The following is a 57,671-nucleotide window of genomic DNA, read 5'->3' on the forward strand; positions in this document are numbered from 1 at the left end:
TGTCCCGGTTTAGCAAGGTATCATCCATTTTTGGACGGGACGCTTTCGCTACGATGCGCTACGTCACGTTACTTAATGTCTCTGAAATACGAGACATAAGTAACGACGAGCGCAAAGTCCCTTTCAAAAATGATGAATACCTTGCTTCCGGGACCTCGAGTTTCCGACAGGCATGTAAATCAATCATCAGAGACAACAAAATCTAGAAATCACTTTGAAAAAGAGCAAAACCAGCGTTTTGCTCTACAAGAATTGCTGAAGCAATTCTTGGCGATGTCACGCTACATAACAGCAATTTCCTATCAACTGAAAACTAATTGCGGCAAAGCAATTGCTATAGTTTCTTGATGGCAGGACTCACTATATAGCGGCTGCAAAATATAATTAGACCATCGACATAATAAGCAATATGTGGTTTGGGCAAGAACTTCCGGTATGGGAAGCTTTAGTTAGGCATTTTTCTGACATTCAAAAGGGCATTACAGGATCCTACGTGGAAACTGTAATGCCTTTTCATTATGTTTCGATTTTTTGTTGTCTGGACAGTCGATTATTCTTTGCCGTCCCAGCAGTATGTGCAGAGATTTTCTACCGGAATACCAACAGATTCCAGCATATCATCCAGACGATTATACTGCAGTGAAGTAAATTTCAATTCTTTACGAATTTCCTCGATCATCTGATCATACTTCTCAGAGTTTGGATCGGTATATTGCTGCAATACCTCATTTGGCACCTCATCCGTTCCCTCCAATTTTGCGATCACACGTCGTGTAATCAGATCCATTTCGGAAGAGGAACGCGAAAAGTTCAAATACTTGCAGCCATATACTAACGGTGGACACGCCGGACGGATGTGTACTTCTTTCGCACCACTTTCATATAAAAATTCCGTTGTCTCACGAAGCTGTGTTCCACGCACAATAGAATCATCGATCAGCAACAGCTTTTTATCCTTGATCAATTCATGAACAGCGATCAGTTTCATCTTGGCGATCAAATTACGCTGGCTCTGGATCGTTGGCATAAATGAACGTGGCCATGTAGGAGTGTATTTAATAAATGGTCTGGAAAATGGAATGCCGGACTCATTGGAGTAACCGACCGCATGTGCGATTCCAGAATCCGGTACACCTGCTACAATATCCGGTTTGACATTATCACGTTTTGCCAGGCATGCACCACAACGATAGCGCATTTCCTCAACGCTGACTCCCTCATAGGAACTGGACGGATAACCATAGTATACCCATAAGAAGGTGCAGATCTTCATATCTTTGCCCGGAGCAACTAACGTTTTGACGCCCTCTGTGGTAATGACGTCAATCTCTCCAGGACCAAGTTCTTTATAATCATGATAGCCCAAATTACGATACGCAAAATCCTCAAACGTCACACAATACGCATTTTCCTTTTGTCCAATTACGATTGGTGTACGTCCATACTTATCTCTGGCCGCATAAATTCCTTTCGGCGTCAGCAGCATCAAAGTCAGAGAGCCATCGATCGTCTCAAGCGCATAACGAATACCATCGATCAGATTCTCCTTTTGATTGATCAGGGCAGCTACTAATTCTGTTGCATTAATGTCACCGCCACTCATCTCCAGGAAATGTGCATGGCCCTTATCAAAAATATCCTGAACGATCTCATCAATATTATTGATCTTACTTACCGTTGTAATTGCATACGTTCCGTGATGAGAACGCACGATCAACGGCTGTGGCTCATAATCGGAAATACAGCCAATTCCCATATTTCCTTTCATTTCCTGCACATCTTTGTCAAACTTTGTACGAAATGGGGAGTTCTCGATATTATGGATTGAACGATCGAATCCATTCTCTCCGTATACTGCTAAGCCTCCTCGTCTCGTACCTAAATGTGAATGATAATCTGTTCCAAAAAACAGGTCAAACAAACAATCTTCTTTGGACACCACACCAAAAAATCCGCCCATAAAATGCCTTCCTTTCTAAACACGTCTTGTGTACTTTACTACCGATTCCTCATTTTCATTGCTGGCATCTTTTGATACCACACACAGCACTCATTATTTTATCAATTCATATAGTCAGTTGCAAGACCTATTTTTAAGAAGCACTACCTAACCAATCCTATCAAATATGCAGATTTTCTATTCCATAAAAATAACGGCATTGTATATTGCTTTCGCAATATACAATGCCGTTATTTTTACTTCCAGCGATATACTAAACAAAATATATTCCTATATACGATAATATCGAACGGAGAGTTCGACTTGTTTAGCTTTAGTGGAGCTGCGGGGAGTCGAACCCCGGTCCGAACCCAGATTCAATGTACTTCTACTGTCATAGTCAGTGTTTTAACATTCCCTCCAAGCAGCGCCCACTAACAGGCTATGCTCTTTAGTAGCTTCATAGATTTTCCGTCATCGCAAAGCTTTGACAACGGAGTGTCCCGCAGGTATGACACCGGCTACCTTAGCGGCGGGGCGCTAAGACCGATGAGCTGCGCTTAGGCAGCTAATGCTAAATTATCTTCAGCGTTTAATTTTAAATCGAACTTTTTACGTGGTGTCCGACCACGGACAGCTTCTCCATCTGCAGTGAGCCCGTCGAAACCAGTACAACCCCTTGTTGTAACCGGTAGATGCGCTATATAAAACGCTCACCAAAATGTTTCTGCTAACATTACGTTATGCAAATATAACACTTTTTATACCATCTGTCAAGAATACATCGTCCCCTTTTGCTCCTTTTCCAATAATTATGTGCTTATCTCACAACACTCTACTTTCCCTATAGATATCTTTAAGTACAATTTTCAGCAAGTACAAACTCATACTTTTCTCACCACACAATGCATCCGCATCCCTTTCCGGATCTCACACGATTCTACTTTTAATCCTGCTTTTTGACAGCACTCCTCTATCACACTCCGTCTGGCAATTTTCACATCACCATGTCCACACAGGTTTGCTAACGGAACTTCGATGTTATCCATAAACCAAAGCAGCAGTCTATTATTGCTTGACGCATCACGCAAAATCAATCTGCCACCCGGACGAAGACATCTTTGCACACTGTCAAAAAACGCCTGTGGATTTGGATAATGGTGAAAACTGTTCGAGCAAATAATGCTATCAAAGGAATTATCTTCAAATGGAAAGTTCTCGCAATCACCCACGACAAATGTAGCATTGGGAATATTCTTCTTTTGCGCTTGCTCGATCATTGCCGGTGTTAGATCCAGACCCGTATAATGCTGCTCCGGATATTTTTCTGACAACAGTGAGATCATTGGCGCCGGACCACATCCGGCATCCAGTAAATCCACAAATGGTTCCCTCTCCAGCTCTGCCATAATATCTGGATAATCTTTTTTGCACATCTCATAAATGCCGGCTTTGTCGCCTTCATATATGCCGGCCGCTTTGGTAAACTCCTTGATTGACAGTTTCTTATATTCTTCGTTCGTCATATTCCTTCTCCTTACTCTGTGGTTAGTTTTTACTAACTCGTTATTTTAAGAAAAGCCGTGCATCCACACACGGCTGATTTTCCACATTTTAGCACAAAAAGAAACGACTGACAAGAGACCAATTATGATAACTCTCTTTTCATCGCAATAATCTGACGAATGCGGCGATCCGAATAGCCATACATCCTAGATTTGTATGAATTCGATATGAAATAAAAACGACAGAAACAAGTTCTTTACCACTTATCTCTGTCGTTTACTATGTACAACATTTCGTACACGATTCAATTTCTATAAATGAATGACCAAATTAAAACTCAACATATTTTCCTTCTGCTTTATCATTGATAACATAGTATGCTTTACGCTCTACCGGATCAATATAAACACGCAGGGATTTGATAGCTCCAACACGATGACCCTCAGCCTTATATACCTCATGGATCTTCTCAATAATGGAGCTGTCTTAAACTGCTCACCATTAAACTCAACAAATACTTCCTGTATTTTCTCTACCGGTTTCTTAACAGTTTTCTTTCTAGCTTTCTTGTCTTCTTCTCTGCCACTTTCTCTTCTGCCTTCTTTACTGTCTCTTTCACAGCCGGCTTAACTTCTGCCTTAGCAGCAGGCTTTTCCTCTGTCTTCTTAACAGGTGCCGGTGCTGCAGCTTTCACCTCAGGTTTCTTAGCTGCTACTGCCTTCATTGCAGTCTCTACAGATGTGTTTTTAGCTGGTGCTTTGGTCTGTGTTGCTTTCTTAATTGTCTTAGCCATTTTTCTTCTCCCTTTCATAAATAAATCAATCAAAGAATTTATACATTTACTAACGCTTACAATGGCAAGTTTATACCCAACAGAGCGCAGTTGCAAGGGATTTTTAAAATTTTGTTAGTTCTGTATACTTTTTTACTTATTTTTGTCATTTTTTATTCAATTTGCAATACAAAAATAACGAATTAAGAAACATTTTTCCAAAGCACCCGTTAAAGCCTTAACATTTCACTAATCTTTCATCTTCGGTTTGAATATGAGAGAACCCAAATATCCAAAAATTAACGCTGCAGATACTCCTACTGCACATGCACTAAATCCTCCCTTAAATAAACCAATAAATCCTTCTGCATCTACCGCTTTTTTTACTCCTTGATATAGGACATTTCCAAAGCCAAGCAATGGAACCGTCGCCCCTGCTCCTGCCCATTTGGCAAATGGCTCGTACACACCGACGGCCCCAAGTACAGCGCCGCTGCATACCAACAGTACCATAATCCTTCCCGGTAATAGCTTTGTATTATCCATTAATATTTGCACAATAACACATATCAGACCGCCAACAATAAACGCCAATATATAATCCAATGTGATACACCTCTTTCCACTAATTTTGCATTCAAGATCATCAAAAATAATGATTTTTTTGTCTATTTTTCATTTCCCATTTTCCCACTTTACAACCGGGATCTTTTCCTCTAATTTTTTGTTATTTTTGACCCTTTTTATCAAATAATTACCATTAATTTATTGTAATGTTACTCAAACTTCTCATGCCTTAAATTTTCCACAACCACCTATTTCTTATTATGTCAATGACCACTAAACATTTTGCAGTTACTAAAGATTGACTTCTGCCGTAAGAGATCTATAGCAATTGCCTTGCCGCATTTTCGTTTTTTAGTGATTTCTTATTTTGTTAAGTCTCTGATGAAATACATGCCTGAAGGAGAGTCAGAGATGTCCCGGCTTAGCCGTTATGGGAAGTTTGCGTCATGTTAATTAGAAATAAGGGTTTCCAATCTTACGGCGTGTGCAATTCCCGGAATGCTATTACCTTCGTTAAAACTGACGACTGACAGCAATGCTCCCGTTGGAACAAACAACACTCGTTTCCATTCTCCGATCTCCAACTGTTTCAACACATACCCGGCAAGCATGACCGCACTGCATCCACAGCCGCTGCCGCCCGCCTGTGCTTGTGCATCCCTGCCATATATCTCGATACCACAATCAATATAACGATCTGCAATATCATACCCTTCTGACCGCAAAATGTCGATTAAAATATCTTTGCCAACCATCCCCAGATCTCCTGTAATGATCTGGTCATACTCTGACGGATCTGTTCCGAAATCTTTGAAATGTGCTGCGACCACCGATGCGGCTGCAGGAGCCATACAGGCACCCATGTTCATCGTATCTTTCACACCATAATCAACGATTTTTCCGGTCGTAATCCCGGTAATTTTGGCCATTCCCTGTTTCTGATCCCCTTTACATATCACAACGGCTCCACTTCCTGTCACCGTCCAAGTCGAGGCTTTAGGACGCTGATTTGCATAGCCTAGCGGAAAACGAAATTGTTTTTCAGCACTGGCAAAATGGCTGGAAGTCATTGCAAGTACATAATCTGCGAATCCACCTTCTACAAGCATAGAACCGATCCCGATGGATTCTCCCATCGTTGAACAGGCTCCATACACACCAAACAACGGTTTATCAAATCCTGCTAAACCAAAAGAAGACGCCATAAGCTGTCCCAGGAGATCGCCCGCCACAATGTAACGGATTGCCTCTTTACCACAGCCTGCTTTTTGAATAGCAAGTTCTGCGGCACGCTCCTGAAGTCTGCCTTCTGCGTCTTCCCATGTATCTCCACCAACCTTAGGGTCTGACTCGATCTGGTCAAATACATCACCAAATGGGCCATCCCCTTCCTTTTGCCCTACTACAGATGCAGCAGCGCAAATGATCGGTGGCTCTTCAAATTTCACACTTTGTATTCCCTGCTGTTTCTTCAAACCTACATCACACCTTTCTCTGTTTTCGCTCAATGCAGTATTGCCTTACAATTGCAGATACCCAGCTCTTTACAAGAAAGTATTTCCGATATAGTTTTTTTTATTCGAGTTTTGCTGACAACACGCGTTTTTTTGTTCCTTTATTTATCCTCATCCATCAAATTGCTCTCGTCTCCAAGGTCAATCTTTTTCATCTTTCTGCGATAGAAGATATCGTAAAATACCGGAACAATAAACAATGTCATAAGCGTTGCATACAGCAATCCTCCGATCGTTACGATCGCCATACCACGAGACATCTGTGCACTGGTGTCTGTGCTAAATACCATCGTTGACATAGCAAGAACTGTCGTAAGCGCCGTCATTAAGATCGGGCGCATACGGGTAACCCCTGTTTCCACCAATGCGTCTTTTTTGGCTACGCCATCCAGACGAAGCTGGTTGACATAATCTACAAACACAATACCATTGTTTACAACGACACCGGCCAATACCAAGAATCCCATCATTGACATAACAGACAATTCCTCGCCTGCGATCAAAAGACCAAGCAATCCACCGGTGAATGCAAGCGGTATTGTAAGCAACACGATAAACGGCGACAAAAGTCCTTGGAACTGCGCTACCATGATCAGATAAATGAATAAGATAGCAAGCGAGATCATAAGGAGCATGTTTTTCATCATCTCATTATTTGTCTCGCTCTCACCGGAGATCTTCACATCGTAGCCATCCGGCGTTTCGTATTTGTCAATCTGCTTCTGCAGATCACGGCTAAGCAATGTTGCATTTTCGCCATCCTTAACCGATGCCGTTACCGAGATCATGTTTGAAAGGTTTTCACGTTTTAACGTTGTCAGGCTCTTCGCCTCTTTCACATCCGCAAATTCTTTCAGCTTATGAGTCTCTTTCTTCTGCTTGCCCTGATCGTCCGTTACTGTCGTTTCAAACTTATAGGACAGTAGGTTGTTCGTCTTTAATTCATCACGATCATCGACAAGTTTGACCTTGTAATCCTGATCATCCACCGTGATCGTTGTCGCTTCTTTATCCGTGGATAATTTACCGGACAGCTCTTGGAAGACCTGCGCTACCGTAAGTCCATAGCGCATCGCCTTATCTTTATTCACACTGACAACAAGTTCTTTTTTGCCCTCTTCCTGCCCATTGGTAATATCCTCGTACTTGTCAGTTTTCTCGAGCATTTTCATCACATCTTCGCTGATCTTTTCTAACTTCGTTGTGTCCTTGCCGTAAATATCGACCTGCACACCAGATGCCATCATACTCGACATATCCATATTTGATTCGGATACAGAATAATCATCCAACTTCTTCTTGCTCAGAATCTTTTCGATCTTAGCTGCTATCTCTTTATTTTGATTAGCATACTCTTCATCCAAAATGATCATTGCATTAAAAGACTTGCTGGTTCCGCCGCCCGTCGAAATCCCCATCATGGACGAATTATCTCCCATCAATGCTCCAACCGTCTTAACACCTTTGATCTTACGCACTTCCCCGGCAATCTCATCTGACAATGCGTAATCCTGCTCGGTCGATGTTTTTTCCGGCATCGTATAGGAATAGGACATCTGCTCACTGCCCATTTCCGGCATAAATACAATTCCCATCTGTGTCACTTTCCAAACAGAAAAACCAAGTAAAAATACGGCGATCAAGATTGGAACCGCTTTCCATTTCAAGCAGAACCGCAAAATCTTTTCATAAGCCACCTGAACAGCATGGAAGAATCGATGCTTTCGATTTGGCTCCTTACGCAAAAGTGTCGCACCCATTGTTGGTACAACAGTCAACGCAACGATCAAACTTGCACTCAAACTGTAAGCGATCGTCAAACACATATCCTGCATGGTCTGACGAGTAATACCATCCGTAAAGATGATCGGCAGGAATACGCAGATTGTCGTAAGCGTTGATGCAAAAATAGCCCCTGCCACTTGATTGGCTCCCATCACTGCTGCACGTGCCGCTGAAACTCCTTTTCCTCGTAATCGATAGATATTTTCAATGACGACGATCGAGTTATCAACCAGCATACCAATACCCAATGCCAAACCGGACAAAGAGATCATATTCAGCGTTATGTTCGTAAAGTACATAAGCACAATGGCAAACAGTACGCTAAGCGGAATGCTGAAAGCAACGACTACCGTAGGACGGATATCCTGTAAAAACAGGAATAATACTACGATTGCTAATAATGCTCCCCACAACAAGTTAGAAATAACGGAGTCAACGATCATTTTGATATAATCACCTTGATCCATTAACTTTGTGAAGTGCAGACCATCATATTTTTGTTCCAGTTCTTTCATGCTCTTGGCACAGTTTTTGGACACCGTAGACGTTCCTGCTGTACTCGCTTTGGAAACACCGATAATGATCGCATCGTTACCATTTAATTTTGCATAAGAATCTGCACTATTATTTACTACTGTTATATCCGCTACATCCTGCAGGCGAACATTTCCGATATCTTTCATATGGCAGAGCAGCGTCTTTTTGAGGGCGTCAATGCTCTTATACTGATCTCCTACCTTGAGCAAATACTGTGTCTTATCTTCATTAATGTATCCTGCCGGCATCGAAAAGTTTTCCGCCGTCAAAATACCTGCCAGTGTCTCCTTCGTCAACATCTGATCAAGATTCGCTTTTTTGAGCGCCTCTTTCTTGGAGTTATGGAAGGATTTCTTCGCATTATCTAACTCCTTTTCACTATTTTCCAAAGTCGATTTTGCGGATGCCATCTGTGCATTGGCAGAACCAAACGCCGCGGCCGCTGTGATCTTACCGGTTTCAACTTTCTCGTATTGACTCTCCGCCTTACTGATAGACTTTGTCACTTGCTTTACGACCGCTTGTGCGGCTGCGATCTCAGTCTTTAAGTTCGCAAGCTCTGTATCGATCTGCGGGATACGAGTTTCTACAATATCGTACAGGGATTTCAGACTCTTCTTTGTCATCGACTTGGCAATCTTACTCTGTCCCTGTGTTTTGAGCATGTTTTTGTAAGCCGTCAATTTGGACGGATTGTCGATCGCATCCTTGACACTGGTTGGCAATGCTGCTTTCTGCTTCGCTGCCTGTGTTGCCGTCGCACTTTCTGCCTGTGTTTTGGCTGCTTCTTTTAGAGTATCTGCAGCATTACCAAGCTGTTTCAAATACGTGTCTACATTGCTGTCCGTCACTGTCACATTAAGACCGGTCTGTTTCAGCGTTTCCTGTACCATTGTATTTAAGATCTGCTTGTAAATCGTCGTATACATCGCCTGATAAGCAGTTCCACCCTTGGCAAAACTATTCTGAATTGTCGCAAATCCTTTGTTCATCTGCTCATACGAGGATACTACTTTATTTGTCGTATAGGCTTTCTTCTCACCATTTAACGCTGACTGACTCGCCTTTAAGCTTGCAAGCTGGGATTCGTACGCAACTTTTGTCGCAATTGCCTGATTCATCATCTTGCTGAACTTTGCAAGCTGTGCAGATTGTTTTCCCTGTTGCTGCGACAGTTTCTTCTGCTGAGACTCTAACTGTTTTTTCCCCTCTTGAAGCTTTTTGCTGCCATCATCAATTTTCTTTTTGGCATCTGCGAGTGCTTGTCTGTCTTTTCCAACACACGGGCATTGACGTCATCAATCTTATCCTGGTTTAATACAACCTCAATTGATTCCTCAACCATACCATTTGTCGAAACACTTGCCACACCATCACCGCGCTCCAGCGCCGGCAAAATATTATCATCCACAAACTTGGCAAGTTCCACACGGTCTTTGCCCTCATAATCGACACTTGCCATAACCGTTGACATCATGTCCATCGAGATTTCCATGATCATCGGCTGTCCCGCTGTATCCGGTAGTTCCAACTGATTGACCGCCGAAGACACTTTTACCATGGCAGCATCCATATTCGTATCATCCTGAAACTGCAGCATGACCATACTGGAATTTTCTGCAGAATTACTGGTTACTTTTTTTACACCATTCACAGTACCAACTGCACTTTCCATCGGTTCTGTAATGTCCTTTTCTACCTTTCCGGGGCAGCCCCCACATAGGTCGTAATCACCATCATATATGGCATATTCATGTTTGGCAGAAGGTCCGTTGTCATTTTAGAATAGCTGACACCTCCAAGTACCAATACAATAATAACACCGACCAAGATCAAAAATGGTCTTTTCACACTAAATTTAGGCATATCTCCGCCTTTCTGTTACTGTAAGATTAAAATTTATACTGAATATCCAACGCACCATCTGCAACCATCACGCTCGCTTTGCCACCACTAATGATCGGCAGCATCGGCGGTAAATGTCCGATATCGACATCCATAACGATCGGCACTTCATATTGACGAAGCATAGAAACTACAGCTTCATACTGATCCATACCAAAAGCCTCTTCCCCAAAGGATAACGGTCTCCCGATCAAAAATCCTTTTACGTGCCGGAACCAGCCGGCATGCGATAATTGCCACAATGTTCGACGTATGCTCATAACATTCAGATCACACGCTTCCATAAACCAGATCAATCCGTCCTCTTGATATCTGTCCGCAAATTCTTTTACCTTATCGTACTTGGTACCGACTAAATTTCCTAAGCAGTCTAAACATCCACCGATCAAACGCCCTTCCATACGGATCGGCTGCTCTGCAGGTTCACAGTGCAATACGACCGGTTCCGTAACATGATACGGCTCCAACGGATTATCCTCCGTCTTTAAGGATTCCTTTTCCCACAATGGATAACTATGTATTTCCTGCTTGTTGCCACGTAACAGATCATACGCATCCTGTATTGCCGGATGCCATGTTCTCATACCAAACGCCGGTGCACAAGGTCCGTAAATCGCGGCAGTATCACAAAGCGTTGGAAGCAAAAATGTAAGATTCGTATTGTCCGAATATCCCATGTACCACTTAGGCGGCAATGCAGCGATCCATTTAAAGTCAATATAATCCAACACTTCACACATTAATTCTCCACCACCACAGGAAAGCAGCACATCTACTTCCTGCTTTGCAAAAAATGTATTGATCTCCTCTCCACATTTTTGCGGTGTATTGCTAATCCCAATTCCACTGCCTTCGTAGCAGTTCGGGCCTAATATCATGGTATGTCCCAATGCCGCAAACGTTTTCTGCGCAGCATCAAAACCACTCCGGTAAGGTTCCATATTACAGCCAAAGGCCGGTGCAACAAAACCAATCGTCCCGGACGCTTCCAAAAATTTCGGTATTCTCATTTGTTCTCTCCCTTTTTCATATCGCAACTATCTATCCTATTTTTAGGACTGCGATATTTTGTCCTTTTCTTTTTTTGGAACTTCATGAAACGCTTCTTTGCTTAATTTATCATAACAACGATACATCGTCTGTACAGAATTTTCCAAAATATAATAATGTCTGATATAAGGGATCAGCAGCACAAGCAGAAGACACTCCAGTCCAAAAAATGGCACAGAAGGAGCCACTGCGCATATGCCAAAGGTCACTACCGCCAATAGCGCAAAAGTGACCGTGACGATCAAATGGATCAGACGTTCATGCTGAAAAAATCCAATCTGCACAAGCACCTGCTCACATATTTTTTTCCGTTCTTCATCATCGTATTCTTTGAGGTAAATACCTTTCAGATAAGAGACATATTGTATAATTCGCTGTTCCATCGCAAAGCCTCCCTGCTTTAATCCTGATATTCTTTCACCAGTACTGTTGCATTATGCCCACCAAAACCTAATGAATTGCTGATCGCAATATGCACCGGCGTATGAATGCCTTCACCCTTTGTATAATCCAGATCGCACTCCGGGTCATCCTCGAGCAGACCGACCGTCGGATGAATATATCCTTCATTGATCGATTTGACACAGGTGATCAATTCTACGGCACCACCGCCTGCAAACATATGGCCGATCATGGATTTCGTGGAATTGATGTGTACTTTATATGCACTATCTCCAAAAGCGAGCTTAATTGCTCTCGTCTCGAATAAGTCATTGTATTTTGTGCTTGTTCCATGTGCATTAATATAATCCACTTCTTCCGGAGCCACACCGGCATCCTGCATCGCCATCGTCATTGCACGTGCGGCTGCAGAGCCATCCTCCAGCGGAGTCGTAACATGATGCGCATCGCAAGTTGCCCCGTATCCACCAATCTCTGCATAAATATGTGCGCCTCTTGCTTTGGCATGCTCTAATTCTTCTAATACAAAAATACCGGCACCTTCTCCGGTAACAAATCCATTACGACGCTTGTCAAACGGAATGGATGCAGCTGTCGGATCTTCGGAATCGGTCAATGCAGTGAGTGCCTGAAATGCTGCAACACCAAAACGACTTACCGAACTATCAACGCCTCCCGCTAGGATCACGTCTGCCTCTCCATGCTGTATAGAGCGAAACGCCTCTCCGATCGAGTTGGTTCCGGTTGCACAGGCAGTCACTACATCAATGCATTTTCCCTGAAAGCCATGATACATAGCGACACTGGCTGCTGCCATATTTCCCAAGACCAATGGGGCTGTAAGCGGATGTATCCTTCCCAGTCCCTTGGCTAACATCTTATCGTATTCACGTTCAATTCCCATGAGACTTCCCACGCCGGATCCAACACAAACGCCCAGTCTGTAGGAGTCTTCTTCCTCTATGTTAAGACCACTATCCTGCATCGCCTCAATGGAAGCTGTCACTGCCATCTGACTAAAACGATCCATTCGTTTGGCAGCTTTTGGTTCAATATACGCTTTTGGATCAAAATCTATTACTTCTGCCGATAACTTTGCTTTATACTGTGTCGTATCAAAGTTTTGGATCGGTCCTATACCAACCTTTCCTTCCAAAACAGACTCCCAAAATTTCTCTACCGTAATTCCAATTGGCGTCACAGCACCCATACCTGTTACAACTACTCGCTTCATTTCATAACCAACCCTTCCTATATTTATTTCACAAAAAGGCAAAGCAGGCGCTTTGCTTTACAAGAATTGCTAAAGCAATTCTTGGTGATATCACACTACATAACAGCAGTTTCTTATTCATGTATATAAATCCACTATAACGAGGACCTTACTCATTATAGTGGATTTATTCTTTGAAATGCAACGCATTTCACGTTATTTTTATAGAATCTTAATAACTCAAACTTATCGTCATCTCTCATGTTTCTACACGAACTATGATATAATGAGCACACTGGGCTCATCTTAGGAGTTTCTTCGAAACTCTATTATGCGCAGAAAACATGCGCAATTATTATGATATAATGAGCACACTGGGCTCATTAACGAGCAAATAAGCTTGTGTAACAAGCGAATAAGCTCTGAAGAAGCGGATTTGCGAGTTTAATAACCTTCAATCCACAATATACAGGCAGATCCACGATGCTACAAATTGGAAGTCATAACAAAAGGAAGAAGCCCTACCCTTTCGGGTAGTTTACGAATGGATAGAATCTCCATATGATAGATGTGAAAAGAGTATTGTTTATTGCGGAGATGAACGAAATCGTAAAAAGTTTCAAACATATGGATTGAATATAAATGCAAAATAAGTACGTGGTTTGACTCGGCCAATCAGTAATAAGGAAGTAATTCGGACTCTTTGCGTCAGTTTGGGTGTAGAGTTTCCGTCAGAACAGGAACAGCTGAAGAAAGCAGATGTTCGAAAACACATTTTATTTATTGATGATAATCCACAGTTTGCTGCGATACCCGTGGTGTTCTTGTCTAGTATAGCCAAGAAAGAACATATCAAGGAAATACTGCAGCTACAGCCGGCGGGATATATTTTGAAACCGGCTGACAAAGAGCGGATTTTGAATATGATCACACAAACATTAGGAAAATGAGAAACAGAGAGTCTTAAAAAGTGGGGTCTTCTTATGATGGGTATTTCTCTGTCCGGCTGAAATCGCTATGATATTTGATCAAACACGGGCAGACTTTCCATCACCTCAATAATTGGCGAATACACGGTATTCTTTGAATCGTCCTCTTCAAAATGATAAGCACGACTCTTCGTTTTTTTAGCCTGTTCTCTCGTATCCGGAAGTCTGCTATAGTGGCTGTCCTGACGATATTCTTTGGCCGTCTCCTGTAATCCTGCCAGCATATATTCTCTGTCCGGATCTTTATCACTGACTGCACTCATTTCCATTGCGATCACATCATTTGCTTCCTCTTTGGAACGACAATGTTCCAAACGTGTCTGCAAACGTTCCTTAGCATTCTGAACCCGCAATGCCTTTTGATACATCGTTGGATTATGAATCTGCAAATAATTCATCTCTGCCGAAGACAAGCGTTTTCCCTGTTTTAGCTTTTGAAAAATCTTCTGCTCGTATTGTGCCCTCTCTTCATCGCTCATCTGAGATGTTGGATCCATCAATTCCGACACTGCCTTTTTACATATATCCTGAATGCGTTCCCGCAATGCCGTCTTCTCATCCTGCGACAAAATTTCTTTACTATTCGTAATCATCGGAAAAATCCTCCCCATCAAAAAATAACCGATACCAATACCGCGTAATCTTCCACGCAATATTAATATCGGCTATTTCCGTCTATTCCTTAAGAACAGGTATCATCACATTAAAAATTACTGCTTTATAAACTCCTCTAAAAACCACTGATGAATGCGGTGATCTCCACCCAGTTCCGGATGAAAAGCTACTGCAAGCTGCTTGCCATAGCGAACACCGACAATGCGGCCATCCACCTCAGCGAGCACCTCTACTCCATCACTAACACTCTCCACATATGGTGCACGAATAAATTCCATCGGAAAGGTTCCGATCCCGACAAACTCGCCTTCCGCATAATGAAAGCTTCCAAGCTGTCTTCCATATGCATTTCTCTTTACCGTCACCGACAATGTTCCAAAATGAACGGTATCGTCTCCAGCGATATGTTCTGCCAAAAGGATCAGACCGGCACAGGTTGCCAATACCGGAAGTCCTGCTGCGATCTTTGCGCGCAGCGGCTCATACATATCTAACTCCCGTAAAAGTTTACCCTGAACGGTACTCTCACCGCCCGGAAGCACCAATGCATCAAACGAATCCTCTAAATCTTTTGCCTGACGTAATTGGATCGTCTGCGCCCCAAGCTCCTGCAACACTTTTTCATGTTCCTCAAACGCACCCTGTACTGCCAACACTGCAACTTTCATACTAATCTTACATTCCTTTCTCTGCACTAACAGTAAGTATATAACCCAAACCTCCCATACTGAAAAATATGATCAAACTACACATTACATATAATGAGAAGTTTAAGTACTCAAACTTCCCATACCGGAAGTTATTACCCGAACCATATATTGCTTATTATGTCAATGACTATATTGCATTTTGCAGCCACAAAAGGGTGGTTTCTGCCATCCGAGAACTATAGTAATTGCCTTGCCGCATTTTGTTTTTACAGTGATTTCTAAATTTTGTTGTCTCTGATGAATGATTTACATGCCTTACGGAAACTTAAAAGTCCCGGAAGCAAGGTATTCATCATTTTTGAAATGGACTTTGCGCTCGTCGTTACTTATGTCTCGTACTTCAGAGACATTAAGTAACGTGACGTAGCGCATCGTAGCGAAAGCGTCCCGTCCAAAAATGGATGATACCTTGCTAAACCAGGACAACTCAGACACTCCTTCAGGCATGTATGCATCAGAGACTTAACAAAATAAGAAATCACGTAAAAACGTTGCGTTCTGCGGCAATTATCTTAGTTCGCGGATGACAGAACAATTTAGTTTGTCATCTGCAAAATGTTCTATTTATTGCTGACATAATGAGCACACTGTGCTCATCTTAGGAGTTTCTTCGAAACTCCATTATGCGCAGAAATCATGCGCAAGTATTCTGACATAATAAGCAATATATGGCTGTGAGGCTTTGAGGTGTGGGAAGTTTGAGTCAAGTATATTATTTGCCTCGCTCAGCCATTAATAATTCAATCTCGTCTTCATTAATACCAACCATAGCTTCTCCAAGATCCTCAGAAAGTTCTGCGATCATCTTCGCATCGGTATAATTGGTAACTGCTTTTACGATCGCATTTGCACGCTTCTCCGGATTACCGGACTTGAAGATACCGGATCCTACAAAGACGCCTTCTGCACCAAGCTGCATCATCAATGCGGCATCTGCAGGAGTTGCAACACCACCTGCTGCAAAGTTTACAACCGGCAGTCTCTTGTGCTCATGTACATACTGAACCAGCTCATATGGTACACGAAGTTGTTTGGCTTCATCAAACAGTTCATCCTCACGCATAGCGGAAATCTTAGCAATTGCACTGTTCATCATACGCATATGACGCACTGCCTGAACAACATCACCGGTTCCCGGCTCACCCTTGGTACGGATCATGGAAGCTCCCTCGTTGATACGGCGAAGTGCCTCTCCTAAATCCTTAGCGCCACATACAAACGGAACGCGGAACTTTGTCTTGTCAATATGGTAAACATCATCTGCCGGAGAAAGTACCTCACTCTCATCAATGTAATCAATTTCAATTGCCTCTAATAACTGCGCCTCTACAAAATGACCGATACGGCATTTTGCCATAACCGGAATAGATACTGCTTCCTGAATACCACGGATCATTTTCGGATCACTCATACGTGATACACCTCCGGCTGCACGAATATCTGCCGGGATTCTCTCCAATGCCATAACAGCACACGCACCTGCTGCCTCAGCGATCTTTGCCTGCTCCGGAGTCGTAACATCCATGATCACGCCACCTTTTAACATCTGTGCCAATTCTTTGTTTAATTCATACTGTCTGCTCATACTATCCTCATTTCTGCACACATTTTCAAGCGTTTCAATATTGTATCAAGTGTGCACAGACACAATATTCTCATAACACCATTTTCTTTACTCAAGCTTCAGACAGCAGCTCCGGCTGTGCGAAGTTTGATTTCTTTACATAAGGCATCCCGACAAAACTTATCGGAATTATTTGCAAATGTAACTGAAGTAAAGTATACTATAATCTGACCATGTGAAAATATCCAATTTAACCATAGTCAGTATAGTCAGTTTGGAGGATATAATACCAATGCTTACATATTCATTTACTAATATAGGGTCAGATAGCCTGTACCACCATCTGTACCAATGTATCCGCGAGGATATTTTATGCGGTAATCTGACCGCCGAGACAAAGCTGCCATCAAAGCGTAGTTTTGCCAAAAATCTAGGGGTTAGCAATATTACTGTAGAAAATGCCTACGCCCAGCTTCAAGCCGAAGGATACATTTACTCCATTCCCAAGAAAGGGTTTTATGTCAGAAATTTATCTGACCTTACTCTCTCCATATCGCAAACAACATCTTCCACTTCGAACAGTCTACGTATGCCCGACAAATATAAGGTGGATCTTGCCAGCAACCAAATGAATCCGGAGCAATTTCCATTTTCTGTCTGGTCTAAACTGATCCGCGAGACTCTTCTCAACCGTCACGTGGAACTGATGCAGACACCTCCTTGGGGTGGCGTATGGGATCTTCGTCACGCCATCTGCTCACAGCTCAAAGATTTTCGAGGTATGGACGTGACACCGGAGCAGATCATTATCGGTGCCGGAACCGAGTATCTATACGGTCTTCTGATTCAATTATTCGGTCAGGACAAAGTCTATGCAGTTGAGAATCCCGGCTACCATAAGATTGCGAAAATATATGAAAATAGCCGTGTCAAATATCGCTATATACCGATCAGTGCTAAGGGTATCGATGCACTGGAATTAGAATCTTCCGGAGCACAAATTGTACATCTGTCACCGTCCCACCATTTTCCGACCGGCATCGTCACTCCGATCGGGACCCGCTATGAACTGTTGGCTTGGGCAACCAGGCAGCCGGGCCGGTATATCATTGAAGATGATTATGATTCAGAATTTCGATTATCCGGCAAACCTATCCCAACGCTGCAAAGTATCGACCAATCAGAACGTGTCATTTATATGAACACATTTACCAAAAGCCTTTCTTCAACCATACGAATCAGCTATATGGTATTGCCTAAACATTTGCTGGAACAGTTTGCAAAACGCCTGTCCTTTTACTCTTGTACCGTATCCAACTTTGAGCAGTATACGTTGGCACGTTTTATTGAAGACCGTTATTTCGAAAAACATATTAACCGTATGCGTACTTATTATCGCAAAATACGTGACGAACTGCTGGATGCCATTGCTAATAGCGCACTTGCCACACATTGCAATATCGCAGAAGAAGATTCAGGACTTCACTTTCTGCTGCATATTGATACCTCACTCCCAGATGATGCTTTGTCTGCAAAAGCAAAAGAATATGGTCTTCACCTATCTTTTTTGTCCGAATATTATGAAAAAGAAAGCCCTAATATTCCGGCACATACACTGATCATTAATTATTCCGGCCTGACCAGCGAAAAAATCCCTCAAGTGATCACACTGCTATCCAAGTGTATTCTCACTTAAGGGATCTGAAAAGATGGTTTGCTATTTTGCCGCCATTTTACTCCGACAGCAATTGCGGATTGACGTGCACCACACCTTGCTTACTCCGACAGCAAATGCGGATTGACGTGCACCATAACATGCTTTACCTTTGGGAAATTGCGTTCTATCGCGTCATGTACATGTTCTGCGATCTCATGTGCCTCAAATAACGTTTTTCTGCCATCTGCACTGATCTCAATATCAACATAGATCTTATTTCCAAACACACGAGTACGCATAATATCAACATGAAGCACACCTTCTTCTCTACAGGCGCACTCCCGAAGCTCATTCTCCAATGCATCATCACAGGCATGATCAACCATTTTGTCCGTTGCGTCCATAAAAATATCATACGCTGCCTTTACAATAAACAAACAGATTACTACACTGGCAATAGAATCAAGAACCGGAAATCCTAAACGTGCTCCAACAATACCAATCAAAGCACCAACAGAAGAAAATGCATCCGATCGATGATGCCAGGCATCCGCCATCAATGCTCCGGAATCCACACGTTTCGCATGATATTTAGTATACTGAAACATTGCTTCTTTCGAAATAATAGACAATATTGCCGCAGCTGCTGCAAGCAGTCCCGGTGTCTGCAAATGTGCATAATCTCCCGCTATAATATTTTTGACAGCTCCATAGCCAATTCCAATACCGGTAAGGCACAAAATATTTGCAAGCAGAAGTGCCGCAATACACTCCAACCGTTCATGTCCATATGGATGCTCCTTATCAGAAGCCTGTGCAGACAACTTCACTCCAACGATCACAATAATACTGCTAAACACATCCGATGCAGAATGAACCGCATCACTGACCATCGCTCCGGAATGAGCGATCACACCGGCTAGCAATTTGATCAATGACAATATTGTATTGCCAAAAATACTTACAATGCACACCCGCATTGCTACTGTTTCCATATTGTCTTTGTTGTTTTGATTGCTCATAATAACCTCTCCAATAAAAAATAAAAAAACATCCGCGAAGAACCAGTAATACTACTGTCCCGCGGATAAAACAATTCATTCCACTGTCACGTTGTGACCCGGCCCCAGATAAGATATCCGGCCTGTTCAGTTTGTACTGTAGCTAAATGCAGTGCAAAGAGTTTTCGTAGCCACTCCATAATTGAAGTTCTATATATTATATGTACGTTATCATTAAAAGTCAACACTAATCTTTCTTATACAAAACAAATCTTTCTTATATAAAACAAACCCCTCTCGTCTCGCCAAAATGTTCTTTGACGAAACGAGAGAAGTTAGTATGATTGCGATTATTTAGACAGCCTGCTTTCTCCGGTTGCGTAGTCGATCGTAACGCCCGGCTGCACATTATAAACGAATACATGGAAACATATTCCCTTACCTTTATCTTCCACAGAATAAGCTTCCATCTCGACTCCTTCTGCCACTAGATTATCACCCTTAAAAACAGGGGTAACACGATACAAAACATGGTGATCTGTATCTTTGACATAATCTGCCACTTCATCCTCAAAAGGAAGCATTCCATCTACATTTAAATATCTAGTCCCCGTGATCAGATTTTTTTTGTTTGCATTTTCACCTGCCAATTGAAATCCGATCAAATGACAGCGGTTATACAAATATTTGCCATCCACGACATCGTATTTAACAGTGTTCCATCCACTAGGCTTTACCATACCGATCGCACCACGTTTCTCCGTCGGCATAAGCTCTTTGCATATATTGGCATAAGCTGTGCCACAACGTCCCAATGCATCCAGACGATGATAATTCTCAAATGCTTTGGTGTTGTTTTTTTCACGGGTTGTGAAATTCGGAACATTATCATTCAGTTCCACATATGGTTCCCCGTTGTACGCCGCATGATCTTTTAAATTATCTAAAGACTGCGTTGCACTGTCGGAATCTTTCCCATCCGCATCTTTTGCCGAGGAACTTTCTCCTTCTGAGCGATCCTGCTGTGGCGCGGTTGTCTTTAACGCCTCTTTCGCCGCATATTTAGCAACCTTAACAACCTCTGTAGAGGAGCAACCGCAAAGCGCTGTCATCAGTCCCAAAATACACCCAAGACGAATCACCCACTGCATTCTTTTGTTTGTTCTATTTTCCATATTCGTAACCTCGTCCGTAAGACTTTACAACCACTTATAAATCTCTTAAATACCTAATAACTCTTCTGCGTGTTTCACTTCTTCCTGGGTCGGTGGATTAACGCCTTTCAGCGGATAATCAATTCCAAGCTGTTCCCATTTAAATACACCCAGTGTATGATACGGCAAAATTTCTACGCGCTCTACCGTCTTTAATGTTTGGATAAATTCCCGCATTTCGATCAGATATTTATCCTGACTGTTATCCCCCGGGATGAGCACATGACGGATCCACATTGGCTGCCCCATATCCGACATCTCTCTTGCCATCTCTTTGATATTTTCCCCGGTTTGTCCGGTAAGTGTCTGATGTACCTTCTCATCAATGTGCTTAATATCCAGCATAACAAGATCTGTTACTTCCATCAATTTTTTCCACTTGGAATAAAACGGCTCTTCTCTGGTAAACGGGTTTCCACTTGTATCAAGCGTCGTATGAATCCCCTTTTCTTTCGCCAAAGTAAATATCTCTGTCAGAAAGTCGATCTGCAAAAGCGGTTCTCCGCCACTAATGGTGATCCCACCGTCTTTGCCCCAATAATTGCGATAGCGCCAAGCCTTATCAATTAATTCTTTGGCAGTATATAGAGTTCCCTTTTGCATATCCCACGTATCCGGATTATGGCAAAACTGACAACGCATTGCGCAGCCACTCAAAAAAATAATATATCGCACACCGGGACCATCTGCAGATCCAAAACTCTCTAATGAATGTACATAACCTTTTGTTTGTTCCATCGTTTTCTTTCCTTTCTTAGTCCGCCTCTGTAGCAGAAAAGGAGCAGCCCTTTATAGAAAAGACTGCCCCATATTTCTTTAGTTTATACAGATCATGTATGTCAAAAACATTCACAAAGATGAATATTTCATCGCATATGCCGTCGCATTCTCAAGTCATTTTGAAAATGTGCTTCGCTGCAACTTACAGAGACTCATGACATGTTCTGGCAATTACATCGAGCTGCTGCTCTCTTGTCAAGTCGATAAACTTAACTGCATAACCGGACACGCGGATCGTGAAGTTTGCATACTCTTCTTTCTCCGGATGCTCCATAGCGTCGATCAGCTTCTCTTTGCCAAACACATTGACATTCAGATGATGTGCACCCTGGTCGAAGTATCCATCCATAACCTGAACAAGATTCTTTATACGCTCATCCGGATTGTGTCCCAATGCATCCGGGTTGATCGTCTGCGTATTAGAAATACCATCCAATGCTTCCTCATATGGCAATTTTGCTACAGAGTTCAAGGATGCCAGCAAACCATTCTGCTCAGCACCGTATGCAGGGTTAGCACCTGGTGAAAGTGGCTCTCCTGCTTTTCTTCCATCCGGAAGGGAACCGGTTGCCTTACCATATACAACGTTAGAAGTAATTGTAAGGATTGATGTGGTAGGCTCAGAGTCACGGTAAGTGTGGCAGTTACGAAGCTTTCTCATGAACTCACGAAGCAGCCATACTGCGATCTCGTCTGCACGCTCATCATCGTTACCATATCTAGGGAAATCCCCATCGATCTCATAATCTACGGCTAATCCATCCTCATCACGGATCACTTTTACCTTAGCATACTTGATAGCTGACAGAGAATCTACAACGTGTGAGAAACCTGCAATACCGGTAGCAAATGTTCTTCTTACATCGGTATCGATAAGTGCCATCTGAGATGCCTCGTAGTAATATTTATCATGCATATAATGGATCATGTTCAATGTCTCTACATAAGTCTGTGCGAGCCATGTCATCATCTCATCATATTTTTCCATAACTTCATCGTAATCAAGATACTCGGACGTGATCGGACGATACTTCGGTCCAACCTGCTCCTTGGTCTTCTCATCAACACCACCGTTGATCGCATAAAGCAAGCACTTAGCAAGGTTTGCTCTAGCACCGAAGAACTGGATTTCTTTACCTGTCTCTGTTGCAGATACACAGCAACATACAGAATAATCATCGCCCCATACCGGACGCATAACATCATCATTCTCGTACTGTACGGAACTTGTTGCAATAGAAATATGAGCTGCATATTTCTTGAATGCTTCCGGCAAGTTAGAGGAATACAATACTGTTAAGTTAGGCTCTGGAGAAGGTCCCATGTTCTCTAACGTATGCAGGAAACGGAAACATGTCTTCGTAACCTGAGAACGTCCATCCATACCAATACCAGCTACATCTACAGTAGCCCATACAGGATCTCCGGAGAACAACTGGTTATAAGACTCAATACGAGCGAACTTAACCATACGGAATTTCATCGTAATATGATCTACTAATTCCTGTGCCTCTTTCTCTGTCAATACACCGTTTGCCATATCTCTCTCAATATAAATATCCAAGAAAGTAGATACACGACCTACGGACATTGCTGCACCGTTCTGTGTCTTGATCGCTGCAAGATATGCAAAATATAACCACTGAAATGCTTCTTTTGCATTCTTAGCCGGTCTTGAAATATCAAAACCATAAATCTCACCAAGAGCTTTCATATCTTTTAAGCATTTGATCTGCTCAGCCAGCTCTTCGCGGATACGATAATCTTTACTACGCATTGCACGACGCTCTGTACCGGCAAAATCTTTCTGCTTCTCTTCAATCAGGTAATCCATACCGTAAAGAGCAACACGACGATAATCGCCAACGATACGTCCACGACCATACGTATCCGGAAGACCCGTTAAGATCTTGTTATGACGCATACGCTTCATCTCTGGTGTATATACCTCAAAGACAGCGTCACTGTGCGTTTTATGATATTTTGTAAAGATCTCATGCAGTTTCGGGCTTGGCTCATAACCATACATCTGACAGGACTGCTCTGCCATACGAATACCACCATAAGGCATGAACGCACGTTTCAGCGGCTTATCTGTCTGCAAACCAACAACTTGCTCTAAATCCTTAAACTCATCGCTGATATATCCGGGACCATATGCTGTAATACTTGAAACAACCTCTGTCTCCATATCAAGAACGCCGCCCTTTGCACGCTCCTCTTTCTGGAGTTTCTGGAGCTCGCCCCATAATTTATCTGTTGCATCTGTTGGTCCCTCTAAGAAAGACTCATCACCATCATATGGTTTGTAATTGTTTTGGATGAAGTCGCGTACATCAATGCCCTCTTTCCAAAGTCTTCCTTCAAAACCTTCCCATTCCTTAAAGTCTGCCATATTGACCTCCTTCTTATTGTGCCATTTGTCTCACTTGCATTCTTTCAAACATACTTTATTCATGTATATGAAGATGCGAAGTATTTATTTATCCGCAAGTTATACTAACATGAATCATCGTTTATTACAAGCTGGAAATTGATACCTTTTATCAACAATACAACTTTTCTTTTTACAAAGAATTTATGCTCTGTCGATCTTTTTGAAGCAGTTCAAAAAAGTCTTCCACCGGCATAGGCTTTGCATAATAATATCCCTGCACATTATCGCAGCCAATTTTTCTTAATAATTCAACTTGCTCTTCCGTTTCACCCCCTCTGCTAACAGCTCCAGTCCCAACTTGTCTGCCATCGCCACAACATATTCTAAGATCAACCGACCCTTTTCGGAAACCATCATATTTTCCATAAATTTCTTGTCTAATTTGATGACATCAAATGGTGTCTCTAATAAAATATTTAAGGAAGAATAACCACTTCCAAAGTCATCCATTAACAACTTATATCCCTGATGTTTGAGCAGCTCTGCCATATTGCTGATCTGCTCATCCCCAATGGTTTCTGTAATCTCTAACTCCAACTGTTCTTTCGGAATACCTGCCTCATGAATAGTCTGCGCCAGATAATCCATAAAAACAGTGTCTGTCAAATGCAGTCTGGACACATTCACAGAAACCGGGCAATTTTTAATACCAGCTTGTTCGCACCGCTTCAAAAAATTGCATGCCTCTTTCCAAATATAGTAATCCACTTTCTTGATATAGCCATTTTCCTCAATGACCGGAATGAACTCATTCGGATAGATCATACCGCGATCCGGATGCTGCCAACGGACCAACGCCTCTGCCCCGACAATATGATTCTGTACTATACTATATTTCGGCTGCAAATACATCTGAAACTGTTTTTCATCAATTGCAGAAGGAAGACTTTCCTCAATAAAATTGCGGATATACAACATTTCCTTAAATTCTTCCTGATAATAAAGAACATTGTTCATCATATTACCTTTTGCCTTTTTGCGCGCCATTGCAGCTCGATCCTCAATCTGGCGCAGATCCATCTTACGATCATTTACAATATATACACCAATGGAATATGTCAATTTAATATTTTTGAACATTTTGCAACGTGTCTGAATCTGACGGATCAACTCATCTAACTCGCTCTCATGTTGAAACTCGCTCAGCACAACAAATACATCGCTTCGTAAATTGAGATAATACTGTGTTTCATTGCATATTTCTGCAAGATTGTCTTTGATAAACTGCAATATCTGATCGCCCATCCGCTCTCCATAAATATCATTAATGATCTTAAAGCGACTGATATCAAATTGAATACATGCAATACTTTTGGAGGAATGGAGGATCAGATCGCGTACATGCGATTCAAAATGCTGGATCTTTTGAGCACGTTTCACCAAATATGTTATTTTCTCTATCTCCTGTTCGTCACAGGACGGTTCTGCCGGTTTCCCTGCTAACATATCCGGATACGCCTGCAGCATATCTTCCAAAATCTCAATACTGGTCTGTATAGCCTGCGCACATTTCTTCTTGATCATTCCCTCACGTCGGATCGACGCCATCCCCTCTGCAGTACTAATATTATTTTCCAATATATCTGCACAATTAAATTTGCCTTCCATCCGCTCCTGAAAACGATCAACAAACTCCTCAGCAATCTTTGTCCCAAAAATTTCCCGTTCTCTATCTTTTGTATCTGAAAACCCATAGGCCAGCCCCAATACAGCAAGTGCCGCCGTAACACAACCACACACACTTCCCGTATACATTCCCGCTGCAAAACATGCCATCGTGCGATATGCCGTTTCCTGATCCATACCATAATCCGAAGCATACGTGGCAAAAATCGCCTGTGCGCAATGATAATGCTGTTTGAGCTTTGTATAAACCTTTTCCTCGTGGCTCATAGTTCCTCCCTCCTTGCCGTTTTCCGTCCAACTTCTTACCTATAATCTATCATAACAGGTCTAATGCAAAACTGCAAACAAAAAGCAAAGCCAGCGCTTTGCTTTGCAAGAATTGCTAAAGCAATTCTTGGCGATGATGTCACGCTACACAACAGCAATTTCCTATCCCACAAAAAAGTCGCCATGGTGTGTCCGGTTTTATGGACACACACCATGGCGACTTTTTTTATTTCATGCTATTCTGTCATACATAATAGCATAGAGCACTCATCCTATTTTATTTTAATACTCTTTTTCTTCGTTTTGTATCCTTTTTTATGGACAGTAACTGTAATCTTCGTTCCTTTCGTTAATTTCTTTGATAACTTAAATGAAACTACTCCTTTTGCCGAAGTTTTCTTAGTTATCTTCTTAACTTTCTTCTTGCCTTTCACAATAATCTTCTTAGAAACAACGATCGTTACTTGTGCCTTGCCAACTGTACTTACCCGAATCACTTTTGTCTTTTTCTTGGCTTTAACACCAAGCTTTTTGATTTTCTTTATCTTGGCAGGTTTTTTCGTCTGTCCAGGATTTGGTACAGGTTTTTTCGTCGGGTTCACCGTAGGTGCCGGTGTCGGTTTCGACGAAGGTGATGCACTCGGTTTTACACTTGGTTCGGTTGAAGGTGTCACAGACGGAGACGGCGATGGTATAACGATCACCTCTTCGTCCTTACCGGTCTTATAAAAGTTATCAATCCATGTGTTCATCTGTGCAATGCCATTTGGACGCTGCTCCACAAAAGATTTCAAGCTGTTGTAACCTGCATACCCATTTATTGTATCGTTATTCCAATTGTAACGGGTATAATACTGTGCGAACAATGGCTCGTAAGTATTTTTAAACTGTGTCAATACTGTGGTTGCTTTGGAAGATTCAAAGTTTTTCTTAGAAAGATCCAATAATTCCTGCTTATATGCATTCCGGAATTTTTCATTCGACATTAACATAATGAAACATTGAATGCTCGGATTCATTGCCTCTTTCAAGTTCTGTCCCAACAGTCCACGATCATTGTAATAATTTCCTTTGGCGTCTACGTTCGTATTGTAATTGTCATCGCGGATTGTATTTGCGTATGCCTCTCCTGATCCACCACATCCGCCAAAATCCAGGTCATATAAACAAAAACGGAATCTTCCATCAGCGTATGCATTATTAGGATCCACGGTTGTTGTGCGCCACATTGACCAATTCTTGCCCGGCCAGTCCCATTTATTGTTGATCCATACCTGCGCAGCAAAATAATCCATCACTGACTGCGGATCTACCAGCTTACAAAACGCCTCATAATCCGCATCATTCTTTAGGTTCTTATGCTCTGCAAAAAAGTTCATAAGGTCACGATAGAAATAGTTTACATCCGTCTCTCCATCCGGAAGTGTCCCTTCATCCAATTTGTAACCATATTCCTCATCTGCATCTGCATCAGAAGCTTTATAAACAACGACGGAATCTTTGTCTACACCATGTGTCTCTTCAAAATAGCTGTCATCAAAATCCTGCTGTAAAATATACAATCCCCAATATTCACCATCGATGTAAACAACACATGCTCTGGAACCTTGCGTCTCGCAATCCAGATCTGACAACATACTCTGCCAATAGGCATCATTGTATTTTGTACCTGCAAACGCATAATTTCCACCATTGCGAAGCACTAACTTTTTGTGCTTTGTGATCGTCTTTCCGCTATCATCTTTGGCATTCTCAAAGAATGGATATTTAAAGTTTTTCTTGCCATAATCCGCACGTGCATACAAGCGCAATCCTTTCATCAGATCCGAACGGGAATAATTTCCCTGAATACGGATACCGCAATCCTGCTGCAACTGACAGTCAAGCGTTGTTCCATCCGTTTCGAAATAATCAATATGAGCATTACGCTCCCAAGCCTTACCCTTTTGATTATAATTCGCCGGCAAACGTCTCGCCTGATCGTTCATCATGTCTGTGGTGGCTTTTGGATTCTCCTCCAAATACTTTGCCACTGCCTCATCAAAGATCTTGCCTTTTACATAGATTCCTTTTTCATAATCGAAAAGATCTTCGTAATTCATTGAAATTGACATCACAGATAGCGGGATTCCAGCTGCCTGCGCACTCTTCTGAGCGTTTTTAATATGCATTGCCACGGTACCGACGAAATATGTATTCGTCTCGACAGTTCCAAAATTGCCATTCGCATCTACCGCCACTGCTTTGACAACCGTTCCCTTATCAACGTCAGCGTCAGCCGGTGCTTTCCGTGTTGTCGTATACGACTTTGTCCTCTTCTTCCATCTTACATTGGCATTGTCAAATAACAATGGATCTACAGCGGATACGTAATTCGCTTCCTTACTCCGATCCTTGATCGTAATACCATCTGTGTACTCTGCTCTTGTACTGCTGGTCTTTGGATCACTGCCATCCAATGTGTAATAGATTGTCTTAGCTCCTTCACTGGTCAATGTCAACGTAAATGCCTCTGCGTAAATGCCACTTCCGGCGGACATACTGACTGTGATCGGCTGCTGCTCCTCCTCAGCTGCCAACGCAGTCTGGCTCCAGCCATACGCTGCAGGTGCCGCAAAAGCAATCGTCAACCCAAGTGCCGCTGCCAATATCGGCGTCATCATGTTTCGTGTCCTCATTCTCATTACTCCTTTCTACCGATCAGCTCTCCTCTTATCGGTAATCCTATGTCTAACATGCGCAAGTGAACAAGCTCCCTTACGCTGTGAATTTGTGATATATTCAGTATAAAATGAAAAAGAGAGTACGCCTACACTCTCTTTTTCATATAAATTACCACATATTTTTTTCATTTATTTCAGAAATACTTCGGCATTGTCACCTGACAGATCAATAACCGAGTACATCATTCACAAGAATTACATGGATCCTATCTGCATGATGCGAATATCTGGTAATCAAAAACTGACAGCAGATCGTATCCGGAGACTTGCAATCGGCACATTTACCAGTCAAGCGACAAGGAGTCTTGATGTCAAATCGCTGCGCATTGGATGGAGCTGCAACATTTCTGGCACGTTTCATCGCCTCATCAAGATCAGAACATACCTTATTCATTCCCACAATAAATATTACCTTGTGAGGTCCCTGTGCAATGCAGGAAACTCGATTCGAGTTACCGTCTATATTTACAATAATTCCATCATTTGTCATCGCATTTGCGCTGGACAAAAATACATCTGCATCGTATGCCGCCAGAAGACTTTCGCGCGGTTCCATCTTAGCACGATCTATGTAGTGATAATTTCCTTCATTTAATGCTTGGATAAGACCGATCTCATTGGCGCTCTGACAACCACCCATAGCTACGGTACTGCCCTCACCAATAATATCTAATGCCTGTTTTAATGCCTCTTCCTTGTTTTCTGCATAATACCCTGTCATGTTTCTTGACTCGAGACCTTTGATCACAGTCTGCGCCAATACGGCATTTCTTTTTCTCACATTCTCGTTCATAATAAACCTCTTTTCTGCACACGTTTATTGATATAACAAACCTTGTGTCCGGTGTACCGGGACACAAGGAAGCGGTTTGTTATTCATTATAACACATTTTGCTAATTATAGTTACATCATCTTCCACAACCAATAGATCACGCCAAGTACCCAGCTTGAAAATATTCCATACAAAATAACCGGTCCCGCAATCTTAAATATCTGGCAGCCTTTGCCAAACACTTCACCTTCCACGCCAAACTCCAAAGCCGGCGATGCTACAGAATTTGCAAATCCGGTGATCGGAACAATGCTTCCTGCACCGCCAAACTGTCCAAGCCTTTGATATACATTAAAGCCGGTAAGCAGTATGCTGATCAGTATCAAAGAAAGTGTTCCATATAAACCTGCCAGTTCTCTGTCATTCCCCATAGACTGATACCACTGTATCAATATTTCTCCCAGCAGACAAATCGAACCACCGACAAGAAAAGCCTTAATGCAATTCCAAAAACAACTGTGTTTTGGAGTCATATTACTAACATATTCGTTATAAATTTCTTTCTGTTTATTCGCATCTTTCTCAGCCAATACCTCCTCAATCGAAGGATTTGCAGCTTTTTTCTGTTCCATCTTTTCCTCTCCTTCCAATCAAAATTTCCCATCAAATTTTCCACACCACCACCAACAACATATCCACATATTTCTTTATTATACCGGAAAATATACATACCTAAAACTTCCCATACTCGAAGTTATTGCAAAACCACATATTGCTTATTATGTCAATAACTATATAACATTTTGCAAATGCCCTTTATAAACACATTTGGTATAGTGTTCCTAAGCATTTGCCTATCGCCATTGCGGTAATGATGATGGCAATGCCGTGCTGCAATTTCGTACGGGTACATAGTATTGGAATAACCTTTAGCACCTCTGCCAATGCCATGGAAAGGCAGCCGATATATACCCCGGAAAATAATCCTATGACCGCCAAAAATACAACGCCAAACGGAATATGCGGCTCATATATTAACAACAGATTTCCCGCTGTCCCGCCAAGCATGATCACCGTTTCCATCGGATATGTCCGTGAGGCTAACCCAAAGCGGTCTGTCATCCGTGGTATTACTCCCAGAATGGTGATCAATGCAAAAACTCCACTGGCGACAGCTAATCCTGCTGCCAGTCCAATAAATGCTAATACTATCGTCACCGGATCTCACTTCCTTCCCGTGAAGCATCCGCAACGATCGCCTTATTCATCTCCTCTTCATAATTGCGCATTTCAATATGAATTGGCGTCGGATCCTCTTTCACTTTTGAAGCGCTAAAATGATTATAAAATCCTAAGATTCCAAGCGGAATTCCAATACTATAAAACAGCTCTAACGCAGATGTCCCCTTTTTTTCATGTCCCATGACCAGCAGATAGATCTGATCAAACAGATCTCCAACACTGACATCCGTATCAAATGTCATGATCGTAAAGGCCGATCCAAAAAAGACAATGCATGTCAACACCAACAACTTTAAATATTCCAACGCTTTATTTTCCTGTTTGGGAATATGATACTCAACCACAACATCCGTCTCACCTACCGGAACAATTTGTGCTTCTCGAATTTCCCTGCGGATCAGTTCGATCAGCTTAAGTGACGAAATGACTTTCTTTTGGTTTTTGTCGCCTTTTACCTGCAATGCTACGATCTTATTGATATGCTTGGTCACTGCATAATCACTGCATTGAATCTGTGCAATATCACCGATCGTTACCTTTTTGTTCACAACCTGCACACTCTGATCTAATTTCATATAAATCGTATTATCTTTCAAATCAACCTCATTTCTGCACACTTTCCAAACATTTCATTATCCACAGGATTACTACAGTTCTCTGCCGGCAGAAATCGCTATGTTGCGGCTGTAAAATACTTAGTATCCCTTGATATAATAAGCAATATGTGACCCGCCGGCAGTTTCAAATGTGCGAAGTTTGAGCCCATGAAACATCTTACACTGATAATAATATTATGCAGTCATGCAGTGAGCTTAAATGTGCAAAGTGTGCGTTGTAATACTATTATCTTGCCCGCTTCCTCACGTTTTATGCACGTGTTTGCAAAACAACACCGATATGTCTTTGCTTTATGCAAGTCCGGATTCTCCACGCAGTTTTAATAATATTTTTTTCTCTAAGCGGCTTACCTGTACCTGACTAATGTGTAGCTTTTCTGCAACCTGACTTTGCGTCATATCATCAAAATAGCGATATTCGATCAATCGGCGTTCCCGCTCTTCCAAGCTTTCTAATAACTGTTTTACTAACATATGATCAAGCACTCGTTCTTTCTCGCTGTCATTAAGAACTCCTGTCATATCCTGCCCACTCACGAGACTGCCAATACGATTTCCGGGCATCTGTACGACCTGATCGATCAACTGCATTTCTTTGCCACTTTCCTGATAAAGCATCCGATCTATCGTTCCAACTTCGCGATTGGCTTCCAATGCCATAACGATTTCTTCACGCTCAAGTTCTGTTGCCGCAGCGATCTCATCTACCGTTGCACTACGTCCTAACTCATGATGCAGCCGTTCTCCTGCCTGATGGATCTTCCAGCCATTTTCCTTAAGAGTGCGGCTTACTTTGATCATGCCATCATCCCGCAAAAAACGCTTGATCTGCCCGGTGATCATTGGCACTGCGTACGTTGAAAATTTCACATCATAACTAAGATCAAAGTGATCAATTGCTTTGATCAGTCCAATGCAGCCGATCTGAAAAATATCATCCGCTTCATATCCTCTGCCATGAAATCTTTTCACAATATTCCAAACCAGACCGACATTTTGTTCTACTAATTGGTTCCTCGCAACACGATCTCCACTACGTGCCTTTTTCAGCAGTTCTAACGTGTCCATATTGCGATTCATTCCTCTGCCTGCGCCTTTCCAATTTCTTTGCTCATAATAATGGTTGTCCCCTCCCCCAATTTTGAGATCACTTGCAGCTCATCCATGAATGCTTCCATAAAAGCAAAGCCCATTCCGGACCGTTCCCATTCCGGTTTCGTCGTATACAAAGGTTCCATCGCCTTTGGAATATCTTCGATACCAATGCCTTCATCGCGCACAGTAACTTCTATCTGTTTGCCGCAGATCCTACAGACGATCGTAATCTCTCCCTCTCTTCCACCATAACCATGAATAATGCTGTTGGTTACCGCCTCCGATACTGCTGTTTTAATATCCGCCAGTTCTTCTAACGTTGGATCCAGCCTCGTCACATACGCTGCCACTACTGTCCGCGCAAATGCTTCATTTGCCGAATCGCTATCGATTGTTAATGTCATTTCCCGTTTCATGCCTTATCTTCCTCCTGTCCTGCACTCTATACCTTCTAATTACTGACTACCCCTGTCAATTTGTTACCTCTCTTTTTCATTCACCTTACTATAATTAATCCTCCTGTCTGACGCTTCCGTTCCTGCTACGTAACAACTTTTGCCCTCTCACAGATTTTCCACCGCCTCCTGCGGTGTGACATACTTCTCTACGATCTGATACAAACCGGACATTCGAAATATCCGGTCAATATTCTTACCAACACCTGTCACAGCTGTCTTACCTCCCAGAAACATAACCTTTTTATGCCTTCCCATGATCAATCCAATCCCTGAGCTATCCATAAAATCAACATCTGAAAAATCAAAAATAATATGTTTCACATTTCCTGCCTGGATCAGCTTGTCCGAGGTCGCCCGCAGATCGATCACCGCATGATGATCTAATTCCTTGGTAACATATACGATCAAACTTTGTCCTTGCAGCTCATAATGTACTTGTTCCATTATTAATCGCCTTCCTTCCCTTATTTTTAAACGGAACAAAGTGGGCTTGCCCACTTTGCGCGTCACCGCTAGGTTGCGTATGCAATCTTCCTCTGTGCGGTGATCGCATCCTCGCGGAGCGTTTTTTTCTTTATAGGAAACGACAAGTTCCTATAAAGGAAAAAATCCCTGCCAGAGTATTCTTTCCTTCGTATACTCTGACAGGGAAACCTATCATTTTATCCAGTTGGTAATTTATTCGCCAAGTTCCCGCAAACGTCTCTTCGCTTCGCTGACACGCTTGGAATCCGGATAGTTATCTACAATCTTGTTGTAATAACTCTTTGCCTTCTCGACATCTGATTTCTGCTGATAACAGCGGCCCAAGAAATAAATGGCATCTGCGTTATTTTCGTCAAAAGATAATGACTTCTCTAACAACTTAATGGACTTGTCATAATCTCTCTTCGAATACGAACCGGTGCCATTATAGGCATCACGTCCCTCTTCAAAATACTTCTTTGTCGCAGTCGCATAGGTTGCCTTTTTGATCTTATCATAGCAAGATTTTGCAATGTCCGAAGTCAGTCTGTCTGCATTGATCTTCACCAATTTATCCGCAGCATCAGCCTTTTTGTTTTTCTGATAGTCATCGTATGCGCCAATTAACGCATCATACACTTCCTGAACACCAGACACCTGTGTAGGATCCCCGCCCTGAAGATCCTTGATCTTGTTCTGCAGTTCCTCAACCTGAGACTTTAAAGACTTGTTTTGATCTTTTAGTGTGGACAGATCGCTGTCACTTGCCGCCTGATTTTCACTGTACTGCTTGAAGTTTTTGTTTGCATTGCTCGCCAGCGTGGCACGCATATGCGGGATCACCAAAAAATACATCACAGCCAGACCGATGATCACACCAATGATAATATTAACAAATGGCATAACGGATGGCCGCTCTTCTTTGTATGGTGTGATCGTCTTGTACGCATCCATCTCCACACTTGGCAGTTTTGAAGCTTTCTTCGCATTTTCCTGTTCTTTTTCTACCGCTTTCACTACAGGATCCGAAGACTTATTCTTCATATCTGAGAGTTCTTTCAGATAGCGGATTGTTGTCGTATTCGTCACATCAATCTTATGTGCAGCACGCATCAAACGATACGCTCTCGCACGGTTATCCCGACGCTCGGTCTTCATATAAAGCAATGCCAAAAGCTGGCTTGCACGTATAAAATTCGGGTTGAGATTGACAACCTTTTTGAGCTGGATGATCGCCATATCGTCATCCCCATGCTTTGCCGCCTGCAATGCTGTGTTGTACTTCTTAATCGTCTGATTGTACGTATCCAACTTGTTCGGATTAGACTGAACTTCACGAATGTACTCTTCCGCATCATTATCTTTGTCCTGATAATGTTTGCTAAGAACCCATTCACTCAGCGCAGCTACGATCTCGCCTTCCTCATAGTAGATCAAACCCAGCAGATTTCTAGCACTGGTATTTAATTTATTGAACTGAAGACTCTGTTTCAAGGAAACGATCGCACCGGATAAGTCCCGAACTTTCGCCTGGCTTAATGCCAAATTATAAAAACTGTTAGACAGGCTTACGGTTTTGCGATAACTTCGAAGCTCCTGTCCGCAATTATCACATCGATTTTTCGTAAAGGCTACCGCCACATTACATCTTGGACAATTCATCGTTCTTCCACCCACTCCTCTGGAGCTTTGTTACCTTCCATCTTACCTTTTAGGATCGTCTGCAGCAAATCCGTAACATCCGTTGTATTATTTCCATAAATTGCATCTTCTGCCTGCTCCACATCGAGACTCGGCTGAAACTTTGCTAATTCTGCCTCAAAATCAATCATACTCTACCTCCTGCTCTACTGCAATGCTATTTCTACGCAAACTTCGACATCGCATGAAAACTGCTCTCATGCCTATGTCTTACGATGTTTTCTTAATTCTTTCGTCATCCCGGCATTGACGCCCCGCTATGCTTCATCGATATGATATACGATGATCCCATTGCCTCTGCGGGCATATTCTACATGCTGCTCCAGCTCTTGTACCTGTGTTTTCATTCCATTGACGGAAATGCAGGTTCCCGGATGCACATAACGGTCAACTGTCACCTTCGCCACATTTGCCTTTTCCATTGCCAGGACAGTCGCCTGTATCTTTTTCTCTAGTTCACTAATTTGTGTATCTTTTTCTATTTTACCACGCATTAAGACACGCTTCTTCTCCATCAAAGCAGCATTTTTCGTCTGCTCCATCAGAGTATCTATGCGTTCAATCCCCTGCGCGATCCGCTCCCATTCATCCAATGCTTTTTTCTTGGACTCCGTCAGCAGATTCATCTTCGTCACAAGATTTTCCGCAACACCTGCTTCAACCTGATTTTCCACTTCAGCTACATTTCCGATATTGGTTGCCTTGATCTGCCTTTGGGCGCTGATATGACCACCTATGATGCTGCCAAATCTACCGGACACGACCACATCTTCTCCTGCCTCGATCTGACAGTTCATGATCGCATTCGCATTGACACATCCGTCCGCACAGATCGTACACTGCTCAAAAAACTTCGCGTTGACATTTCCTTTTGCCCGGATAAATCCCTTTCCATTCCCCTGCATACCATTCTTCAAGGTAATATCACGGTTTGCCTGCAGATCTGCTCCTTCCACAAATCCATCAACCAAGATGGATCCTTTCTCCGAAACGACCGATACTCCGGATCCTACATTTCCACGGATGCGAATATCTCCTCGGAAACAAATACTGCCTGTGGAATTGGTTAGATCACCCTCGACCACAAACTCCTGATCGATAAAGATCTTATCCATGGCCTCCACAATCTTACCGCTGCGATTAGCGATATAGGTACATCCATCTTCAGCACACGCAAAACCTTTTCCGAATAATCTGGCAAGATTCTTTCCCTTGCGGGCGACCAGAATATTACCATGTACATCCATACCATCCTTCGCCTCCGTCGCCGGATGATAAATGGCAATCACATCTCCTTCTTCTACGGAAGGGATATTGCCATACTGGCTGTAATCCACCGAACCGTCTTCCAATATTTTGGGTTTGTGATCCGTTTCCCGATGAAAGGCATACTCATACCAGCCATCTTCTCCATTCACGCAAGGCGTTCCCTTCGCAACAACAACCCATTGATCATACAGCAATCCGTTTGCCAGCTGCTGAATTGTCTCCTCCTGCAGTCCACTGGTGACGCCTGCCTCACTGAGCCGATTTTTCAACAATGCTGCCGTGTAGTGACTCTCGCCTTGTTGAATCCACACACTCGCGGAAAGCTGATCCTCTGCAACCATGATCTGAATTGATTCCTGATTGTTCTCTGCCTGAAAATCTGTCACAGTCAAACGCCCCCTTCCCCCTACAAGATATTCCTTACTCTACTACGACCTGTCGTGTTACAGGCTGCTATATAAGCATTTTATCATTTTGTAAAGAGGACGCAGTACGCACTTATGTGTATACTGCCTCCTCTTTTGATTTTAGCATAAGGATTCTTATATTACAAGAAAGGGAACGATGAATTTTCTCTTACTTTTCTAAGGCTTTTAATTCCTCTTCCACTTTCGCCATCATAGCTGTGTATTTTTCAAGTTTTGCGCGTTCTTCCGCAACCTTTGCCTCCGGTGCCTTGCTCATAAATTTCTCATTTCCAAGCATTCCATTGACACGCTTCAACTCGCCCTCCAACTTCTTCTTTTCTTTGGTAAGGCGCTCTTTTTCCTTGGCAAAGTCAACCAGATCAGCAAGAGGCATATACGCAGTTGCCTTATCGATCACAACAGATACTGCATTATCCTCAATACCAGTCTTGTCTGCCTGTACATGAACCTCTGATGCAGAGATCATATGCTGATATGCCGGGATCAGCTCTTCCAAAGCTGCTCCTGTCGTCTCGTCATCTGCTACGAGATATACAACTGCCTTACGGGAAGGTGCTACATTCATTTCCGTGCGGATATTTCGGATACCACGGATCAGATTTTTCATGAGTTCCGCCTTTGCTTCAGACTGCTCATCTTCCCACTCCTTGCGGTAAACCGGCCAGTTGGAGATCATGATGGATTCTTCCTCTGACTGCAATGTACAGAAGATCTCCTCTGTGATAAACGGCATATATGGGTGCAGCAGTTTCAAGGACTGGATCAATACTGTCTTTAATGTCCAGAAAGCTGCATTTGCAGAAGCAGGATTTTCATCCTTAGCAAATAATCTTGGCTTAACAAGCTCGATGTACCAGTCACAGAACTCTGTCCATACAAAGTCATAAATCTTCTGTACTGCCACACCTAACTCATATTTCTCCATGTTCTCTGTGACATCTGCTGCCACATGATTTGCTGCAGACAAGATCCAACGGTCGATCACTTCCAGATCCTCTTTTGCCGGCTCTGTGATCACATTATCGCCTAAGTGCATCATGATGAAACGAGAAGCATTCCATACTTTATTGGCAAAGTTACGGCTTGCCTCTACACGCTCCCAGTAGAAACGCATATCATTACCCGGTGCATTGTTGGTTACCAAAGTAAAACGAAGCGCATCTGCACCATACTTATCAATGACCTCCAAAGGATCAATACCATTGCCAAGAGATTTACTCATCTTACGGCCCTGACTGTCTCTTACCAGTCCGTGGATCAATACTGTATCAAACGGCACCTTTCCGGTATGCTCCAAACCGGAGAACATCATACGCATAACCCAAAATGGAATGATATCATAACCGGTTACCAGAGTGCTTGTTGGGTAGAAGTAATCCATTTCCTCGGTGTTATCCGGCCATCCCAGTGTACTGAAAGGCCACAGTGCGGAGGAGAACCAAGTATCCAGCGTGTCCGGATCCTGTCTCATTGGCTTGCCGCATTTTGGACAGTTACAGGTATCTTCTTTCGTAACAACCATTTCGCCACAATCATCGCAGTAAAATGCCGGAATCTGATGTCCCCACCAAAGCTGACGTGAAATACACCAGTCACGAATATTCTCTAACCAATGAAAATAAGTCTTTTCAAAATGTGTTGGTACAAACTTTGTATCTCCATTCTTCACTGCATCGATCGCCGGTTTTGCCAGGTCTTTCATAGCAACAAACCACTGCTTTGATACTCGTGGTTCTACAGTTGTATGACAACGATAGCAGGTACCTACATTGTGCTCATGGTCTTCTACTTTCAGAAGAGCACCTTCTGCCTCCAAGTCAGCAACGATCGCTTTTCTTGCCTCATAGCGGTCCATGCCTGCATATTTCGGATAATCTTCTACAATCTTGGCATCATCTGTCAGTACATTGATCACTTCCAGATTATGACGAAGTCCTACCTCAAAGTCGTTCGGGTCATGTGCCGGTGTGATCTTTACAACACCTGTACCAAATTCCATATCAACATAATCATCTGCGATAATTGGGATCTGACGATGTACAATTGGAAGATCCAAAGTCTTACCCACCATATCTTTGTAACGATCATCATTTGGATTAACTGCTACTGCCGTATCACCAAGTAATGTCTCCGGACGCGTTGTCGCCAAGTCAATATAACCGGTTCCGTCCGTTGTCTTATAACGCAAATGCCAAAAATGACCTGCCTGATCCTCATACTCAACCTCTGCATCAGAAATAGAAGTCAGACATTTTGGACACCAGTTTATGATACGCTCTCCACGGTAGATCAAGTCTTTGTTATATAACTTTACAAACACTTCTTTTACTGCCTTAGAGCATCCCTCATCCATCGTAAAGCGTTCTCTATCCCAATCACAGGAAGAGCCGATCTTCTTGAGCTGTTCTACAATGCGGCCACCGTACTGCTTCTTCCAGTCCCAAACATGCTCCAGAAACTTTTCTCTTCCAATATCTTCTTTGCTGATTCCCTCGGCACGCAGCTTTTCTACAACTTTTGCCTCTGTAGCAATCGAAGCATGATCGGTACCCGGTACCCAAAGAGCCTCATATCCCTGCATTCTCTTGAAACGGATCAAAATATCCTGCAGTGTATTATCCAGGGCATGTCCCATATGAAGCTGTCCTGTGATATTTGGAGGTGGCATAACGATCGTGAATGGTTTCTTGTCACGATCTACCTCCGCATGAAAATACTTCTTTGCAATCCACTTGTCATACGTTCTCTGCTCAATATCCGCAGGATTGTAATTTTTTTCCAACTCTTTTGCCATAATCTTTTTCCTTTCTCTTAACATACAACACTTGCATCCTCGCGGAGCGTTTATTGCTTTATAGGAAACGAGAGGTTTCCTATAAAGTAAAAAACGCCCTCTGCACATAGTGCAAAGGGCGATTATACGCGGTACCACCTTTGATCGCAATGTAAAAATCACATTACCTCTTGCATCGATAACGAGATGAACCGATGTCTCTTACTATCTGTTCAGAGACATGACTCCGAAGCTACCTTCTGCTTTCGTTCTATTCAAATGGTCTTTCAGCCAATGAACCATTCTCTCTGTGAACTCCGAAAACGTACTCCTCTTCTTCAACGTCATTATACCTAATGATCAACCAATAATTCTACGAGCGCCGCAAGGCTTTCTGTAGTACATATTGGAAATCTTAATACCATCACTTGGGTTGCTGGCGTGTACTACACGTCCACCACCGATATACATTGCCACATGACCGATACGACTACCGTTACGATAGAAGATCAAATCTCCCGGCTGTACGTTTGACAGGCTTACCTTAGAACCACATCCTGACTGTGCTGCTGCACTATGTGGAAGACTATATCCAAACTGTGCATAAACACTCATTGTAAATCCGGAACAATCGGTTCCTCTAGTCAAACTGGATCCACCATATACATATGGGTTACCAACAAAGTTCTGTGCATAGCTTGCAACCTCTGAACCGTTGCCGCTTCCTGTATATGAACTATATCTCTTAGATGAACTGCTCTTCTTGCTGGAGGAGCTGCTCTTTCTGCTAGATGAACTGCTCTTTCTGCTGGAAGAACTTCTTCTTGTTACAGAACTGCTGCTCTTTCTGCTAGATGAACTGCTTCTATTGCTAGAAGATGAGCTGCTGGAAGAGCTTGAAGATGAACTGGAAGAACTGCTTGCAGACTGCTGACGCGCACGCTCTGCTGCCAATGCTGCCAAACGCTCCTGCTCTGCCTTCTCTGCTCTTGCTTTTCTTCTTGCCTCAGCCTTCTCTTCTGCAATGGATACTGCTTTCTTGAAGTTCGCATGAAGACAAACAAACTCTCTCGCTACGAAACCATCCTCACCATCGATAGAGATCTTAACCCAATCCTTACCGATCTTGACAACTTCATAATTTTCATCTTCCGGGATCTGTGTCATGATCGTAGAAGAAGTATTTGGCTTCGTACGAACATTTAATGTAACGGTTCCCGGTTTTACCTTCGCATAATATTTACCATACTTAGCAGCAAGCTTCTGTGCTTTAATACCTGTTGCCAAATATTCACTCTTAATGTAACCTGTCACCTTACCGGACTCAATCTTAGCCCAGCCATTCTTATTAGACAGGACCTTTGCTGCGCATCCTTCATACAGCTTTCCAAGGATCTTGGAATCTGTATTCGGTTTCTTACGAACATTCACATAATCATCTGCAATGGAGATCGCTGTATCGACAAACTGCTTTGTAACATGTGGTGTCGGTACCGGCGTTGCCGTTGGTGCTGGTGCTGTTGTCGCTGCAGGTGTCACAGCTGCCTGTGTTACTGCAGGTGACGCAGTCGCTGCCGGCGCCTCAGTTGCATCAATATTTTCTTCCTGTTCCTCTTCATTATAAACGTCTGCATAATGCTTGTCCAAAGAAAGAGAAAGTCCTGCCATCTCTGTCTCTTTACACATGGTTGCAGCATTCGTATCTACTCTTACTGAACCTGCCGCTAATGCAAGTGTCAGTGCCGTTCCACAAACCGCGGCTGTCTTGACCCAATGTGTCTTAATCATAAAAGCCTCCAAACTGTAAACAATCCTTTGTAATCTATTCTAAGTTTCTTCAAGCACTTATTCATGTAATAATTATTACAAATTTATTACATAACAGTTGTCATTATAACAACCTAAATTCATCTTGTCAATAGTTCTACAACAGAATACGAATGGAATTTACACGTATTTCCAGTATCTTCCACTGATAAGATGGCTTTTTCACTCATTCCAAATTGTTACATTTTGTTACAATTTGCATTCTACTCTTATAGTCCACATTCATATTTCTCCCATTTTCCATAAATCCGAAAAACACTTTACACAGACATCCCGGTCATATTCTTAACGCAAACTTCCCATACCCCAAATCTCCCACAACCACATATTGCTTATTATGTCACTAAAACAATAACTATTTTGCAGCCGATAAAGCAAATTATTCTGCCATCAAAAACTAAGACAATTGCTGCAGTATGCAAAGTTTTTTTGTGATTTCTTATTTTGTTAAGTCTCTGATGAATACATGCCTGAAGGTATGTCTGAGATGTCCCGGTTTAGCAAGGTATCATCCATTTTTGGACGGGACGCTTTCGCTACGATGCGCTACGTTACGTTACTTAATGTCTCTGAAATACGAGACATAAGTAACGACGAGCGCAAAGTCCCTTTCAAAAATGATGAATACCTTGCTTCCGGGACTTCGAGTTGCCGAAAGGCATGTAAATCAATCATCAGAGACAACAAAATTTAGAAATCACAGTAAAAACTAATTGCAACAAGGCAATTGCTATAGTTTCTTGATGGCAGATTTCACTGTATGGTGGCTGCAAAATATGATAAAAACATCGACATAATAAGCAATATGTGGTTCGAGCAATAACTTCCGGTATGGGAAGCTCGTTTTGTTAGTTTTTAACGGCAACAGCCTCGATCTCGATTGCTACGTCCTTTGGCAATCTGGCAACCTGAACACAGGAGCGTGCCGGATATGGCTCTTTGAAATGTTTCGCATATACTTCATTGATCTTTCCAAAGTCATCCATGTTGCTGATAAACACAACCGTCTTAACAGCCTTCTCTATAGAAGATCCGGATGCTGCTAACAGAGCTTCCAAATTAGATATTGCCTGCTCTGCCTGTGCTTCCACACTACCGGTAACTAACTCCCCTGTTGAAGGATCGATCGGGATCATGCCGGATGTGTAGATCATACCATTGACCTCGATTGCCTGAGAATACGGTCCAATTGCCGCAGGTGCCTTATCTGTACTAATTACATTTGCCATAATAAAAACCTCCAATTATCATTTTTTTACATGGTAACACTATTTAATGAATTGTACTAGCATTTTTTTGCAGATAACAGTATACTGAAAGTATTAAATTCATGGAGGATAATTATGACCAGTAAAATAGAACTTGGAAAATTTCAAGAATTGATCGTTGTCAAGCAGACCGACTTTGGTGTGTTCCTCAATACCCCGACAGGAGCTGAGCAGGACAAGATCCTTCTTCCAAAAGCCCATGTACCACAAGGCACACAGCTTAAAGATGTACTAAATGTATTTGTGTATAAAGATTCCGAAGACAGACCAATTGCAACAACCTTAGAGCCGGATATTACCTTAGGCGGTGTTGCAAGACTCTATGTAAAAGAAGTAACTCCGATCGGTGCTTTTTTGGAATGGGGACTGAGTAAAGATCTGTTTCTTCCTTTTAAGGAGCAATTGTATCCGGTCAAAGAGGGCGATGCCGTATTAGTCACCCTATATATTGATAAAAGCGACCGTCTCTGTGCTTCTATGAAAGTTTATGAATCACTGCGCAGCGATTCTTCTTATCAAAAAGACGACGAAGTATTTGGACGCGTCTATGAGATCAGCGAGAATTTTGGCGTATTTATCGCCATAGATGATATGTACTCTGCTCTGTTACCACACAAAGAAGTCTTTGAGACCTACCGCATCAATCAACCGGTATATGCACGCGTTGCACAGGTGTTAGAAGATGGCAGACTGACGTTAAGTGTCCGCAAAAAGATTCCTGAGCAAATGAATGAGGATGCGGAAGTGATCTACGATTGTCTGGAAACGGCAGGCGGATTCCTTCCTTATCACGACAAAAGTGATCCTGAAGTCATCAAGCGTGAATTTCATATGAGCAAAAATGCATTTAAGCGAGCCATTGGCCATCTCCAAAAAACCGGCAGGATTAAGATTGAATCAAACGGTATACGTATGCTTTCCTAAGCCATACAGAATACTATTGCAATTATAAAACCTATATATTGACACACCAAGATATACAAAAAGCCGCCCGGTCCATATCATTTTGATATGTCCGGACGGTTTTATTGTTTGCATTATTATTGTTCAAATTCCCCATATTGGCGGAATCGCTGATAACGTTTTTCCAACAGCTCTTCTACAGGTGTAGATTGCAATTTAGGCAACGTCTCTGCCAACGCCTTGGCAATCTGGTCTGTCGTGTAAGGCAGATCCTTTTCGATGCCATTTGGCGACTCTGTAAATTTGCGATCTATCACGTTGTTTTGCAGCAAATGATCTGCTGTCATGCGCATTAGCTCTGCAGCTTCATCGACTCTGGAAGGATCTCTCCATAATATACTGGCAAAGCCTCCGGTGATAACACCGAATACATACCATGCTCCAGCATCCACACCGTATCTCCAACTGCAAGTGCAAGTGCACCGCCGCTACCGCCTTCTCCCACAAAGATACTGATGATCGGCGTTTTAAGACGCGACATTTCCATAAGATTCCGCGCGATCGCCTCACCCTGTCCACGTTCTTCTGCACCAATACCGCAGTATGCACCCGCCGTGTTGATCAACGTGATGACCGGACGATGAAACTTTTCTGCCTGTTTCATTAATCGAAGTGCTTTGCGGTATCCTTCCGGATTTGGCTGACCAAAATTACAGGCAACGTTCTCCTCGAGAGTATGCCCTTTCTGAATACCGATCACCGTAACCGGTTCTCCCCGAAAAGATGCAATGCCTCCAACGATCGCTCCATCATCAGCATAATAACGATCCCCATGAAATTCCATAAATTCATCAAATAATTGATCAATAAATTCTCTTGCCGTTGGACGCTTTATATTTCTAGCTATGGATACTGTTTTCATTGTATCACTTACCGTATTGCTGCTCATGCTGCCTACCTCCATTATTTTCGACTATGAAGTTTTAAGATCCTTCCCAACTCTTCCCGCATTTTTTCGCGATGAACAATGCGGTCCACAAAACCATTTTTAAGTTGAAATTCTGCCCTCTGAAATCCCTCCGGCAATTTCTGATGGATCGTCCCTTGGATCACACGCTGTCCGGCAAATCCGATCAAAGCTTTCGGTTCAGCCAATATAATGTCTCCTAACATTGCAAAGCTTGCCGTCACGCCACCAGTTGTCGGATCTGTCAGTACTGTGACATATAGTAATCCCGCTGCATCATGCCGTCCCAACGCTTCCGATACTTTTGCCATCTGCATCAGAGAGATGATCCCCTCCTGCATTCTGGCGCCACCGGACGTCGTAAAAATAATAATCGGCAGTTCGTGTGCTGTCGCGTATTCCACTGCTCTAGTTACCTTTTCACCAACCACAGACCCCATACTTCCCATCATAAAATGGCTGTCCATAATGGCAATAACTGTGTCGTGTCCTTCTATCTGACAACGTCCTGTAACAACTCCCTCGGTGATCTGTGCCTTTTTTTGTGCTTTCTCGATCACCTTATCATAATCCGGATATCCCATCGGATTTTTAGGATGCATCGCAGCATCAAATTCTTCAAAGGTCCCCTCGTCGCAGGTGATCGCAATACGTTCCTTTGGACTCATTCGAAAATGTGCTTCGCAATTCGGGCAAAGTTTATATTTTGTCACTTCTTTTTTGTATATAATATTTTTACAGGAATTACACTTGATCCACATTCCATCCGGAATTGACGGTTCTTTGGACTTCATCCGTCTTTCCGGTCTGCGTGTCTCCGGCTTTTCCAGAGAAATATAATTTTTCTTTCCAAATAAATTCATCCTGCTCCTCCATGCATTACACTACTGCTGCAATAAATTATCTTCCAAAAACGAAGTATCAAACTGTCCTGCCAAATAATCCGGGTTATTTAAGATGCGGCTCTGAAATTCAATATTCGTATCAATGCCATTGATAATAAACTCATACAGGGCCCGATTCATTTTAGCGATCGCTTCCTCTCGATCCCTGCCATGGGCGATCACCTTTGCAATCATAGAATCATAAAACGGTGGGATTTCATATCCTTCATAAATTGCCGTATCCACACGAATACCTAAGCCACCGCTTGGCAGCATCAGATAGTCGACAAGCCCCGGGCATGGTGCAAATCCTCGATCCGGATTCTCCGCATTGATTCGACATTCTATAGCATGCCCTGTAATATGAATATCCGATTGTTCATATGATAACTTCTCCCCGGCTGCCACGCGGATCTGTTCTTTCACAATATCAACTCCCGTGATCATCTCCGTGATCGGATGTTCCACCTGAATTCTGGTATTCATCTCCATAAAGTAATACTGTCCGGAATGATCATACAAAAATTCAATTGTTCCTGCACTTTCGTATCCTGCCGCCTTTGCAGCAAGGACCGCAGATTTACACATCTTTTCTCTGGTCTCTTCGGACAATACCGGAGACGGTGCTTCTTCTAATACTTTTTGATTTTTGCGCTGCAATGAACAGTCTCTCTCTCCCAAATGGATCACATTACCAAAATGATCGCCAAGCACCTGTACTTCAATATGTCTGGCATGTTCGATCACTTTTTCCATATACATCTGATCGTCACCAAAAGCTGCTTTCGTCTCGCTTTGTGCTGCCTCAAATGCCTGATCCAGTTCATCTTCAGTACGCACGATGCGGATTCCCTTGCCGCCACCGCCGGCAGATGCCTTGACCATAACCGGATATCCCAGCTTTCCTGCCACCTCGTGCGCCTGCTCTCTGTCAGCAACAACACCATCGCTTCCCGGAATAACCGGTACGCCGGCACGGATCATCATTTCTCTTGCATTGGATTTATTGCCCAATGCATCAATAACCGATGGTGCCGGACCTATAAACTTAATATTACATTCTTCGCACATTGCCGCAAATGTACTGTTCTCTGACAGAAAACCAAATCCCGGATGAATTGCCTGCGCCTTAGTCTCTACAGCAGCCGTAATGATATTTGGCATGTTTATATAACTGTCTGCCGCCTTGGCAGAACCGATACATACTGCTTCATCTGCAAGCTGCGTATGCAATGCCTCCCTGTCAGGCTCCGAAAAAACAGCAACTGTTTTGATGCCCATTTCCCGACAGGCACGAATTATCCGCACCGCAATCTCTCCTCTGTTTGCGATCAATATCTTATCAAACATCTGCTCCTCCAATCACTCAACATTTCTACGATCTATTATCCGAGTTTTGATCCATTCTCTCTGTCAAACTATCAGCCAATCATAAAAATAATTTCTGCCTGTGCAGCAACCTTGTCACCAACATATGCAGTTCCAACACCTATTCCGGCATTACGTTTTAATTTTTCAATGGAAACTTCCAAACGAAGTACATCTCCAGGTACAACTTTCTTTTTGAACTTTGCATTTTTAATGCCGCCAAAATATGCCGTCTTACCCTTAAATTCATCCATAGACAAAATAGCTACCGCTCCGGCCTGCGCCATTGCTTCCACGATCAACACACCCGGCATCACCGGTTCCTGCGGAAAATGTCCTGCAAAAAATGGTTCATTATAGGAAACATTTTTGGTTGCAATAACTTTTTCGCCTTCCACGATTTCTTCAACCCGATCGATCAGCAAAAACGGCTGACGATGTGGGATGATACTCATAATTTCTTTGATATCCATACCCATATTAATTTACATTCCTTTCTAAACCTGCGGACTCAACAAGTGTCTTCCCCTTTTATCCACAGGTATATCTTTCAGATTCCGATACACAACGTCTGCTTAACAACAGACCATCGCCCGATATTGGTATTGCTATTTCACACGGAATAATTCCTGTCCAAACTCAACGAACTGTGCATCTTCCACTAAAATTTCTGTGATTGTTCCATCCACTTCGCTTATGACTTCATTCATAAATTTCATAGCCTCTATGATACATACGACATCGCCTTTTGCAATCGTATCCCCCACCTTCACAAAAGGTGGTTGATCCGGTGCGCTTGCTCGATAAAACGTACCTACGATCGGAGCTGTCACGATCTTATCTCCGGCTGCAGGCTCGGTCTTCTCGGTTTCGACTGTAGTCGGTGCTGCATCTGTGACAGGATTCTCAACTTTTACTGCTGTCTGTACCATCTGTGCTTCCGGACTTTCCTCGACTGCATTTGCCATACCGCGTCCTAATTTTACGGAGGCATTTCCTAAAGTTACTTCCATATTATTTAAATCTGAGTGTTCAAATATCTGAATCAACTCTTTGATCTGATCATACTGCATTGTGTTACCATACCTTTCTTAACCATCTGTTGTCACTGTCTGCACACTACTCATCCCACTTCTTAAAGCAGAGAACTCCATTGTGTCCGCCAAATCCCAAAGAATTAGACAATGCATACTGTGCCTCTGGTACTACTCTTCCCTCATTTGGAATATAATCCAGATCACATTCTTCATCCGGTGTATGATAATTGATCGTCGGCGGCAGGAATCCTTCCTCCAATGCTTTCACACAAGCAATTGCCTCGATAGCACCTGCTGCACCAAGCAAATGTCCTGTCATAGATTTGGTAGAGCTGACCGCAACTTTTGCTGCCGCATCCCCCAATGCCAGCTTGATCGCTGCCGTTTCTCCGGCATCATTAGCATGGGTACTTGTTCCATGTGCATTAATATAATCCACCTGCTCCGGCGTAATCCCTGCCTCATCCATTGCTAATCTTATCGCTCTCGCAGCTCCATCGCCATCCGGACAAGGTGCTGTCATATGATAGGCATCTCCTGTAGCGCCATAACCTACTATTTCACCGTAAATCTTAGCTCCTCTTGCTTTAGCATGTTCCAGTTCTTCCAAAATGAGTATTCCGGATCCGTCTCCCATGACAAAACCATTTCGGTCTTTGTCAAACGGTTTACAGGCATCTTTTGGATCTTCCGTCGTAGAAAGTGCTGTCAAGTTCGTAAATCCGGCCACACCGATCTCACTGATCGACGCCTCAGCACCGCCGGCAATACAAGCATCCAGATAGCCATGCTTAATATCCCTAAATGCAGTGCCAATGCAATTTGTTCCTGTTGCGCACGCAGTGACAATATTTTCACATACTCCCTTAGCTCCCAAACGGATCGCAATATTACCAGCCGCCATATTACTGATCGTCATCGGAATAAACAAAGGAGACACACGAGAAGGTCCTTTTTCGTGCAAACGAATCACCTGCTCCTGCATTGTCATCAGGCCGCCAATACCGGAACCTACGATCACACCGACCTTAGCCGCATCCTCTTTCTCCATATCTAATCCGCTATCATCAAATGCCTGAACAGCTGCAGCCAGTGCATACACAGCATATGGGTCATTTCTCTTTACATCCTTCTTACTCATATACAGTTCCGGATCAAAGTCTTTTACTTCAGCACCAACCTTAACCTTAAAATCCGTCGTATCGAACTTCTGAATCAGATCAATGCCACATTTGCCATTTTTTAATCCTTCCCAAAATGTATCTACCGTACATCCAAGCGGGGTGACCGCTCCCATACCTGTTACTACTACTCTTCTATCCATCTCTAAATCATACCTTTCCAAGTCTTGATCACTATAGGTTACATGCACATTCCGCCATCAACATTGAGTACCTGACCGGTAATGTACGTATTCTTTGCCAAAAATACTGCTGCTTGCGCAATATCATCCACCTGACCGTAACGTTTAAGTGGAATTGTTTCCAGCATCTGCTTCTGCAGATCTTCTGAAAGTGCAGCCGTCATATCCGTCTCCACGAATCCCGGTGCGATTGCATTGCATGTCACGCCACGTGCAGCCAACTCTTTCGCAGTTGACTTCGTCAGTCCGATAATTCCGGCTTTCGATGCCGCATAGTTAGCCTGTCCAACATTACCCATAACTCCGACAACGGAAGACATGTTGATGATAGCTCCACTTCGTTGCTTCAACATGATACTGCTGGCATGTCGGATCATATTAAACGTACCTTTCAAGTTTGTCTGAATAACACTATCAAACTGTTCTTCTGTCATACGCATTAATAACATATCTTTTGTAATACCGGCATTGTTGACCAGTATGTCCACAGAACCAAGCTCCTTTTTGACTTTTTTCATCATATCTGCCGCAAAGGCAAAGTCACTCACATCGCCTTGAACCGGCATACAAGTCACTCCGCATGCTTCAATCTCCTGTACCGTTTCATCATCTAAGCTGCTGTGATAATTCAATACAATATTGCAGCCTTCCTTCGCAAATGCAAGTGCAATTGCTTTTCCAATACCTTTCGCTGCTCCTGTAACTACTGCTGTCTTTCCCTGTAACATGTTTACCATACCTTTCTGTGTGATTCACACACTGTCATGAAGTTTATTCATGGTTTTCTGCAAGGATATGCTATCCTCAACATTCACATTTACAACGCCTTTCAAAGTACGTTTCACAAAACCATTCAAAGTTTTGCCCGGTCCCAGCTCGATAAAAGTATCTGCACCCTCTGCCGCCATATTACGGATGATCTGTTCCCAGCGAACCGGACTAACGATCTGTTTTTTCAAAATAGGGATAATATCCTGTTCAGAAGCCACTTTCGAAGCATCTACGTTTGTATAGACCGGCATTTTCATCGGTGAAATGTGCATCTTGTCCAATTCCGGACCAAGCTTTTCTGCTGCCGGCTGAAGTAATTCCGTATGGAACGGACCACTGACTTTCAGAGGCACTGTAAGTTTTGCGCCTTTCTCTTTCGCCAATGCTGCAGCTCTCTTCGCTGCCTGCGCATGTCCGGCGATCACGATCTGACCCGGTGCATTGTAATTAGCCGGAACCGCTAAGCCATCGCCCTCTGCAGTTGCTTCTGCACAAGCTTCTTCTACTAATGCTGTATCTAATCCAATAATAGCATACATCGCTCCCTCTCCTGAAGGAACTGCTTCTGCCATGAACTTTCCTCTTTTTTGTACCAGTGCAACCGCCTCTTCGAAGTCCATTGCTTCACTGGCAACATACGCAGAATATTCACCCAGGCTCAAACCTGCTGTCATATCTGCACGAACTCCCTCTTCTTCCAACACCTTCATCGCTGCAATACTCATTGTCAGGATGGCAGGCTGCGCAAACTCTGTCTCGCCTAATTTCTGTTCATCTTCAAAACAAATATCCTTAATGGAATAACCAAGTACATTATCTGCCCGGTCAAAAATTTCTTTTGCCACCGGATAGTTTTTATACAAATCCTTGCCCATGCCAGCATACTGTGCGCCCTGGCCACTAAACATAAATACTGTTTTCATGTCTTCCTCCATAGTTGCAAAGCCGGATCTGTCGGCACCGAAAGTCTCGGCGCCGGCAAAGCCGAATTACTCTGCTTCTTATTTCTGGTTCTTCTCTACAAAATCAACCGCATCCTGAACAGTTACGATAGACTCAGGATCCTCTACAGATACATCAAACTCATCTTCGATGTCATTGATGATCTGGAATAAATCCAAAGAATCTGCGTCAAGGTCTTCTTTTACATTAGTCTCTAATGTGATTTCCTCAACATCCTTTCCTGTCTGCTCTGCAATGATTTCTCTGATTTTCTCAAATACCATAGTGATTTCCTCCTATATTTTATTTTATATATACTGCTTGCGCAGTTATATGCTTCTACCATTCTACCAGCATTGTGCCCCAAGTCATTCCACCGCCGAATCCGTTCAAAATAATTTTGTCCCCCCGTTGGATAAGCCCTTTTTCGTTGAGTTCATTCAGCGCCATAGGTACACTTGCCGATGAAGTATTTCCATAATGCTCCATGTTCTTATAAAATTTGCTGTCATCCATCTTCAACTTATGAGCAACAACGTCAATAATTCTGGCATTTGCCTGGTGTGGTATGACATAAGCGATATCTTCCATATCTACGTCAGCTTTAGCTAACACATTTCGAGTACTCTCTACAACCTTTTTGGTCGCAAACTTAAATACTGCACGTCCATCCATATAAATATAGTACTTCGGATCATGGTCGCCAGACTCATCATTAAATGCATTGTCACACGCCGTATGCCCCTCTGTCAGTATATCACAAAGTTCCCCTTTGCTGCCAAGTTCTTCTGCGATAATGCCACCCTCTTCGGATGCTTCCACATAAGCACCACCGGCACCATCTCCAAACAATACACAAGTCGTTCTGTCTTCCCAGTTAACGATTTTTGATAGCGTCTCCGCCCCGATCACAACAGCGTTGCGGTACACTCCTGTTTTAATATATTTATCCGCAATACTAAGTGCAAACATAAAACCACTGCACGCAGCCACAACGTCAAATGCAACCGCGTTCACCATACCAAGTTCTTTTTGCACCATGCAGGCAAGAGATGGTGTTCCGTAATCCGGAGTGACTGATGCAACAATGATCAGATCCACATCTTCCGGTGAGATTTCTGCACGCTCGATCACCTGTTTTGCCGTTCCTATTGCCAAAGCTGAAGTGTTCTCCCCTGCCGAGATCCTTCTCTCTCTGATCCCGGTTCTCTGTGATATCCATTCATCACTGGTGTCAACAACCTTTGCCAGATCATCATTTGTTATAATCTGCTCCGGTACACAAGCACCTGTTGCCATTATTCTTGTTCTTATCATTATTTCCTCCATGTTCTCTCATGCAGCAATCCTGTTAATTATTCTGCTTATCTATAAAATCCCACAAATTGCTCAAGGCACAACGTACTGTCTGTTGCTCCTCTTTACTTTCTATCCCTTTGAGCAGCGCATTGACCAAATCTTCATGAAACGCTGCATGCGCATCGTATATTATACGCCCCTTTCTGGTCAGACCGATCTTCACAACACGACGATCCTGCTCACTTTTATAGCGCTCCACATACCCCTTCTTCACTAAATTATTAACCATGACAGTCAGCGTCCCCACCGTTATGTGCAGTATTCCTGCAATGTCACTCATACGGTACAGTGTATTTTTGCCAATGGCAGCCACTGTATGTATCTCTGTCATAGATAAATCGCATCCCGTCTTACGCGCGACCGAAATATTTTCTGTCTTCAAAACCTTTTCGAATATCTCGATCAGCTCTTGACCGATCATATATTTTTCTTTTTCCATTTTCTTCCCTTTTTATTTTGTAAATCAAACTTTTTTAACGCCACAAAGAGTATATTCCATTTTCACCCATTTCGTCAACTGTAGATTAGCAGTATTTTTAACAATATGTCCCCTTTCTTTTTGTGCAATGTGCATAATTTTATTAAGTATATAAAACTACGTCTCATGAATATAAATATGTTTTCTTCTGATAAATAAAACCAAACATTTTGTTTCTTGAAACAATTTGGATAATCAAACATTTTTCTCATTGCACCCACATTACAGCTATATTATAATGTACATACGCTTGACATGACGTCTCATAACTGTAATTTCGACACAGTGAGCGTCATTAAATATTGATTGATCATTTTACAGCAGGAGGTATTCATGCACTATAACTTAACAAATTTGGCAATTCTGTTTTTTTGCTACTCCTTTTTGGGGTGGGGCATTGAAACAAGCGTTGCCAGTGTAAAACACAAATGTTACCGTAATCGTGGATTTCTATCCGGTCCTTTTTGTCTGATCTATGGCTTTTCCGGAATTGTACTCAGCACATTTCTATACGAGCTTCGATCTGCCCCTTTCTTTCTGTTTTTGGGATCTGCGATCATTTCCACCTTTATCGAATGGATGACCGGCCGTCTTTTAGAACAGGTTCGACACAAAAAATGGTGGGATTATTCTAAGAAGCGTTGGAATCTGGACGGATACATCTGTCTGCAATATTCAATACTGTGGGGTATACTTGGATATATCGCGATCCAGTGGGGCAATACTCTGATCCTATGGTTATGGCAATTTATCCCCACCTTTGTTACCTATATTATTTTATGGACGTTAACCGCCATCTGCTGCATGGATATAACGGCTTCTGTCCTGACTATACTACATTTAGAGCATAAATCGCCCACTCTGATCCGACTGAATCGGGAACTTTTTTTATTTAAGACATCTTTCGGAAGGACACTTACCGCACACATACGGCGTCGTATCCAAAAAGCCTATCCGGCCACTGCAACGGATAAAGTCATTTCGACATCTGCTACCAAACTGCCATTTTCTGAATTTATCTGGCTGTTCATATTAGGGGCTTTCTTAGGAGATATTGTAGAAACCATATTCTGTCGTCTGACTGTCGGTGTCTGGATGAGTCGCAGCAGCGTGGTATGGGGTCCCTTCAGCATTGTATGGGGGCTTGCCATCGCTTTAGTGACCACTCTTCTGTTTAAGAGTAAAGGCAAGTCCGACCGGCATCTTTTCATACTTGGGACGCTATTAGGTGGTGCTTATGAATATAGCTGCAGTGTATTTACTGAAATTGTTTTTGGAAAAGTTTTTTGGGATTACAGTCACATTCCGTTTAATCTTGGCGGCCGCATCAACCTGTTATACTGCTTTTTCTGGGGATTTGCCGCTGTCATCTGGTTCAAAAATCTGTATCCCATCCTGCACCATGTGATCGAACGGATATTGCATAGATCCAAATATCTATTGACAACTGTCGTTGCTGTGTTTATGATCTGCAATATTATAGTAAGCATGCTTGCTCTGATCCGATACGATACCAGGGAACATTCTCCAAAACCAAAAGCACATTGGGAAGAGGTAATGGATCATTACTACCCGGACGAAACAATGCGAAAGATCTATCCTAATGCAAAATAGCAAAGTAAACGAGTCATATGCCAGTCGTGTAATGTTTGATCAAAGTGCACCCATGCAGCAAAGTAAAAAGACCATAGATTACTTTTTCATCTATGGTCTTATACTTTACTTATCGACTTAACATCTCTAGCGTTGCTAACAGCACATCATCTTCCCATGGCTTCGGAATCAAATATTTTAATCCAATTCCCCGAACCTCTTCTAATGTACTTGCATCACACAACGAACTTAACATCATGATCTTTACATCCGGATGTTTCTTCATCAAAATCTGCGCCGTTTCTAATCCATCCAAGCCCGGCATAATAATATCCATGATAACAATATCCGGATGCATCTCATCATAAAGCTTGATGCCATCCTCTCCATTAGCTGCATAGGCTACCACTTCATATCCATTTTCTTCTACTACATCCTGTATCTGTTTAGAAGCGAACGGTGAATCATCTACCACCATTATTGTAATTTTATCCATTTCGATCCCCTTTCTGCACATTTTCCGCAATAAGCATATTCTGGCCTCATTCAACACCGGAATAATGCAGCTCAACCTGCATCGTCCCAATCTCTGTGTCAAATATAACGTCCATCTGTTCCTTCATAACATCTTCATGCCGAATCTCACTTTGATAAAACGGCACTGATAAGCGCGAAACTTTTTTTAATGTATTATTCAAACTGGATACACCATGTCCACAAACAATATTAATATATTCTTTGATATACAATGGAATCTGTTCATCCGGCGGCAAACCACCACCATACATTTTTGAAACGATCTGTAATACCATTGACTCCGGCATATCACAAATAATTTCCATACGAAGATAGCCACTCGTACAGATCATGATCTGCCGTACGGGCTGCTGCAGGAATATTCCGTTGTCCTGTTTCCGTCTCTGTAATTGCAGCCCCAACAATTTTTGACTCACAGAAACGAACGCCTGCTCAAAGGCCTTGCTCACCATATCCATTTCCATAGTACGACCCCCTCTCAACTCATGGCTGTACTATTCACCCAAGAATCTCATCTTTGCAGATGCATCTCTCGCCTTCTTTTCAGCCGGTTTGCTCGTCTGATATAAACCGGAAAACGAGTTGGATAATGCGTTCTTGCATTCCTTACAGTATCTTCCGGTCAATATCGGTCTACCGCATTTCTCACATTCTATCGTGATTCCGGAACCCTTGGTAAAGGCCAAACGCTCCTCACGAACCCATTTTTTCAACTGCTGTACCGGTACTCCTGTATCTTCTGCTACCGTTGCCATGCCTGCCCCCGGATTCTCGCGAATGTATTCTTTCACATCCTGAAAGCGTTCCTCTAACTTCTTATTGCATTGAGGGCAAAGCGGTGAATTTGTATAGTTAAATAAATGACCACACATTTTGCAATTTCTAACGTCCATGTTATGCCTCCTCTACACACCTTTTCCTATACACACACATAAAAAATATACTTTATCGAACCCTGCCTGCAAAAGTGTCTGCGAGCAAGCTTCTACCGTACTTCCTGTCGTATAAATATCATCAATTATTATAGCACATTTTCCTTGTAAACACAACTTTCTATAGTCTGCTCTGCAACGAAACGCCCCCTGTAAATTACGGCTTCTCTCCCGTTTCGACAGTTCTTTCTGTGGTGCCGTATGTTTCACCCGCACTAACAGATCCGATCGCATTGGCAGACCGGATAATCTCGCCATTTCTTTTGCTATCTCTTCTGCCTGATTGTAACCGCGTTTCCGATATCTTTTGCTATGGACCGGCACCGGAACGAGCACCGGTTCTCGGATACGCTGCAGCCATTCTCTCTTGGCATCCCATAATAACCTTCCATATACTTTGCCGTATTCTGCTCGGCCTCCCTGCTTAAATCTCGCCATTGACTCCTGCATTTGCCCTGTATACAAAAGTACTGCTCCCCCCGCTGTAAAGCTATGTGGATGTGCTCTACAATCTGCGCAGCACATCTGATCCCGATCGATCGGTTTTCCACAATAGGGGCACAAAGGCTCCTGCAAAAAATGAAGCTGCTCTGTACATCCGCCGCAAAACCCCCGTTCACCAACCGCCAACACCTTGTCGCACCCCGGACACCTCGTTGGAAACACGATCTGCAATAGACTATCAATGATTAAGTTCAGCGTCTTCTTCCTCCATTTCTTTAATGCGCTGGCATAAACTTGAAAAACGTTTCTGCTCATTCACATTGTGGATCATCCCCTGTATAACTCTGCTGCTTCCCACTGTCGTTACACATTTCTTTGCTCTCGTCACCGCAGTGTATAGCAAGTTGCGTCCCAACAGCATTTTTGGACCACCAAGCACCGGAAGCACAATAGCCGGATACTCGCTGCCTTGGGATTTATGGATCGTAATTGCATAAGCCAGTTCCATTTCATCCATCTGGCTATACTCATATTCCACCATTTTTCCCTCTTCAAATTCAACGACCACCTGCTCCGCTACCGGTATGATCTCCCGAATGATTCCGGTATCCCCATTAAACACACCGGTCCCTTCTTCATATACATCGCCCAAGGACGTTTTCTTTGTCCAGCGTATCTGATAATCATTCTTGATCTGCATCACTTTATCTTTCTCACGGAATAACACCCCATGAAATTCTCGCTCCACCTTGCCTGCATCTGCCGGATTCATATATTGCTGCAGCACCTGATTCAAATGTTCCACACCTAACTCTCCCTTTCTAGTCGGCGTAAGTACCTGAATATCATAGGGAGAAGCATCTACATGCGGAGGAAGTTTCTGCATGATAAGCTGCACGACCACATTGATCACGGAAGCACTGTCTTTTCGTTCCAGATGCATAAAATCCGGCGATGCATTCTCTAGCGAGATTTCTTCGCCGCTGTTGATCCGATGCGCATTCATAACGATCTGACTTTCTGCAGCCTGTCGAAAGATCCGATGCAGCCGCACAACAGAACAAAATTCCGCCTGGATCATATCTTTTAAAACATTACCCGGTCCTACCGATGGCAGCTGATTCACATCGCCAACTATGATGAGACGCGTTCCCGGAACAATAGCACGAAGAAGCGCATTCATCAAATAGATATCGACCATAGAAAACTCATCTATGATCACAACATCCGCTTCCAACGGCTGTTTCTCATTACGCTCAAAATGCATTGTTCCCTGCGTATCCCCTTCACTCACGCCACCATTGATCTCGAGCAGCCGATGTATTGTCTGCGCCTCCCATCCAGTCGTTTCAGACATTCTTTTTGCGGCACGTCCGGTTGGCGCCGCCAGCAAAATATCCAACC

52 protein-coding genes, 1 other RNA gene, 1 pseudogene, 1 riboswitch and 1 other annotated feature (1 of these 56 running past the window's edge) are annotated in these 57,671 nt (G+C 42.9%); of the genes and pseudogenes, 4 read left to right on the top strand and 50 right to left on the bottom strand.

Going from position 1 to position 57,671, the window contains the following annotated elements:
- Positions 1–550 precede the first annotated feature (550 nt).
- The 12 genes from DW981_RS05035 to fabF (DW981_RS05090) all read right to left on the bottom strand — a co-directional run bounded on the left by DW981_RS05035 (position 551) and on the right by fabF (DW981_RS05090) (position 13,211).
- Positions 551–1,960, bottom strand: a complete 1,410-nt coding sequence (locus tag DW981_RS05035; RefSeq protein ID WP_118506986.1) for an amidophosphoribosyltransferase — start codon at positions 1,958–1,960, stop codon at positions 551–553.
- A 314-nt stretch (positions 1,961–2,274) separates the two neighbouring features.
- Positions 2,275–2,618, bottom strand: a transfer-messenger RNA (tmRNA) gene (ssrA, locus tag DW981_RS05040).
- A 205-nt stretch (positions 2,619–2,823) separates the two neighbouring features.
- On the bottom strand, positions 2,824–3,465 hold the full coding sequence (locus DW981_RS05045) for a class I SAM-dependent methyltransferase (protein WP_118506987.1): 642 nt from the start codon (positions 3,463–3,465) through the stop codon (positions 2,824–2,826).
- A 512-nt stretch (positions 3,466–3,977) separates the two neighbouring features.
- A complete protein-coding gene (locus DW981_RS05050; RefSeq protein ID WP_118506988.1) occupies positions 3,978–4,238 on the bottom strand; it encodes a hypothetical protein in 261 nt (86 codons plus the stop codon).
- Between the two features lie 228 nt (positions 4,239–4,466).
- Positions 4,467–4,823 (bottom strand): stage V sporulation protein AE, encoded by a 357-nt coding sequence (gene spoVAE, locus DW981_RS05055; protein ID WP_118506989.1) that lies wholly within the window; start codon positions 4,821–4,823, stop codon positions 4,467–4,469.
- 410 nt (positions 4,824–5,233) lie between these two features.
- Entirely contained in the window at positions 5,234–6,259 is a 1,026-nt protein-coding gene (gene spoVAD / locus DW981_RS05060; protein WP_118506990.1) for a stage V sporulation protein AD, read from the bottom strand.
- Between the two features lie 140 nt (positions 6,260–6,399).
- Complete coding sequence (locus tag DW981_RS05065) at positions 6,400–9,744, bottom strand: efflux RND transporter permease subunit (RefSeq protein WP_118506991.1); 3,345 nt, start codon at positions 9,742–9,744, stop codon at positions 6,400–6,402.
- A gap of 68 nt (positions 9,745–9,812) precedes the next feature.
- On the bottom strand, positions 9,813–10,295 hold the full coding sequence (locus tag DW981_RS05070) for an efflux RND transporter permease subunit (RefSeq protein ID WP_243034657.1): 483 nt from the start codon (positions 10,293–10,295) through the stop codon (positions 9,813–9,815).
- Between the two features lie 20 nt (positions 10,296–10,315).
- Entirely contained in the window at positions 10,316–10,486 is a 171-nt protein-coding gene (locus tag DW981_RS05075; RefSeq protein ID WP_118506993.1) for an efflux RND transporter permease subunit, read from the bottom strand.
- Positions 10,487–10,512: 26 nt separating this feature from the next.
- Positions 10,513–11,535: a S66 peptidase family protein gene (locus tag DW981_RS05080; RefSeq protein WP_118506994.1), complete on the bottom strand. Its 1,023-nt coding sequence runs from the start codon at positions 11,533–11,535 to the stop codon at positions 10,513–10,515.
- Positions 11,536–11,577: 42 nt separating this feature from the next.
- Complete coding sequence (locus DW981_RS05085) at positions 11,578–11,958, bottom strand: hypothetical protein (RefSeq protein WP_118506995.1); 381 nt, start codon at positions 11,956–11,958, stop codon at positions 11,578–11,580.
- 17 nt (positions 11,959–11,975) lie between these two features.
- On the bottom strand, positions 11,976–13,211 hold the full coding sequence (fabF, locus tag DW981_RS05090) for a beta-ketoacyl-ACP synthase II (protein WP_118506996.1): 1,236 nt from the start codon (positions 13,209–13,211) through the stop codon (positions 11,976–11,978).
- Positions 13,212–13,903: 692 nt separating this feature from the next.
- On the opposite strand from fabF (DW981_RS05090), the gene DW981_RS05095 reads away from it, so the two are divergent.
- Complete coding sequence (locus tag DW981_RS05095) at positions 13,904–14,140, top strand: hypothetical protein (RefSeq protein ID WP_118506997.1); 237 nt, start codon at positions 13,904–13,906, stop codon at positions 14,138–14,140.
- 65 nt (positions 14,141–14,205) lie between these two features.
- Here DW981_RS05095 and DW981_RS05100 read toward each other — a convergent pair whose 3' ends face one another.
- From DW981_RS05100 to pdxS, 3 genes are all read right to left on the bottom strand, one after another.
- Positions 14,206–14,772, bottom strand: a complete 567-nt coding sequence (locus tag DW981_RS05100) for a hypothetical protein (protein WP_022025568.1) — start codon at positions 14,770–14,772, stop codon at positions 14,206–14,208.
- A gap of 117 nt (positions 14,773–14,889) precedes the next feature.
- Positions 14,890–15,462, bottom strand: coding sequence for a pyridoxal 5'-phosphate synthase glutaminase subunit PdxT (gene pdxT, locus DW981_RS05105; protein WP_118506998.1), 573 nt, complete (start codon positions 15,460–15,462; stop codon positions 14,890–14,892).
- A 754-nt stretch (positions 15,463–16,216) separates the two neighbouring features.
- Positions 16,217–17,089, bottom strand: a complete 873-nt coding sequence (gene pdxS, locus DW981_RS05110) for a pyridoxal 5'-phosphate synthase lyase subunit PdxS (protein WP_022025570.1) — start codon at positions 17,087–17,089, stop codon at positions 16,217–16,219.
- A gap of 271 nt (positions 17,090–17,360) precedes the next feature.
- Between pdxS and DW981_RS05115 the strand changes: the two genes are divergently transcribed.
- Positions 17,361–18,764 carry a PLP-dependent aminotransferase family protein gene (locus DW981_RS05115; protein ID WP_118506999.1) on the top strand — a complete coding sequence of 468 codons (1,404 nt, stop codon included), beginning with the start codon at positions 17,361–17,363 and terminating at the stop codon, positions 18,762–18,764.
- A gap of 80 nt (positions 18,765–18,844) precedes the next feature.
- On the opposite strand, the gene DW981_RS05120 is transcribed toward DW981_RS05115, so the two are convergent.
- From DW981_RS05120 to DW981_RS05205, 19 genes are all read right to left on the bottom strand, one after another.
- Positions 18,845–19,747: a cation diffusion facilitator family transporter gene (locus DW981_RS05120; RefSeq protein ID WP_182434141.1), complete on the bottom strand. Its 903-nt coding sequence runs from the start codon at positions 19,745–19,747 to the stop codon at positions 18,845–18,847.
- 52 nt (positions 19,748–19,799) lie between these two features.
- A riboswitch (NiCo riboswitch) is annotated at positions 19,800–19,887 on the bottom strand.
- A 189-nt stretch (positions 19,888–20,076) separates the two neighbouring features.
- Entirely contained in the window at positions 20,077–20,901 is an 825-nt protein-coding gene (locus DW981_RS05125) for a DNA/RNA non-specific endonuclease (RefSeq protein WP_347474507.1), read from the bottom strand.
- A 45-nt stretch (positions 20,902–20,946) separates the two neighbouring features.
- Complete coding sequence (gene pflA / locus DW981_RS05130; protein ID WP_022025574.1) at positions 20,947–21,678, bottom strand: pyruvate formate-lyase-activating protein; 732 nt, start codon at positions 21,676–21,678, stop codon at positions 20,947–20,949.
- Between the two features lie 184 nt (positions 21,679–21,862).
- Positions 21,863–24,115: a formate C-acetyltransferase gene (gene pflB, locus DW981_RS05135; RefSeq protein ID WP_118507000.1), complete on the bottom strand. Its 2,253-nt coding sequence runs from the start codon at positions 24,113–24,115 to the stop codon at positions 21,863–21,865.
- 282 nt (positions 24,116–24,397) lie between these two features.
- Complete coding sequence (locus tag DW981_RS05140; protein WP_243034658.1) at positions 24,398–26,050, bottom strand: C-GCAxxG-C-C family (seleno)protein; 1,653 nt, start codon at positions 26,048–26,050, stop codon at positions 24,398–24,400.
- A gap of 272 nt (positions 26,051–26,322) precedes the next feature.
- Positions 26,323–28,728, bottom strand: coding sequence for a CotH kinase family protein (locus tag DW981_RS05145; RefSeq protein WP_182434142.1), 2,406 nt, complete (start codon positions 28,726–28,728; stop codon positions 26,323–26,325).
- A gap of 211 nt (positions 28,729–28,939) precedes the next feature.
- A complete protein-coding gene (locus DW981_RS05150) occupies positions 28,940–29,566 on the bottom strand; it encodes a lactate utilization protein (protein WP_118507002.1) in 627 nt (208 codons plus the stop codon).
- Positions 29,567–29,677: 111 nt separating this feature from the next.
- Positions 29,678–30,178, bottom strand: coding sequence for a SpoVA/SpoVAEb family sporulation membrane protein (locus tag DW981_RS05155; RefSeq protein WP_118507003.1), 501 nt, complete (start codon positions 30,176–30,178; stop codon positions 29,678–29,680).
- Between the two features lie 184 nt (positions 30,179–30,362).
- Positions 30,363–30,764, bottom strand: a complete 402-nt coding sequence (locus tag DW981_RS05160; RefSeq protein ID WP_022024619.1) for a stage V sporulation protein AB — start codon at positions 30,762–30,764, stop codon at positions 30,363–30,365.
- Positions 30,761–31,384 carry a stage V sporulation protein AA gene (locus tag DW981_RS05165; protein ID WP_118507004.1) on the bottom strand — a complete coding sequence of 208 codons (624 nt, stop codon included), beginning with the start codon at positions 31,382–31,384 and terminating at the stop codon, positions 30,761–30,763. The genes DW981_RS05160 and DW981_RS05165 overlap by 4 nt, the downstream gene beginning before the upstream one ends.
- A gap of 312 nt (positions 31,385–31,696) precedes the next feature.
- Positions 31,697–32,485: a SigB/SigF/SigG family RNA polymerase sigma factor gene (locus DW981_RS05170; protein WP_347474508.1), complete on the bottom strand. Its 789-nt coding sequence runs from the start codon at positions 32,483–32,485 to the stop codon at positions 31,697–31,699.
- Entirely contained in the window at positions 32,482–32,916 is a 435-nt protein-coding gene (gene spoIIAB, locus DW981_RS05175) for an anti-sigma F factor (RefSeq protein WP_022024616.1), read from the bottom strand. Before spoIIAB ends, DW981_RS05170 begins: the two co-directional genes overlap by 4 nt.
- A gap of 147 nt (positions 32,917–33,063) precedes the next feature.
- Positions 33,064–33,402, bottom strand: a complete 339-nt coding sequence (locus DW981_RS05180) for an anti-sigma factor antagonist (RefSeq protein ID WP_022024615.1) — start codon at positions 33,400–33,402, stop codon at positions 33,064–33,066.
- 234 nt (positions 33,403–33,636) lie between these two features.
- The gene (locus DW981_RS05185; protein ID WP_118507005.1) at positions 33,637–35,085 is read right to left on the bottom strand and encodes a tetratricopeptide repeat protein; all 1,449 of its coding nucleotides are present in this window, start codon (positions 35,083–35,085) and stop codon (positions 33,637–33,639) included.
- Entirely contained in the window at positions 35,082–35,255 is a 174-nt protein-coding gene (locus tag DW981_RS15020) for a hypothetical protein (RefSeq protein ID WP_022024613.1), read from the bottom strand. The genes DW981_RS05185 and DW981_RS15020 overlap by 4 nt, the downstream gene beginning before the upstream one ends.
- Before the next feature lie 126 nt (positions 35,256–35,381).
- Positions 35,382–36,779 (bottom strand): FapA family protein, encoded by a 1,398-nt coding sequence (locus DW981_RS05190; RefSeq protein WP_118507006.1) that lies wholly within the window; start codon positions 36,777–36,779, stop codon positions 35,382–35,384.
- Between the two features lie 190 nt (positions 36,780–36,969).
- Positions 36,970–39,615, bottom strand: coding sequence for a valine--tRNA ligase (locus tag DW981_RS05195; protein WP_118507007.1), 2,646 nt, complete (start codon positions 39,613–39,615; stop codon positions 36,970–36,972).
- Between the two features lie 111 nt (positions 39,616–39,726).
- Positions 39,727–39,945: a binding site (T-box leader), on the bottom strand.
- Between the two features lie 9 nt (positions 39,946–39,954).
- Entirely contained in the window at positions 39,955–41,382 is a 1,428-nt protein-coding gene (locus DW981_RS05200) for a C40 family peptidase (RefSeq protein ID WP_118507008.1), read from the bottom strand.
- Positions 41,383–42,269: 887 nt separating this feature from the next.
- Positions 42,270–42,650: a RidA family protein gene (locus DW981_RS05205; protein WP_022024208.1), complete on the bottom strand. Its 381-nt coding sequence runs from the start codon at positions 42,648–42,650 to the stop codon at positions 42,270–42,272.
- Positions 42,651–42,764: 114 nt separating this feature from the next.
- Between DW981_RS05205 and DW981_RS05210 the strand changes: the two genes are divergently transcribed.
- Positions 42,765–43,613 (top strand): S1-like domain-containing RNA-binding protein, encoded by an 849-nt coding sequence (locus DW981_RS05210; RefSeq protein ID WP_118507009.1) that lies wholly within the window; start codon positions 42,765–42,767, stop codon positions 43,611–43,613.
- Positions 43,614–43,729: 116 nt separating this feature from the next.
- On the opposite strand, the pseudogene DW981_RS05215 reads toward DW981_RS05210, so the two are convergent.
- The 11 genes and pseudogenes from DW981_RS05215 to DW981_RS05265 form a co-directional block, all read right to left on the bottom strand.
- A pseudogene (locus DW981_RS05215) lies at positions 43,730–44,541 on the bottom strand (acetyl-CoA carboxylase carboxyltransferase subunit alpha).
- A 14-nt stretch (positions 44,542–44,555) separates the two neighbouring features.
- On the bottom strand, positions 44,556–45,422 hold the full coding sequence (accD, locus tag DW981_RS05220; RefSeq protein ID WP_022024211.1) for an acetyl-CoA carboxylase, carboxyltransferase subunit beta: 867 nt from the start codon (positions 45,420–45,422) through the stop codon (positions 44,556–44,558).
- 21 nt (positions 45,423–45,443) lie between these two features.
- Positions 45,444–46,793, bottom strand: a complete 1,350-nt coding sequence (locus DW981_RS05225) for an acetyl-CoA carboxylase biotin carboxylase subunit (RefSeq protein WP_118507010.1) — start codon at positions 46,791–46,793, stop codon at positions 45,444–45,446.
- Positions 46,794–46,864: 71 nt separating this feature from the next.
- Positions 46,865–47,284: a 3-hydroxyacyl-ACP dehydratase FabZ gene (gene fabZ / locus DW981_RS05230; protein ID WP_118507023.1), complete on the bottom strand. Its 420-nt coding sequence runs from the start codon at positions 47,282–47,284 to the stop codon at positions 46,865–46,867.
- A gap of 135 nt (positions 47,285–47,419) precedes the next feature.
- Positions 47,420–47,884, bottom strand: coding sequence for an acetyl-CoA carboxylase biotin carboxyl carrier protein (gene accB / locus DW981_RS05235; RefSeq protein WP_118507011.1), 465 nt, complete (start codon positions 47,882–47,884; stop codon positions 47,420–47,422).
- A gap of 46 nt (positions 47,885–47,930) precedes the next feature.
- Positions 47,931–49,172 (bottom strand): beta-ketoacyl-ACP synthase II, encoded by a 1,242-nt coding sequence (gene fabF / locus DW981_RS05240; RefSeq protein WP_118507012.1) that lies wholly within the window; start codon positions 49,170–49,172, stop codon positions 47,931–47,933.
- A 38-nt stretch (positions 49,173–49,210) separates the two neighbouring features.
- Positions 49,211–49,939, bottom strand: a complete 729-nt coding sequence (gene fabG / locus DW981_RS05245) for a 3-oxoacyl-[acyl-carrier-protein] reductase (RefSeq protein WP_118507013.1) — start codon at positions 49,937–49,939, stop codon at positions 49,211–49,213.
- A gap of 24 nt (positions 49,940–49,963) precedes the next feature.
- Positions 49,964–50,905, bottom strand: coding sequence for an ACP S-malonyltransferase (fabD, locus tag DW981_RS05250; protein WP_022024217.1), 942 nt, complete (start codon positions 50,903–50,905; stop codon positions 49,964–49,966).
- A 78-nt stretch (positions 50,906–50,983) separates the two neighbouring features.
- Positions 50,984–51,208: an acyl carrier protein gene (locus DW981_RS05255; protein WP_022024218.1), complete on the bottom strand. Its 225-nt coding sequence runs from the start codon at positions 51,206–51,208 to the stop codon at positions 50,984–50,986.
- Between the two features lie 55 nt (positions 51,209–51,263).
- Positions 51,264–52,241 carry a beta-ketoacyl-ACP synthase III gene (locus DW981_RS05260; protein WP_022024219.1) on the bottom strand — a complete coding sequence of 326 codons (978 nt, stop codon included), beginning with the start codon at positions 52,239–52,241 and terminating at the stop codon, positions 51,264–51,266.
- A gap of 34 nt (positions 52,242–52,275) precedes the next feature.
- Positions 52,276–52,722 carry a MarR family transcriptional regulator gene (locus tag DW981_RS05265; protein ID WP_022024220.1) on the bottom strand — a complete coding sequence of 149 codons (447 nt, stop codon included), beginning with the start codon at positions 52,720–52,722 and terminating at the stop codon, positions 52,276–52,278.
- A 372-nt stretch (positions 52,723–53,094) separates the two neighbouring features.
- Between DW981_RS05265 and DW981_RS05270 the strand changes: the two genes are divergently transcribed.
- Positions 53,095–54,375: a putative ABC transporter permease gene (locus DW981_RS05270; protein ID WP_118507014.1), complete on the top strand. Its 1,281-nt coding sequence runs from the start codon at positions 53,095–53,097 to the stop codon at positions 54,373–54,375.
- 109 nt (positions 54,376–54,484) lie between these two features.
- Here DW981_RS05270 and DW981_RS05275 read toward each other — a convergent pair whose 3' ends face one another.
- The 5 genes in view from DW981_RS05275 to DW981_RS05290 are tightly spaced (at most 46 nt apart) and all read right to left on the bottom strand, a layout consistent with a single transcriptional unit that may run on beyond the window.
- Positions 54,485–54,850, bottom strand: coding sequence for a response regulator (locus DW981_RS05275; RefSeq protein ID WP_022024222.1), 366 nt, complete (start codon positions 54,848–54,850; stop codon positions 54,485–54,487).
- 46 nt (positions 54,851–54,896) lie between these two features.
- Positions 54,897–55,355 carry a hypothetical protein gene (locus DW981_RS05280; protein ID WP_022024223.1) on the bottom strand — a complete coding sequence of 153 codons (459 nt, stop codon included), beginning with the start codon at positions 55,353–55,355 and terminating at the stop codon, positions 54,897–54,899.
- A 30-nt stretch (positions 55,356–55,385) separates the two neighbouring features.
- Positions 55,386–55,784, bottom strand: a complete 399-nt coding sequence (locus tag DW981_RS05285; RefSeq protein ID WP_022024224.1) for a hypothetical protein — start codon at positions 55,782–55,784, stop codon at positions 55,386–55,388.
- Between the two features lie 12 nt (positions 55,785–55,796).
- Positions 55,797–56,582: a ComF family protein gene (locus DW981_RS15025; protein ID WP_182434143.1), complete on the bottom strand. Its 786-nt coding sequence runs from the start codon at positions 56,580–56,582 to the stop codon at positions 55,797–55,799.
- Positions 56,506–57,671, bottom strand: the 3' portion of a protein-coding gene (locus DW981_RS05290) for an ATP-dependent RecD-like DNA helicase (RefSeq protein WP_118507016.1). Its footprint extends 1,093 nt past the window's final position; only the last 1,166 of its 2,259 coding nucleotides appear in the window; its start codon lies beyond the right edge, outside the window; the stop codon is at positions 56,506–56,508. The genes DW981_RS15025 and DW981_RS05290 overlap by 77 nt, the downstream gene beginning before the upstream one ends.

It is taken from the genome of Clostridium sp. AM49-4BH (assembly GCF_003478335.1).
Lineage (GTDB): Bacteria > Bacillota > Clostridia > Lachnospirales > Lachnospiraceae > Butyribacter.

Coding starts and splice junctions, on each gene's coding strand:
- DW981_RS05035 (WP_118506986.1), bottom strand. CDS start 1,960: ATGGGCGGATTTTTTGGTGTGGTGTCCAAAGAAGATTGTTTGTTTGAC.
- DW981_RS05045 (WP_118506987.1), bottom strand. CDS start 3,465: ATGACGAACGAAGAATATAAGAAACTGTCAATCAAGGAGTTTACCAAA.
- DW981_RS05050 (WP_118506988.1), bottom strand. CDS start 4,238: ATGGCTAAGACAATTAAGAAAGCAACACAGACCAAAGCACCAGCTAAA.
- DW981_RS05065 (WP_118506991.1), bottom strand. CDS start 9,744: ATGATGAATCAGGCAATTGCGACAAAAGTTGCGTACGAATCCCAGCTT.
- DW981_RS05070 (WP_243034657.1), bottom strand. CDS start 10,295: ATGGAAAGTGCAGTTGGTACTGTGAATGGTGTAAAAAAAGTAACCAGT.
- DW981_RS05075 (WP_118506993.1), bottom strand. CDS start 10,486: ATGCCTAAATTTAGTGTGAAAAGACCATTTTTGATCTTGGTCGGTGTT.
- DW981_RS05080 (WP_118506994.1), bottom strand. CDS start 11,535: ATGAGAATACCGAAATTTTTGGAAGCGTCCGGGACGATTGGTTTTGTT.
- DW981_RS05085 (WP_118506995.1), bottom strand. CDS start 11,958: ATGGAACAGCGAATTATACAATATGTCTCTTATCTGAAAGGTATTTAC.
- fabF (WP_118506996.1), bottom strand. CDS start 13,211: ATGAAGCGAGTAGTTGTAACAGGTATGGGTGCTGTGACGCCAATTGGA.
- DW981_RS05100 (WP_022025568.1), bottom strand. CDS start 14,772: ATGATTACGAATAGTAAAGAAATTTTGTCGCAGGATGAGAAGACGGCA.
- pdxT (WP_118506998.1), bottom strand. CDS start 15,462: ATGAAAGTTGCAGTGTTGGCAGTACAGGGTGCGTTTGAGGAACATGAA.
- pdxS (WP_022025570.1), bottom strand. CDS start 17,089: ATGAGCAGACAGTATGAATTAAACAAAGAATTGGCACAGATGTTAAAA.
- DW981_RS05115 (WP_118506999.1), top strand. CDS start 17,361: ATGCTTACATATTCATTTACTAATATAGGGTCAGATAGCCTGTACCAC.
- DW981_RS05120 (WP_182434141.1), bottom strand. CDS start 19,747: ATGAGCAATCAAAACAACAAAGACAATATGGAAACAGTAGCAATGCGG.
- DW981_RS05125 (WP_347474507.1), bottom strand. CDS start 20,901: ATGGAAAATAGAACAAACAAAAGAATGCAGTGGGTGATTCGTCTTGGG.
- pflA (WP_022025574.1), bottom strand. CDS start 21,678: ATGGAACAAACAAAAGGTTATGTACATTCATTAGAGAGTTTTGGATCT.
- pflB (WP_118507000.1), bottom strand. CDS start 24,115: ATGGCAGACTTTAAGGAATGGGAAGGTTTTGAAGGAAGACTTTGGAAA.
- DW981_RS05140 (WP_243034658.1), bottom strand. CDS start 26,050: ATGAGCCACGAGGAAAAGGTTTATACAAAGCTCAAACAGCATTATCAT.
- DW981_RS05145 (WP_182434142.1), bottom strand. CDS start 28,728: ATGAGGACACGAAACATGATGACGCCGATATTGGCAGCGGCACTTGGG.
- DW981_RS05150 (WP_118507002.1), bottom strand. CDS start 29,566: ATGAACGAGAATGTGAGAAAAAGAAATGCCGTATTGGCGCAGACTGTG.
- DW981_RS05155 (WP_118507003.1), bottom strand. CDS start 30,178: ATGGAACAGAAAAAAGCTGCAAATCCTTCGATTGAGGAGGTATTGGCT.
- DW981_RS05170 (WP_347474508.1), bottom strand. CDS start 32,485: ATGAATCGCAATATGGACACGTTAGAACTGCTGAAAAAGGCACGTAGT.
- spoIIAB (WP_022024616.1), bottom strand. CDS start 32,916: ATGAAACGGGAAATGACATTAACAATCGATAGCGATTCGGCAAATGAA.
- DW981_RS05180 (WP_022024615.1), bottom strand. CDS start 33,402: ATGGAACAAGTACATTATGAGCTGCAAGGACAAAGTTTGATCGTATAT.
- DW981_RS05185 (WP_118507005.1), bottom strand. CDS start 35,085: ATGAATTGTCCAAGATGTAATGTGGCGGTAGCCTTTACGAAAAATCGA.
- DW981_RS15020 (WP_022024613.1), bottom strand. CDS start 35,255: ATGATTGATTTTGAGGCAGAATTAGCAAAGTTTCAGCCGAGTCTCGAT.
- DW981_RS05195 (WP_118507007.1), bottom strand. CDS start 39,615: ATGGCAAAAGAGTTGGAAAAAAATTACAATCCTGCGGATATTGAGCAG.
- DW981_RS05200 (WP_118507008.1), bottom strand. CDS start 41,382: ATGATTAAGACACATTGGGTCAAGACAGCCGCGGTTTGTGGAACGGCA.
- DW981_RS05205 (WP_022024208.1), bottom strand. CDS start 42,650: ATGGCAAATGTAATTAGTACAGATAAGGCACCTGCGGCAATTGGACCG.
- DW981_RS05210 (WP_118507009.1), top strand. CDS start 42,765: ATGACCAGTAAAATAGAACTTGGAAAATTTCAAGAATTGATCGTTGTC.
- accD (WP_022024211.1), bottom strand. CDS start 45,422: ATGAATTTATTTGGAAAGAAAAATTATATTTCTCTGGAAAAGCCGGAG.
- DW981_RS05225 (WP_118507010.1), bottom strand. CDS start 46,793: ATGTTTGATAAGATATTGATCGCAAACAGAGGAGAGATTGCGGTGCGG.
- fabZ (WP_118507023.1), bottom strand. CDS start 47,284: ATGGATATCAAAGAAATTATGAGTATCATCCCACATCGTCAGCCGTTT.
- accB (WP_118507011.1), bottom strand. CDS start 47,884: ATGCAGTATGATCAGATCAAAGAGTTGATTCAGATATTTGAACACTCA.
- fabF (WP_118507012.1), bottom strand. CDS start 49,172: ATGGATAGAAGAGTAGTAGTAACAGGTATGGGAGCGGTCACCCCGCTT.
- fabG (WP_118507013.1), bottom strand. CDS start 49,939: ATGTTACAGGGAAAGACAGCAGTAGTTACAGGAGCAGCGAAAGGTATT.
- fabD (WP_022024217.1), bottom strand. CDS start 50,905: ATGAAAACAGTATTTATGTTTAGTGGCCAGGGCGCACAGTATGCTGGC.
- DW981_RS05255 (WP_022024218.1), bottom strand. CDS start 51,208: ATGGTATTTGAGAAAATCAGAGAAATCATTGCAGAGCAGACAGGAAAG.
- DW981_RS05260 (WP_022024219.1), bottom strand. CDS start 52,241: ATGATAAGAACAAGAATAATGGCAACAGGTGCTTGTGTACCGGAGCAG.
- DW981_RS05265 (WP_022024220.1), bottom strand. CDS start 52,722: ATGGAAAAAGAAAAATATATGATCGGTCAAGAGCTGATCGAGATATTC.
- DW981_RS05270 (WP_118507014.1), top strand. CDS start 53,095: ATGCACTATAACTTAACAAATTTGGCAATTCTGTTTTTTTGCTACTCC.
- DW981_RS05275 (WP_022024222.1), bottom strand. CDS start 54,850: ATGGATAAAATTACAATAATGGTGGTAGATGATTCACCGTTCGCTTCT.
- DW981_RS05280 (WP_022024223.1), bottom strand. CDS start 55,355: ATGGAAATGGATATGGTGAGCAAGGCCTTTGAGCAGGCGTTCGTTTCT.
- DW981_RS05285 (WP_022024224.1), bottom strand. CDS start 55,784: ATGGACGTTAGAAATTGCAAAATGTGTGGTCATTTATTTAACTATACA.
- DW981_RS15025 (WP_182434143.1), bottom strand. CDS start 56,582: ATGAGCAGAAACGTTTTTCAAGTTTATGCCAGCGCATTAAAGAAATGG.